Raw genomic sequence first — 56,618 nt, 5'->3', positions numbered from 1 at the left:
GAAAAACCGGTCAAGTTCACCATCCAGACGACCAAGGGCTTCAAGCCCAAGGATTATGAGATGATCCAGGCGATCGTCGGCATGTGGCGTAAGGTCGGCATCGAGGCGACGATCGAGGTCTACGAGATCGCCAAGCACTATGAACTGCGCGCCGCCGACAAGCTGGCGCCGGCCGCCTTCTACAATTGGGGCAACGCCATCGGCGACCCGACGACGTCGACGGGTTTTGCCATGTATGGGCCGAGCCCGCACTCGGTGTGGGACAGCCAGGATCTGATCGACATGATCAATCCGCTCTGGGGCGAGAAGGACGAGGCCAAGCGCATCGCCGGCTGGAAGGCTGTCGACAAGTATATCGCCGAGCAGGCCTATGTGCTGCCGCTGATTCAGTATGCGCAACCTATCGTGCATGCCAAGGGCGTCAACGTGGTGCAGCATGTGTCCGGCGCGCTGCTGCCGGCGCTGATGACCCCGGCCTGATATCGGCTTGTGGGCGCCACCCTTCGCTGAGCGGCCCCCTCATCCGGCCCTTCGGGCCACCTTCTCCCCGCTGGGGAGAAGAGACCAGCTCAGCCGTCCGTGACCTCTTCTCCCCTCGGGGAGAAGGTGGCCGCGAAGCGGACGAATGAGGGGGCTCTTCGTTAGAAACGCACTGGGCCAACACCAGAATGCTCCTGCAACGATTCCTGATCCGTCTGCTGACGATGCTGATCACGCTGTTCGGCGTGGCTGTCGTCGTCTTCGTCGTGATCCGCGTCGCGCCTGGTGACCCGATCGCCATGATGCTGCCCCCCGGTGCGACAGATGCCGACATCGACCGGCTGCGTGCACTCTACGGGCTCGACAAGACCATCGTGCAGCAATTCTTCATCTGGCTGTCCGGCGTCGTCAGGGGCGATTTCGGCACCTCGATTTCGCTCAGGCAAGATGTGCTCAGCCTCGTCTTCAACCGCTTGCCGGCAACGCTGGAACTCGCCATCGTCGCGCTGATCATGGCGGTTGGGCTCGGCGGCACGACGGCGATCCTCGGCGCCCGCGAACGTGGCACGGCGGTCGAAGCCGGCATCGATATCGCCAGCGGTGCCGCCCTTTCCATTCCCGATTTCCTGTGGGGCCTCGTGCTGATCCTTTTGTTTGGCGTGCTGGTGCCGATCTTCGACATTTCCGGCCGCGTGTCGCCGCAGCTCGACCTGCCCTTCGTCACCCAGTTCTATTTCTTCGAGAGCTTGCTTCGGCTGCGCCTCGACCTGACCTGGGATCTCCTGAAGCACATGCTGATGCCGGCTGTGGCGCTGGCGCTGCCGCTGGCCGCAATCATCGCGCAGTTGCTGAAACAGTCGCTGAAGGAAGTGCTGGACCTCGACTATGTCGTGCTGGCGCGGGTGAAGGGGTTTTCGGAAACGCAGGTTATCTTACGCGAGGCGCTGAAGAACGCTGCCTTGCCGACACTGACTCTCGTCGGCGTCCAGTTCACCTTCCTCATCGGCGGCACGGTCATCGTCGAGCGGCTGTTTTCCTACGAAGGGCTCGGTAACATGGCGATCGATGCCGTCATCAACCGCGACCTGCCGCTGATCCAAGGCATCGTGCTGGTGTTCGCGCTGCTGTTCGTGCTGATCAATCTTGGCGTCGACATGATGTACGCGCTGCTCAATCCGAGGCTGCGCCATGGATGAGGCACGCATCGCCCGGCGCGGACTGGGCCCGAGGCTGTGGCTGGCCGGCGGCTGGCTGCTGCTGGCGCTGCTGGCCGCGATCTTCGCGCCGCTGGTCGCACCGCAGGACCCGCTGGCGCAAGACCTGATGCTGGAACGGCTGCCGCCATTCTGGATGAGTGGTGCGGAATCCGGCTATTGGCTGGGCACCGACAGCCTCGGCCGCGATCTCCTCTCCCGGCTGATCTTCGGCGGCCGTATCGCCTTCATCGTCGCTTTCGCGGCGGCGATCGCCGCCTGCCTTGTCGGCTCGACGCTCGGACTGGTCGCCGGCTATTTCGGCGGCTGGGCCGACCGCATCATTTCACGCATCGTCGACGTCTGGATGGCATTCCCGCCGGTGCTGTTCGCCATCCTGCTGGTCGCGGTGCTCGGCACCGGCCTCAGTTCCGTCATCCTCGCCATCGTCATAATCGACTGGACGCGCTTTTGCCGGGTGATCCGCGCCGAAGCGATGGGCCAGTCGCGCATGGACTATGTCGAGAACGCCCGCATCGCCGGCTATGGCCGCATCGGCATCATGCTGCGCGAGGTGCTGCCCAATGTGGTGCCGTCGATCGTGGCACTGCTGTCGCTGGAGATGGGCATCGCCGTCATCGTCGAGGCCATCCTGTCCTTCGTCAATCTGTCGATCTCGACCGACGATCCGACCTGGGGCGGCATCATCGCCGAGGGCCGGCTGTCGATCCATCAGGCCTGGTGGGTGCTGGTGTTTCCGCTTGTCACGCTGATCCTCACCGTGCTGTCGTTCAGCCAGTTCGGTGAGGCGCTGAAGACACGCTTCGATCCGGTGCTGCGATGAGCGCTTGCCTGGATATTGCCAATCTGAGCGCCGTGCTGCCGAACGGCCAGCGCGTGCTGCGGTCGGTGTCGCTCTCCGTGCAGCCGGGTGAGGTGCGTGCTCTTGTTGGCGAGAGCGGCGCCGGCAAGACGATGATCGGCAAGGCGGTTCTCGGTGTGCTGCCGTCAAGCGTGCGCATCGTCGAAGGCGCCATGCAGCTCGAAGGCGAAGACCTCGGCAGGCTGCAGCCCAAGGCAAGGCGCACGCTGATCGGCGCTCGCACGGCGCTGATCCCGCAAGATCCGTTGACTGCGCTCAACCCGTCGCGCCGCATCGGTCCGCAGATGACTGACCGGCTGGTGCGCATTCTCGGCTGGAACGGTGACAAGGCGGACAAGCGTATCCGGCAATTGTTGGATGAGGTGCAGATCCGCGATCCCGACCGGGTGCTGAAATGCTATCCGCACGAGCTGTCCGGCGGCATGCGCCAGCGTGTGCTGATCGCCGCCGCCTTCGCCGCCGAGCCACGGCTGATCGTTGCCGACGAGCCAACAACCGCGCTCGACGTGACCGTGCAAAAGCAGATCCTGCGCCTGATCGCCGAGTTGCAACGCGAGCATGGCACCGCGATCCTGTTCGTCACCCACGATCTCGGCGTCGTTGCAAAGATCAGCCAGCAAGTGTCTGTGCTCTACGCCGGCAAGGTGGTGGAAGAGGCTGATACAGCCGCTCTCTTCGCCGCGCCTGAGCATCCCTATACGCGGGCATTGATAGCCGCCACGCCACGCTACACCCATCCCTTGGCCTCGCTGAAGCCGGTGGACGAGACCGTGCTGGCCGGGCTTGCCGCCGAGATCGGCGCGGCAGACCAGGCGTGGAGGCGGCCGCATGGTTGAGCCGCTGTTTTCCGTGCGCGGGCTGAAGGTGGCGCTGCCCGACATGACCCGCAAGCCGCTGATCGGCCGCGCGCCGCTGGCCGAGATTTTGAAAGGCCTAGACTTCGATCTGCCGAGAGGTTCGGTGACCGGCATCGTCGGTGAATCCGGGTCCGGAAAATCGACGCTCGGCCGCACGCTTGTCAGACTTCTGGAGCCGAGCGTCGGCAGCATCCATTTCGAGGGCCGCGATATCGCCCATCTGCCGGATGCGGAGCTGCGACCTCTGCGCCGCGACCTGCAGATGATCTTCCAGGACCCGATGTCGTCGCTCAACCCGCGTCGCACCATCGCCGGCATCATTGCCGCGCCGCTCAAGCAGAATGGGCTTGGCGACAGGCTTAGGGAACGCGTCGCCGAGGCATTGCATCGCGTCGGCCTGCCGCAAAGCTTCGCTAGTCGCTATCGTCATGAACTGTCGGGCGGGCAGCGCCAGCGCGTCGGAATTGCGCGCGCGTTGGCGCTTTCGCCGAAATTCGTGCTGGCCGACGAGATCGTCTCCGGCCTCGACGTATCGACGCAGGCGCAGATCCTCACCCTTTTGGAGAGACTGGCCGCGGAGATGGGGCTGACGGTCGCCTTCATCAGCCACGACCTGTCGGTCATCCGGCGGCTCTGCCAACAGGTGATCGTAATGCGCGAGGGCAGGATCGTCGAGGCGAGCGCCACCGATGCGCTGTTCGACAATCCCAGGGAGACCTACACGCGCGACCTGCTTGCCGCCATCCCACTGCCTGAGATCGACGCGGACTGGTTGCGGCCAGCAACGAAAGCGCCGGCATAGGACTGTTCACCCACCACGCCGAACAGCGGGCTTCGGACGTGCATGAGGGCAAAATCAGCCCGCGAACGGAGGGTAATATGAATTACGCAGCCCGCGGCACGATGCTTGCCGCGATCCTGTTCTGCTCGATGGGAACGGCTTCGGCCGATGCGATCCCCGGCATGCGCGGCCACGACCACACCGGCATCACGGTGCCCGACATGAAGCAGGCAGTCGACTTCTTCACCGAAGTCGTCGGCTGCAAGAAGGCGATGTCGTTCGGTCCGTTCGCCGATGACAAGGGCACCTTCATGCAGGATCTTCTGGGCGTCGATCCGAAGGCTGTCATCGAGCAGGTCACCATGGTGCGTTGCGGTCATGGATCGAACATCGAGTTGTTCAAATACACCGCGCCTGACCAGAAGGATTTGACTCCGAAGAACAGCGATATCGGCGGCTTCCACATTGCCATGTATGTCGATGATGTCGCCGCGGCGAAAGCCTATCTCGACGGCAAGGGGGTGAAGACGCGGATGGGTCCGCTGCCGGTCAAGGAAGGTCCGGCGGCCGGCCAGACCATCCTCTATTTCCAGGCGCCATGGGGATTGCAACTGGAGGCGATCAGCTATCCCGATGGGATGGCCTATGAGAAGGGTGCCGAGACTGTGCTGTGGAGCCCGAAGAACCCGGACAAGTGATTTCCAGAGCGCGCTTGCGGGGCCAGCCCGCAGGCGCGCCACCCGTGTCCAGCAATCGTTCCAACATGAAACTTTAAGCTTGAAATATTTTATCTCCGGCGCAATACTTGATATGCAGCAAGCGAAGAGGAGATCGCACGGATGAAGGTTGCGGTTCTCGGTGGCGGACCAGCCGGCCTCTACTTTGCCATTTCAATGAAGCTGCGGGACGCCGCCCACGAGATCACGGTGTTCGAGCGCAATCGCGCCGACGATACGTTCGGCTGGGGCGTCGTGCTGTCGGCCGAAACACTCGACAACCTTGCCAAAAACGACCCGGTCAGCGCTGTCTGGATCAAGAAGCATTTCGCCTATTGGGACGACATCGCCGTCATCCATGACGGCGTGCGCACGGTCTCGTCGGGCCACGGTTTCTGTGGCATCGGCCGCAAGCGGCTTCTGGTCCTGCTGCAGCGACGCGCGCGCGAACTTGGCGTGAGGCTGATGTTCGAGAGCGATATCGCCGACCCTCAGCCCTATATGGCGACGCATGATCTGGTCGTCGCCGCCGACGGGCTGAACTCAAGGGCGCGCAACACCTTCGTCGAAGTCTTCAAGCCCGACATCGACACCCGCAAATGCAAATTCGTCTGGCTCGGCACCAACCAGAAATTCGACGACGCCTTCACCTTCATCTTCGAGAAGACCGAACATGGCTGGGTGTGGGCGCACGCCTATCAGTTCGACAGCGAGACAGCGACTTTCATCGTCGAATGCAGCGAACAGACCTGGGCTGCCTTCGGCTTCGGCGCGATGTCGCAGCAGGAATCGATCGCCGTCTGCGAGCGCATCTTTGAGAAGCATCTCGGCGGCCACGCGCTGATGTCCAATGCCAATCACATCAGAGGTTCGGCCTGGATCAATTTCCCGCGCGTGCTGTGCGAACGCTGGTCGTACAAGAACCTGGCGCTGATGGGCGATGCCGCGGCCTCGGCGCATTTCTCGATCGGCTCGGGCACCAAACTCGCATTGGAAAGTGCGGTCGCGCTGGCCGAGTATGTCAAAACCGAACCGGACCTCGTCGCCGCCTTCCGCAAGTATGAGGATGCGCGCCGCACCGAGGTGCTGAAGCTGCAGTCGGCGGCGCGCAATTCGCTGGAGTGGTTCGAGGAGGTCGAGCGCTATCTCGGCCTCGATCCGGTGCAGTTCAACTATTCGCTGCTGACCCGCTCGCAGCGCATCAGCCACGAGAATTTGCGGCTGCGGGATGCCAAATGGCTTGAAAGCGCCGAGGAATGGTTCCAGCGCCAGGCGGGGGCAGGCGGCAACAGGCAGCGCCGGGCGCCGATGTTCGCGCCGTTCAGGCTGCGCGACATGCAGCTCAACAACCGCATCGTCGTTTCGCCGATGGCGCAGTACAAGGCTGTGGATGGCTGCCCGACCGACTGGCATTTCGCCCACTATGCCGAGCGGGCCAAGGGCGGCGCCGGGCTTGTCTATATCGAGATGACCTGTGTCAGCCCGGAAGGACGCATCACGCCCGGCTGTCCCGGCTTCTATGCGCCCGAACATGAGGTTGCGTGGAAGCGGCTCGTCGATTTTGTCCACACCGAGACCGAGGCGAAAATCTGCGCCCAAGTCGGGCATTCCGGGGCCAAGGGCTCGACCCGTATCGGTTGGGAAGGCACCGACGTGCCGCTCGCCTCGGGCAATTGGCCGGTCATGGCGGCCTCGGCGATTGCATGGTCACCTGAGAATCAGGTGCCGAAAGCCATGGACCGTGCTGACATGGACAAGGTGCGCGACGAGTTCGTGACCGCCACCCAGATGGCCGATCGCTGCGGCTTCGACATGCTGGAGATCCATGCCGCGCACGGCTATCTGCTGTCGTCCTTCATCACGCCGGTCACCAACCGGCGCACGGATGAGTATGGCGGTTCGCTGGAAAATCGCATGCGCTATCCCCTGGAAATCTTCCATGCGGTGCGTGCCGCCTGGCCGGCGCGAAAGCCGATCTCGGTGCGCATTTCGGCCAATGACTGGGTCGGCATCGAGGGTGTGACGCCGGCCGATGCGGTGGAGATCGCGCGGATGCTGCATTTGGAAGGCGTCGACATATGCGACGTCTCGGCGGGCCAAACCTCGATTGCCGCCAAGCCTGTCTATGGCCGCATGTTCCAGACGCCGTTCTCGGACCGCATCCGCAACGAGGTCGGCATGGCGACCATGGCGGTTGGCAACATCTACGAGCCTGACCATGTCAATTCGATCCTGATGGCTGGCCGCGCCGACCTGGTGGCACTGGCACGGCCGCATCTCGCCGATCCCTACTGGACGCTGCATGCGGCAGTGACGCTCGGCGACCGTGGCGTCAAATGGCCGGATCCCTATCTGCCCGGACGCGACCAGATCTACCGGCTGGCCGAGCGCGATGCGGCGGCGGGGCTGAAAGTATGACGACGGTCTCGGCGATTTCAGGCAAACATGCGCTGGTCACCGGCGGCGGTTCCGGCGTCGGTCGGGCCATCGCACTCGCGCTGGCCGAGGCCGGCATCGAGGTGACCATATGCGGACGGCGCGACGCCGAGCTTGCCAAGGTGGCAGGCGAGAACGGCCGCGTTCACGCCATGCCGGCCGATGTTACCAACGAGGCGGCGATGACATCGCTCTACGCGCAGGCGGAAGCCTTGCGCGGCCCGTTCGACATCGTCGTCGCCAATGCCGGCATGGCCGGCAGCACGCCGGCGCACAGGACCTCGCTTGCCGACTGGCAGCGGACGCTCGACGTCAATCTGACCGGCGCCTTCCTGACGGTGAAGCCGGCGCTGGCCGGCATGGCCGCGCGCAAGGCGGGCCGGATCGTCTTCGTCGCCTCGACCGCAGGGCTGAAAGGCTACGCCTATGTCGCGCCCTACGTGGCGGCCAAGCATGGGGTGGTCGGGCTGATGCGGGCACTGGCGGCCGAGACGGCGAAATCCGGCGTGACCGTCAACGCCGTTTGCCCGGGCTTCGTAGAGACCGGCATGCTGGAGGAGTCCATTCAGCGCGTCGTCGAAAAGACCGGCCGCTCAGTCGAGCAGGCGCGGGCGAGCCTTGCCTCGACCAACCCGCAAGGCCGTTTCATCCAGCCGCAGGAAGTTGCCTCAGCGGTGCTCTGGCTGTGCGGCGATGCGGCTGCGTCGATTACCGGACAAGCAATTTCGATCTCAGGAGGCGAAACATGGTAGCCGGCCCATTGCCCGCGCCGTCGGGACCCGGCAAGGACCGGCTGCGTCTCTGGATCAGGCTGCTGCGCGCCTCGCGCACGATCGAAGCGGAGCTGCGCGAGCGCCTGAAGAAGGAATTCGATACGACGCTGCCGCGTTTCGACGTCATGGCCGCCCTCTACCGCGCGCCGGAAGGCATGCTGATGAGCGATCTGTCGCGCTTCCTGCTGGTATCCAACGGCAATGTCACCGGCATCGTCGACCGGCTTGTTTCGGAAGGGGTGGTCGCGCGCGCGCGCCGCAATGGCGATCGCCGCACATCCATGGTGCGACTGACCGACGAGGGTTCCAAATCTTTTGCCGCAATGGCCGCGGCGCATGAGGGTTGGATCGGAGAATTGCTGGCCAAGGTCAGCGAGGAGGATGCGCGCCGGCTGACCGGCATGCTGACCTCGTTCCGCAGCAACTGGGAGGGACGCGAATGAGTTCGATGGCCGGCCTCAAGCCGAAGCACTTCCTTTGGGAAGTCGAAGGCAGGATCGCCAAGGTGCGGCTCGACCGGCCGGAGCGCAAGAATCCGCTGACCTTCGACAGCTATGCGGAACTGCGCGACACGTTCCGCGATCTCGTCTATGCCGACGACGTCGACGCCGTGGTGTTCCTGCCCAATGGCGGCAATTTCTGCTCGGGCGGCGATGTCCACGACATTATCGGCCCATTGGTCAAGATGGACATGAAGGAATTGCTCGCCTTCACCCGCATGACCGGCGATTTCGTCAAGGCGATGCTCAACTGCGGCAAGCCGATCATCGCGGCGGTCGACGGTGTCGCGGTCGGCGCCGGCGCCATCATCGCCATGAGCGCCGACATCCGCATCGCCACGCCGGAGGCCAAGACCGCTTTCCTGTTCACCCGCGTCGGCCTTGCCGGCTGCGACATGGGCGCCTGCGCGATCCTGCCGCGCATCATCGGCCAGGGCCGTGCCGCCGAATTGCTCTACACCGGCCGCACGATGACGGCAGCGGAAGGCGAGCGCTGGGGCTTCTACAACAGGCTGGTCGATGCCGCAGTGCTCGAGGCCGACGCGCTCGAGATGGCGGCGCGCATCGTCTCGGGTCCGACCTTCGCGCACGGCATCACCAAGACGCAGCTCAACCAGGAATGGTCGATGGGCCTCGACCAGGCGATCGAAGCGGAAGCGCAGGCGCAGGCGATCTGCATGCAGACGCGTGACTTCGAGCGCGCCTACAAGGCCTTCCTCGCCAAGGAGAAACCGGTGTTCGAGGGCAATTGATGGCTGACAAGAGTTTCCTCAACTGGCCGTTTTTCGAAGACCGGCATCGCGAACTCGCCGAACGCCTTGATGCCTGGTGCGCCAGGAACCTGCCCGTCGATCACCACGACGTCGATGCCGCCTGCCGCGAGCTGGTGGCGAAACTTGGCCGCGACGGCTGGCTGAAGCCGACGGCGCTCGATACCGACAATCCGGGACCGCTCGATGTCCGCACCTTGTGCATCACGCGCGAGACGCTGGCGCGCCATGACGGGTTGGCCGACTTCGCCTTCGCCATGCAGGGGCTCGGCACCGGCGCGCTCAGCCTGTTCGGCACACCCGACCAGCAGCAATGGCTGGCAAAGACCAGGGCCGGCAAGACGATTTCCGCCTTCGCGCTTTCGGAGCCACGCTCCGGGTCGGATGTCGCCAACACCGAAATGACGGCGAGCCGCGATGGCGACTTCTATATCCTCAGCGGCGAGAAGACCTGGATTTCCAATGGCGGCATTGCCGATCTCTACGTCGTCTTTGCCCGCACCGCCGAGGCACCGGGTGCCAAGGGACTTTCCGCCTTTCTCGTACCCGCTGATACCAAGGGGCTTGGCATTGCCGAGCGCCTTGAAGTGATCGCGCCGCATCCGCTGGCGCGGCTTTCCTTCGATCAGGTCCGGGTGCCGGCTTCGGCGCTGATCGGCAAACCGGGAGACGGCTTCCGCATCGCCATGTCGGTGCTTGACGTGTTCCGCTCCACGGTCGGCGCGGCGGCACTCGGCTTTGCCCGCCGGGCGCTGGACGAAAGCATCAGCAGGGTGGCCGAGCGCAAACTTTTCGGCGCTCCGATGGCAGAGCTGCAGATGGTGCAAGGCCATATCGCCGACATGGCGCTGGACATCGATGCCGCAGCGCTGCTGGTCTACCGCGCTGCCTGGACCAAGGACATGGGCGCGGCTCGTGTCACCCGCGAGGCGGCGATGGCCAAGCTGTTCGCCACCGACAAGGCGCAAGAGGTGATCGACAAGGCTGTGCAGCTGCATGGGGGGGACGGCGTCCGCAAGGGCCATATCGTCGAGAGCCTCTATCGCGAGATCCGCGCGCTACGCATCTACGAGGGCGCATCCGATGTGCAGAAGGTGGTGATCGCACGGCAGGTGATGGGCGCGGCCTGACAGCGACGTATTGGATTTTGAGATTTGGTTTTAAGAATACCGGGGAGGCTTGAAAATGCACGAGATCCTGCAGCCGGAGGGCTGGGCGAAACCGGTCGGCTACGCCAACGGCATTGCCGCGCGCGGCAGGCTCGTCTTCGTCGGCGGACAGGTCGGCTGGAACGGGCAGTGCCAGTTCGAGACCGACGATTTCGCCGGCCAGGTGCGGCAGACGCTGCAAAACATCGTCGCCGTGCTGGCGGAAGCCGGCGCGGAGCCACGGCACATCACCGCGATGACCTGGTATTTCACCGACAAGGCCGAATATCTCGGCAATCTCAAGGGTATAGGCGAGGCCTATCGCGAGGTGATCGGCCGGCATTTCCCAGCGATGGCCGCCATGCAGGTGGTGGCGCTGGTGGAAGATCGCGCCAAGATCGAAATTCAGGCAACCGCCGTCATTCCGGATTAACGAATTCGTTATTCCCGGATTGATCAGCAGCGCAGCCCCGCCCGCTTCAGCAGCGGAAATACGTGGTCGCAGAAATAGGGCAGTTCCTGGGTGTAGTTGACGAACGACAGCGCGATGCCCTGGTAGCCATGCCCGGCTATTGCCGCCATCTCGGCGGCAATCGTCTCCGGCGTTCCAACCAGCGGGTAGGTGCCGGCGCCGCCGGCGAAACGCTGCCGGTAGCGGTCATAGGCATGCGGGTCATGCGACTGCGAGAACTCCTTCTTGCCTGCCATATGAGCATCGACCGCATCGTGGTCGACCAGATCGACGGCATAGCGCGTGTAGTAGGCCTGCGCCTCTTCCATGGTTGGACGGCAGACGACATGCGCCACCGTGTAGACGCCGACGTTGCGGCCAACCTTGTCGGCCCGCTCGCTGATGTCGGCGACATGCTTGCCGGCATCGCTCATTTCCGAAAAGGTCGTGAACAGATAATCGCATCGGGCGGCGGCGAAATCCCGGCCCGGGCCACCGAAAGCAGCGTTCATGGTCACCGGGCGTGGAACCTGCAGGCTCGCCGGCCGGCTCACCGCCTCCTTGAGGCGATAGTAGGTGCCTTCATAGTCCAGAGGCTGGTCCGAGGCGTAGAGCTTTTCCAGGATTTCGATCCATTCGGCGGCCTGGTCGTAGCCCTTCTCGACCAAAGGCGTGCCGAACATGCCGAATTCCTTCGGGTTCCAGCCGCAGACGATGTTCAGGCCGGCGCGGCCCTGGCTGATATGGTCGACAGTTGCCAGCGCCTTGGCGGCATAGAGCGGATGCACCAGCGGCACATGCACGGTCATGAACAGGCCGATCTGCTCGGTGGCCACCGCCAGGGCTGCTGCCCAGGTGAAGGTCTCGAACGACCATTCGCGCACCTTGTTGCGGCCGCCAAAGCCACGCCAGCGCGCGATCGGCAGCATAAATTCCAGCCCGGCGCGGTCGGCGATCTGCGCCGCCGTCAGATTGTCCTGCCAGCTTGCCGTCCAGCGTTCCGGCACATCGGTGATGGCCAGACCGCCATCGGCATTGGTCGAAAAGACGCCGAGCTTCAGTTTGTTCGAGCCGTGCAGGGGATGCGTTTTGATCATCATGGGAACTCGTGGCGGGAGACCGACACGCTAGGCCCGCGCAAAAATATTTCAAGCCTGAAATAGCTTCGCCTCGCCGCCGATTGCGGATATGAATTCGGAGGGGAAAAGGGGATGGATATGAGCGCGTTCCGTCAGAAGTGCATCGGCAAGACCAATCTCGTCGGCTCCTTCGCCGCTATTCCCCATCCCGTCGCCGTCGAAGTGATGGCGCTCACCGGCCTCGACTTCGTCTGCATCGACTGGGAACATGCCCAGATCGCGCGCGACACGATCGAAACCATGGTGCGCGCGGCCGACGTGCATCGCGTGCCGGCCATGGTGCGTGTTCCCGGTCATGCGCCGGAAGCTATCCAGGCGGCGCTCGACAGCGGCGCACAAGGCGTGCTCGTGCCGCGCGTCTCGACCGCTGCTCAGGCCGAGGCGGCGGTGAAAGCCTCGCGCTATCCGCCGCTGGGCGAGCGCGGCGTCGGGCCTGGCCGCGCGGCCGGCTATGGCTATCGCATTCCCGAATATCTGGCCGCGGCCAATGATAGGGTGGTCGTCGCGGTCCAGGTCGAGACATCGGAGGGGCTGGCCAACATCGAGGCGATCGCGGCCATAGACGGCATCGATGTGGTCTTCGTCGGCCCCGGCGATCTCTCCGTGTCGATCGATGCGATCGGGCCGAAAGGCGTGGACAAGCTCAATGAGGCGATCACAAGGATCATCCGCGCGACCGTCGCGCATGGCAGGACATCGGGTATATTTTGCGCCAGCCCACAGACGATCAGCCAGTGGGCCGCTATCGGCGCGAGCTTCTTCGTGCTGGCCAGCGATACGATGTTTCTTGGCGCCGGCGCTGCGGCCAACTGCACCGCTGCGCGCGCCGAGCTGCGGTAGACGGGCGGGATCGGGCAAAAACTTTTTAAGCTTAAAACTTTTTCCTTGAAAAGCGCAGCACATTGGATAGCATCCAAACTCGATGGCGACTGTCGTGCCGGTGGGGCTTGCCGGGCAGTCCGTCGCGGTGCTCCGGGTGGGAGGGGTTTCAGTCCTTGTCGTTCATACTGCCCCAGTCATCGTCCAGCGCGCGTTATGCTTTCGACGGCGTACGTGCCCAGATCCGTGACCTGCACACCGAAAACATTGCCAACCTTGCCGTGCGCGCCCGAGAACTGGGCGACGTGATCGCGCTCTGGTACGGCGAAGGCGACATGGTGACGCCCGCTTTCATCCGCGACGCGGCGAAGGCCGCCTTCGATGAAGGCCAGACGTTCTACGTCCCTAACATGCGTGGGCACCCCCTACTGAACGAGGCGCTGTCGGAATACCAAACGCGCATTCACGGCCGGACGATCCCGATTGCGCGCACCACGGTCACGCCCGGCGGCATGCAGGCGCTGTACCTGGCGCTGGAACTGCTGGTCGATACCGGCAGCAACGTCGTCTATGTCGCGCCGCAATGGCCCAACATCCACAACGCCATCCATCTGATCGGCGGCGAGCCAAGGCCGTTTTCGCTCGACTTCAAGGGCGACTGGCATCTCGATCTCGACCGGCTGTTCGCCACTTGCGATGCGCGCACACGCGCGATCTTCCTGTCGACGCCGTCCAACCCGACCGGCTGGACCGCGTCGCGCGAGGAGATGCAGGCGCTGCTCGACTTCAGCCGGCGCACCGGCATCTGGATCATCTCCGACGAGGTCTATGGCCGGCTCTATTTCGACGGCAATGTTGCTCCTTCCATCCTGCAGATCGCCGAGGATGGCGACCGGGTGCTGTCGGTCAACAGTTTTTCGAAGGCGTGGGCGATGACCGGCTGGCGCATCGGCTGGCTGACGCATCCGTCGGGGGTGGCCGACCAGCTTGGCGCCATGACGCAGTACATCAACAGCGGCACCGCCGCGCCTATCCAGGCAGGCGCTGTCGCCGCCATCCGCCAAGGCGAGCCGCTGGTCGAGGAGATCAGGCAGCGGATCAAAACCGGCCTCGACCTTGCCTATGACAGGCTGGCCCAGATTCCCGGCATCATCCTGCCGACGAAACCGCGCGGAGGCATGTATGCCTTCTTTGCCATGGACGGCGAAAGCGACGCCCGGCAGGCCTGCGCCAGGATACTGGAGACGGCGCGCGTCGGGCTGGCTCCCGGCCACCTCTTTGGAAATTCGGCAGCGGCCTTCCTGCGGATGTGCGTGTGCCGTGAACGCGACCAGATAGCGACCGCGCTCGAGCGCATGGTCGCCGCCATAAATTGACGCCCCGCTGGGAGGTGGGACGGCAACAAACCGTGCGGGAGCAGACCCGCCCGATCACAACCAGAGGGAACACAAAATGAGCTTCACTCGTCGCAACCTGCTTCTTCTCGCCGCCACGATCGGCATCGCTGCCGGCCCGGCCACCGCCTTTGCCGCCGATGTGCTCAATGTCGGCGCCTACCCGACCAATCCGCCCTTCGAATACAAGAACGAGAGCGGCACGTTCGAGGGCTTTGAAGTCGACATCGTCAACGAAGCGGCCAAGCGTGCCGGCATGACCACCGACATTGCCGACCTCGGCTTCCAGGCGCTGTTCGCGGCTGTCAGTTCCAACCGCATCGATGTCGCGATCTCCTCCATCACCATCACGCCGGAGCGACTGAAAACGCTGTCCTTCACCCAGCCCTATTATGACTCCGACATGGGCATTGCGACGAAGACCGATAGCGCTGTTAACACCGAGGCCGACCTCAAGGGCAAGATCGTCGGCGTGCTTTCAGGCTCGACCGGCGAGACCTGGGTCAAGGCGCATCAGGAGGCTGACGGCTACAGCGACGTGAAGGGCTATGACACGCAGCAGAATCTTCTGCTCGACCTCAGCGCGGGCCGCGTGGACGCCGCCGTCAGCGATATTCCGGGCATGGAATACTCCTTCACCAAGATGAAGGACCTGAAGGTCAAGCAGCGCATCAAGACCGGCGAACAGTACGGCCTGATGATGAGCAAGGACCATCCGCTGCTCGGCAAGCTGAACGACGCGCTGACCGCGATGAAGAAGGACGGAACGCTGGCCGCGATCCACAAGAAGTGGTTCGGCAGCGACGCGCCAGCCGATTCCTCGACGGTCAAGGAAATGCCGCTGCCCAAGGCCTGACCGGCAATGCACTTAAATCGTGCCGGCTCCCAGGCCGGCACGATTCATTTCACGCTCCGGCGCCTGCTGCCACACGGATAGCCTCATCGGAGGCAAGGTCGATTGGTTTTAACTTGAGCATCCTTTGCTCTGGGGTTCGGGAACGCTCCCATGTCGCTGATCGACACCTTCTTCAATCCTGACGTGATAATGTCCAGCCTGCCGGCGCTGTTGCGTGGCTTCCTGAACACGCTGCTGCTCGGCATTTTGAGTATCGGCATCGGCATTCCCATCGGCCTGGGGATCAGCCTGTTGCGGCTCTATGCGCCGAAGCCGCTGCGCTGGCTGGCGGTCGGCTACACCGACATCTTCCGCGCCCTGCCGGTGCTGGTGGTGCTGATCCTGATCTATTATGCGCTGCCCTTCCTCGGCATCCGTCTGTCGTCCTGGGCCTCCGCCGTGACGGCGTTCGCCATCATCATGTCGGCCTATTCAGCAGAAGTGTTCCGCTCCGGCATTGAGAGCATTCCGAAAGGCCAATTCGAGGCAGCACAGGCGCTCGGCCTGCCTTTCCTTTTGACCTTGCGCAAGGTGGTGCTGCCGCAGGCGATCCGCGTCGTCATCCCGCCGATGACCAGCAATTGCGTCTCGATGTTCAAGGACACGTCGCTCGCTTCCACCGTTGCGCTGCCTGAACTGTTGAAGGAAGCGACCAACGCGCAGTCGCTCTATGCCAATCCCTCGCCGCTGATCGGCGCCGCTTTGGTCTATCTCATCTTCCTCTGGCCGATGGTCCGCCTCGTCAGCCTGCTCGAAGACCGCTTCAAGACCGAGAAGACGCGCTGACCTCATCAACCGTCCCGCTTCCCAAGCCATTCGCAGGAGATACAGTTGAGCAATTCCCAAGCCGCCGGCGGCTTTCCGGTCGACACCATCCGCGCCATGTTTCCGGCCTTGCAGCGCGCCGGTGATTTCATCTTCATGGACAACGCCGCCGGCGCGCAGATCCCGCAGAGCGTGCTCGACGCGGTGACCAATCACCTGGTCTCGCACAATGTGCAGCGTGGTGGTCGCTATGGGCGCTCGGTCACGGTCGACCAATCGGTTGCGGATGCTCGGACGAGCGTGGCCTTGCTGATCAACGCCTACAGTCCGTCGGAAATCTGCTTCGGCATGAACGCCACCTCGTTCATTCGCCTGGTCAGCCTCGGCATCGGCCAGATGCTGGCCAAGGACACAGAGCGCGACGAGATCGTCATCACCGATATGGACCACGACGCCAACATCGCCACGTGGCTGGCGCTGGAGCCCGCCGGAGCCAAGTTCAAATGGTGGCGCATGCGCGAGGACGGCAACCTGCATGTCGACGACCTCAAGCCGCTGGTTTCCGATCGCACCCGTCTCGTCGCCTGCACGGTGACCGCGCATTCGATCGGCTCGATCGTCGACGTCGCTTCGGTGGCCGCGATCGCGCATGCGGCCGGCGCCGAAGTGTTCCTTGACTGCGTGCATTACGGACCGCACGGGCTGATCGACGTGCAGGCCTGGGACTGTGATTATCTCGTCTGCTCCGGCTACAAGAATTTCTCGCCGCATATGGGCTTTCTGTGGGGCCGCTTCGAAACGCTGAAGCGGCTGCCGACCTTCCGCGAGGATTTCATCCCCGACGAGCCGCCTTACAAGGTCGAGGCAGGCACCTTCATCTACGAGAACGTCTCGGGCATGGATGCCGCAGTGCAGTACCTGGAACTGATCGGCCGCAATCTGGCGCCCTCCAACAACCGCTCGCGGCGCGACAACATCGTTGCCGGCATGGGCGCCATCCGCGATTACGAAGTGCTCCTGGCGCGTGAGATGCTCGCCGTGCTCAAGGGATGCAATGCCACGATCTACGGCGTCGCCGAGGAAGCCCGCATCAACGAACGCGTGCCGACATTCTGCTTCAACATCGGCAAGCTGTCGCCGCAGCGGATCGTCGAGGAAATGGCTGACATGCAGATCGGCATCCGCGACGGCCATATGTATGCGCCCCGGCTGATGAAGCGTCTCAACCTGTCGATGGACAGCGGCGCCATCCGCGCCTCGCTGGTCCATTACAACACGGTCGACGAGGTCAGGCGTTTCGGCGAGGCACTGCGCGCCGTCATCGCAAGGCTGTCGTAGCTGGTCCTTAAACCTCTCCGGCGCGGAACATCGGCCCGCCCTTGTGGGCCGGGAAGCCATAGCCGTTGATCATCACCAGATCGATGTCGGAGGCACGCGCCGCGATGCCTTCGGCGAGTAATGCCTTGCCCTCGTCGGCCATTGCCGCCAGCAAGCGCGTGACGATCTCATCGGGCGAAAAGCGGCGCGGCACGATGTCCTTGGCCGCCCGAACGGCCTCGATCAGCGCGGCCACTTGCGGGTCGCTCCTGCGCTCGCCGTCGGAATAATCGTACCAGCCGCGCCCGGTCTTGCGGCCGAAGCGGCCGGCCTCGCACAGCCGGTCGGCGATCTCGACATAACGTGCTTGCGGATCGCGCATCGCCGCCTGTCGCTTGCGCCGCGCCCAGGCTATCTCCAGCCCAGCCATGTCGTTGACCGCGAAGATCCCCATCGGGAAGCCCCAGGCCTCCAGCGCGGCATCCACCTCTTCCGGTGCTGCGCCATCCTCCACCATGAACTCCGCCTCGCGGCGGTAGGCCGAATAGAGGCGGTTGCCGATGAAACCCTCGGTAACGCCGCACACGACAGGCAGCTTGCCGAGCTTCCTGACGAACGCGATAGCCGAGGCGAGCACATCGGGCGCCGTCGCCGCGCAATCCACCACTTCGGTGAGCCGCATGACGTTGGCCGGGGAGAAAAAATGCAGGCCGGCGATCCGTTCGGGCCGGGCGGTTGCCGAGGCGATCTCGTCGGGGTTGAGGTAGCTGGTGTTGGTCGCCAGTATGGCGTCGGGGCGGACGATACGATCAAGCTTCCGGAAGAGTTCGGTTTTTACCGCGAGATCGTCGAACACTGCCTCGATGACCAGATCGGCCTGCACCAGCCTGCCGGCGTCACTGGCCGCTTCAAACCGGCTCAGCGCCTCCCTGCGGGCATGATCGGTGAGTCGGCCGGATTGGACCGACTTGTCGAGAAGGCCGGCGATCCGCTCGTATCCTTTTGCCGCGGCGTCGTCGTTCTGCTCGATGCCGATTACGCGATAGCCGGCATTCAAGGCCGAGACCGCGATGCCTGCACCCATCAGGCCGGTTCCGACGATACCGACGGTCTCGACCTTGCGAGGCGTGATACCCTCCAGCCTGTCGACTTTGCTGGCTTGCCTCTCGGCAAAGAAGACGTGGCGCAACGCTGCCGCCTCGCGAGAATCCCGGAGGCGCAGGAAGGTCGCGCGTTCGTGCACAAGACCGTCCTCAAGTCTGGCCGTGGACGCGGCCCGGACCAGTCTCACGGCCTCTGCAGGCGCGATCTGTCCACGGCTGCGGGAAAGCACCTTTCTTGCGGCTGCCGCGTCGGCCTCAGGTTGCGAGCGCGGGACGGAAAGCGCACCCGTGCGCCGCAGCGGTTGGCCAACGAGACGGCGGGCGACATCGAGCGCGCCTTCGGGAAGATCGTCCGCAATGGTATCGATCAGACCGAGAGCGAGAGCTTCGTCGGCATTTGCGGGCCGACCCGTGCCGATCAGGTCAATTGCGGCGACCGTGCCGATGAGGCGGGGCAGGCGTTGGGTTCCGCCGGCCCCGGGCACTAACCCGAGCTTGACCTCGGGCAGGCCGAAGCTGGCCGCCTTGCTGGCCACCCGGTAGTGGCAGGCCAGCGCAATCTCGCAGCCGCCGCCGAGCGCCGCGCCGCCTACTGCCGCGACGATCGGTTTGGCGAAGCTCTCCATCGCTTCGATCACGTCAGTCAGTGTGGGCCCGATAGCGGGCTTGCCGAATTCCTTGATATCGGCGCCACCGATGAAGGTGCGCCCAATGGCGGTCAGCACCACGGCAGACACTTCATCCGACGCCGCACGCCCAAGCGCAGCCATCAGTCCGGCCCTGACATGGAGGGACAGCGCGTTGACCGGCGGATTTTCGATCGTGACGATGAGAACGCCATCGACGATCTTGCCTGTGACACTCTCGGAAAATCGTGCTGTGTTCATGGAGTTTTATTCCGGAACAACGGCAAATCTTCCTCCTCCTTCTGCTCTCCGCCAAATGCCGGTGTCCCGGCTCGGACGGATGAAGCGCCATGGATCTTCAAAATAATTTCAAGCTTAAAATAATTAGAATTCGAAAAACTTCAAGCCTACCGGAGTCGACTGCAAAAGGCGTCGCTACCACGACGGTGATCGGTCAGACTTGACGGTTGCACTGCGGTGCCGGGTCAAGGCGAGTTTGTGGAAACCTTCGGCAGCAGGGCTTTGAAATAGTCGATCGTCTGTTGCAGCCCGGCTTCTAAAGTCACCGTCGGCTCCCAGCCGACAAGCCTTTTGGCAAGGGTGATATCGGGCTGGCGGTGCCGCGGATCGTCTTGCGGAAGATCGCGGTAAATTATATCCGAACCTGATCCGGTCATCTGCGTCGTCAGTTCGGCCAAGCGCCTGATCGTTACTTCCCTTGGATTGCCGATGTTTACTGGACCGGTCACCTCCGGCCCCGTATCCATGAGGCGCAGCATGCCGCTCACCAGGTCGTCGACGTAGCAAAACGACCTTGTCTGTGAGCCGTCGCCGAAAATGGTTATCGGTTCACCACGAAGCGCCTGCACGATGAAATTTGAGACAACCCTGCCGTCTGCCGGGTGCATGCGCGGCCCGAACGTATTGAAAATCCGCGCGACCTTGACCCACAAGCCATGTTGTCGGTGATAGTCGAAGAACAGCGTTTCGGCGCAGCGTTTGCCTTCATCGTAGCATGAGCGCGGCCCGATCGGGTTTACATTGCCCCAGTAACTCTCGGGCTGCGGATGCACAGACGCGTCACCATAGACCTCACTGGTGGAGGCCTGAAAGACTTTGCATTTCAGCCGCTTTGCCAATCCAAGAACATTGATGGCGCCGTGCACGGCGGTCTTGATCGTCTGAACCGGGTCGTACTGGTAGTGAACAGGCGAGGCCGGACACGCCAGGTTGTAAATCTCATCGACTTCGACGTAGAGCGGAAAGGTCACGTCATGGCGCATGAATTCGAAGCGGGGATGCTTGGCCAAATGGTCGATATTGCGCTTTGATCCGGTGAAAAGGTTGTCGACACACAAGATTTCGTCGCCTCGTTCCAACAGGCGGTCAATAAGATGCGAGCCGATAAACCCTGCGCCCCCGGTAACGAGAATGCGTCTGCGGCTGTCATAGAGTCTGGCCAATTTCTGCTCCCAGGCAAATGCTGATCGACCAGATATCGGTCGCCACACGCAGGATACGACGTGTCCGCAGCCAATGCACAAGGACCAAACTGAAATTTCGCAGATCCGCTCGGTGCCGATGCGAATTCCGATCCCGGCATTTGGTTTGATCAGAAGGCACGATTGAGGCCGATAGTGGCCTATGGATTGGCAGCAGAGAATATCAGCCCTATCGTCAGGGCCGCCGCTGCGTAGATGGCCGGCAGAACCTGACGGTTCACCCCAATCCGCAGCAGAGAGTGGCTCGAAACCCGGTCCTGCTGGATTTTATCCACAACATCGATGGCATCGGCGGATGGCAACATGAAAATGGCAACGACCATTTTTCGTGAGACATTCCTCTTCGCGATAGAGCATCGTTGAATTGGCCAACAGCCTGCCATACAAGCACGTCGGCTCAACAGGTGGCTCGAGGAACCCCACGGATGTCCGAACGCATTGCAGTTATCGGCCTGGGTTATGTCGGCCTGCCGGTAGCCATTGCCTTTGGGAAGGTTTTCCCCGGCACCATAGCTTTTGACATCAGCGAGCGTCGGATCGGGGAATTGCGTGGCGGCGTCGATCGTACGGGGGAAGTTGACGCAACGGCGCTCAAGGAGACCTCGATAGGGCTGACCACCGACCGGGAGATGTTGAAAGGCGCTACTTTCTTCATCGTCGCCGTGCCAACCCCTATCGACGCAAATCGCGCTCCCGATCTAGCTTCTTTGAAACTGGCGTCCGAACTCGTCGGCGAGGCGGTGAGCAAAGGCGCCGTCGTCGTTTTTGAGTCGACAGTCTATCCAGGTGTGACCGAAGATTTCTGTGGGCCGATCATCGAGCAGGTTTCCGGCCTGCGACATCCCCGCGACTTTGCCCTCGGCTATTCGCCCGAACGCGCCAACCCCGGCGATCGGGAACACTCGCTGCAAAAGATCGTCAAAGTCGTCTCCGGCGAGAATAACGAGACGCTGGAGCGCGTCGCGAACGTTTATGGCCGTATCATCGATGCCGGCGTCTACCGCGCCCCGTCGATCAAGGTGGCCGAGGCAGCGAAGGTTATCGAGAACACCCAGCGCGATCTGAACATCGCGCTGATGAACGAACTGGCAATGATCTTCGAGCGGCTCGATATCCGGACGCAGGATGTTCTTGATGCTGCGTCGACGAAATGGAACTTCCTTCCCTTCAAACCGGGGTTCGTCGGCGGCCACTGCATCAGCGTCGATCCATATTATTTGACCGCCAAGGCCGAGGCCGAAGGTTACCATCCGCAGATCATCCTCGCCGGACGTCGCATCAATGACGGCATGGGGGCCTTCGTCGCCCAGCAGGTTGTCAAACGGCTGATTGGTTCTGACACGCCCGTCAAAGGGGCTTCTGTCGGCATTCTCGGGCTGACATTCAAGGAGGACGTGCCGGATTTGCGCAACAGCCGCGTTTTCGACATGGTCAAGGAACTAAGGCAGTTCGGAATTGTCCCCAAAGTCCATGATCCCCTTGCCGATGTCGAAACCGCTCGGCGTGATCACGGCGAAACAATCCTGCCGCTCGATGAGATAAACGATTTGCAGGCGCTTGTTCTGGCGGTGCCTCACAGGCAATATCTCACCAACGAAAGAGCGCGTCTTTTTCAAATGATCAGGCCGGGGGGGACACTGTTCGATGTCAAGTCGGCCATCAAGCCCAATGAAGTTCCCGACAACATAAAATACTGGAGCTTGTAAAGCTCGCCTGAAATTAACGCTAGGATATGCAGTGACATCAAGCAGGCCGATACTGATCACCGGCGCAGCCGGGTTCATAGGGTTTCATCTTTGCCTGAGGCTGCTTGCCGAAGGAGGCCAGGTTATCGGCCTCGACTCCATGAACGAGTATTATGACGTCAGCCTGAAGCAGGCTCGTCTCGAGCGGCTGAAAGCGTTTTCGAATTTTTGTTTCGAGCATGCCGATCTCACGGAGCGGGACCGTATTTCGGAGCTCTTCCTTTCGGCCGCGCCGGAGGTTGTCGTCAATCTCGCGGCGCAAGCCGGCGTACGCTATTCGATCAGCAATCCGCACGCCTATGTGGAAAGCAACCTCAGCGGCTTTGTCAACATCCTGGAAGGATGCCGGCAGGCGTCCGTCGGCCATCTGGTCTATGCATCGTCGAGTTCGATTTATGGCGGCAGCACCCGCATGCCGTTTTCCGTGCACGATCCGGCGGACCATCCGCTCAGCCTTTACGCCGCAAGCAAGAAGGCGAACGAGCTGATGGCGCACACATACAGCCATCTGTTTGGACTGCCGACCACCGGGCTGCGTTTTTTCACCGTCTATGGTCCGTGGGGGCGGCCGGACATGGCGCTGTTCATCTTCGCCAAGGCTATCCTCGCCGGCGAGCCGATCGAGGTCTTCAACTATGGCAACATGCAGCGGGATTTCACCTATATCGACGACATTGTCGAAGGTATTATCCGCGTCATGCAGCAACCCGCGACACCCAATCCTGAGTGGAAAAGTGTCGCGCCAGACCCAGCGACCAGCAACGCCCCGTTCAGGATTCACAACATCGGCGGCAATTCGCCCGTTCAACTGAACCGATTGATCGAGGTGCTCGAAGACGCGCTGGGACGCAAGGCAAACCGCAACCTCAGGCCACTTCAGCCAGGCGACGTTCCGGCAACTTTCGCCAATGTCAGCTCGCTCGAGGAGGCGACCGGCTTCAAGCCCAAAATCCCGATCGAAATAGGGGTTCCGCGCTTTGTCGAATGGTACCGGGAGTTCTACCGAGCATGATCGGACGCTTCGCCACCTGGAGGCGGCTGGCTCCTGACCAGCCATGGCTGGCGCATGCCGCTCGGAAAACTCAATAAGCCGCAGCCGAACTGGGTGTTGCCTGAAGGCGGTCAATATCTTTCCGGGGCGGCGCACCGAACAGGCGACGATATTCTCGGCTGAACTGCGAAGGGCTGTCATAGCCCACCGCGAACCCGGCCGTGCCTGCGTTTGCGCCGCCGGCAAGCATAATCCTTCGCGCCTCCTGCAGGCGCAGCTGCTTCTGGTATTCGAGCGGGGTCATGCGCGTAATCGCCTTGAAATGGGCATGAAGGGACGACGCGCTCATGCCTGATGCCGCCGCAATCTCTTCGATGCGCAGTTGTGCCTGGAAATGATTGCGGATCGTGGCGATGGCGCGGCTGACCTGGTTCAGGTGGCTGTCCACCGACGCCATCTGGCGAAGCGTGTCACCGTGCGGTCCGGTGAGGAGCCGGTAAAGGATTTCGCGTTCGATCAGCGGCGCCAGCACGGTGACGCTCTCGGGGCGATCGAGCAGCCTGACAAGCCGACAGGCGGCATCAATCAGGTCGGGGTCACTTGGATAGGCAGCTAACACCGGCAGATCCCTGCTGGGGGATGCACGTCCTTCTTTCACAAGCAGTTCGGCCAGCGCGGTGGAATCAAAATCTATCTTGCAACAGAGGTAGGGCGCCGCCGGGCTCGCCTCCAACACATGCCCGACCAGCGGCAGGTCGACCGAGACGAGCAGGTAGCTCGATGCGTCATAGACCACGCTCTGGTCGGCCAGCGAGACGCGCTTCGATCCTTGGGCGATTATGCAAAGCGACGCCTCGTAGACCGCAGGCACGGGTGCACTGGGCTGGTTGGCGCGAATGAGCGACAGCCGCGGCACCGCAGTGCCGGCCATGCCAGATTTCGGCGCAAAGCGGGTGATCAGCTCGGCGAGTTCATTGATTTTCTCCATGCCGCATAAATCTTCATGGCGCGAAATGTTGCAAGGCATTTCGAGTTCATTTGGAGGATCGTGCAAACTCTTTGGACGATCACGCTACCGGCCTTTGCCGGTTCGCGCCATCTATCTCCCCGTCACCGCAGCGAAAAAGGAACGATCATGACGGGACTTAAAGACAAGGTTGTACTCATCACCGGCGCCTCCAGCGGCATCGGCGAAGCGACGGTTCGGGAACTTGCCGGTGCCGGCGCCAGACTGTTCATCGGGGCCCGCCGCACCGAGCGGCTCAAGGCGCTGGCCGCAGAAATAGGCAAAGGCGTCGCGTGGCGCGAACTCGACGTGACTGACGCGGCGAATTTCGACGCCTTTGCCGATGCCGCTCATGCCGAATTCGGGCAGATCGATGTGCTGGTCAACAATGCCGGCGTCATGCCGCTGTCGCCGCTTGCCGCGCTGAAGCGCGATGAGTGGTCTCGCATGATCAATGTCAACATCGGCGGCGTGCTGAACGGGATCGCCGCGGTGCTGCCGCGCTTCGTCGCCCAGAAGAATGGGCATATCGTCAATGTCGCCTCGGTCGGCGCGCATATCGTGCTGCCCACCGCGGCGGTCTATTGCGGCACGAAATATGCCGTCTGGGCAATCACGGAGGGGCTGCGGCAGGAGCATGACGACATCCGCGCCACGATCATCTCCCCCGGAGTGACCGCAACCGAACTGGGCGACGATATCAGCGATCCTCAGGTCGCCACGGCTCTGAAAGAATGGCGGCAGAAGTCGCTCACACCGGACGCCATTGCACGGGCGATCCGTTTTGCGCTTGATCAACCCGATGGCGTCGACGTCAACGAAGTGATCGTGCGGCCAACCGCTGCCAATATGTAGAACTTGCTGCCGGATGCCGGCTTTCGGCGAGCTACGGCGCTCTCCAAGATCCGGCAAACGGCCCACCCCTTAATGCACCACCGCCCTCAGCCTCTGGCGCAACTCCCGCGGGCCACATCGTACCGGCTCTCGAACGCGCGCGAAAAATGCGCACTCGAATTGAACCCGCAGGCAAAGGCGATTTCCGAGATCGTGGGCGACGCGCGGGCGGGCGACAACAATTCTTCCTTGCTGCGCTCCAGCCGCCTGTCCCAGACGAAGCGTTCCGGTCTCGCGGCAAGGCCGGTGCGCCGCTGGGAACTTAACCCGCTAATCATCTCCCCTGCGACGGTAGAGATGTCAGGCTTCGCCGGCCAGGCGCGCTGAAATCAGCCGCGCCGCCTGGATCACCGCTTCGCCCTGGCTGGCTGCCATGCTGTCATCGGCGCGTGACACAGGCGAGGCCACCGCGAGCGCACCGAGAGGACGCCCATCGGAGCCGAGGATTGCCGCGGCTATGCTGTGCACGCCTTCTTCATAGCCTTGGGAGCTCGAGGAATAGCCGCGCTTGGCGGCAAGCCGGATCGCCTTCATCAGCCTTTCGGGCTGCGTCACCGTGTGTGGCGTGAAGGTCGGCAACGGCTTGTCGACATAGGCCTCGGCCGCTTCCCGAGGCGAAGCGGCGAGAAAGGCGATGCCGGAGGCGGTGCCGTGCAAGGGCAGCACCTGGCCGACATCGACATTGACCCGGTTGGCCTTTGCCGAGAGCTCGACATGGACCGTCAGCAGTGCGCCGGCGCTGAATTCCGACAGATGCACCGTCTCGCCGGTTTCCAGCGCCAGCTCGCGAACCACAGGTGCTGCCACGCGCACGAAGGGAAAATGCGCGTCGCGAAAGCGGGCCAGCCGCGACAGGCCGGCGCCGAGCCGGTAGCGGCGGCTTGCCGGCTCTTGTTCGATCAGGCGGTGGTCGGCCAGCGCCATCAGCAGGCGCCGCGCCGTTGCCTTGTCGAGGCCGGTTTTGCGGGCGAGCTCGGACAGGCCGATCTCCGGTTCGCCGAGCGTGAACTGCTCCAACAGCGATATCGCTTTGCCGACTGTGCTCATCGTGCATCCTCAAGATACTTCGCATGGGACGGAAGCCAATCCACCTTGCAGTCCGCTCATAGCACGTAAATTGGTGGTTCAAATAACGAACCGTTTGGAAGCGACAAAAAACACCAGCAAGTTTCGCGGCGACATCAATCTCGATGCGCCGCGCCGTGCGGGGTGATGCTGCGCGGCAACACCTATCAACAGGTGGATCAACTCGGCGGCGCCGTGCCTGGCCGGCGTGTCGGCCCAAACGCCTGATCCTGGCCGGCGCGGAAGCTTCAACTCTGCCCCAGCTGCGCGCGGCGCCAGGCGGCGGGCGCCTGGCCAACCCGCTCCCGGAAGAAGCGTGAGAAATAGGCCGGATCTTCGAAGCCGATTTCGTAGGCGATGTCCTCGACGGTGCGCACGGTGAACAGCAGCAACCGCTTGGCCTCCAGCAACCGTCGCTCGCCCATGAGCCGCTTGACGCCGCTGCCAAGCACCGTATGGGCGGCCTTGTCGAGAAGATGCGGTGTCGTGGCCAGCGCCCCGACGTAGCGGTCGACGGGCCAGTTGTCGCGGAAATGCGCATCGACCAGACGGCGCAAGCCGCGCGCCAATGCAGCATCGGAAGAACCGGTGGCATCCATTACCTCGGGACCAAGGCGCGCGATGTGCGAGAGCGCGACGGCGATCAGCGCCGGCAGGGTCTTGTCACTGCCGGCCTGCGCCTCGGCATATTCGGCGGCGATCATCTCCAGCACCGCCGCCAGCCTTTTCCACGCGACGTGCTGAGGAAGGCTATCGGCAAAGACCGGCCGGTCCAATGGCAGCAGGCTGTGAGCGGCTATTGCCGCAAGCGCATCATCGGCGACCGAAACGACGATGGCGTCGGTGCCGGGCCCGATCGAGAAGCCATGCACGATGGTGCTCGGCACGAAGCTGACGGCCGGTGCCGAAAAGTCCCAGGATTGGTCTTCGATGCGGTAGGTGCCGGAGCCGCTGGTCCAGTAGGTGATCTGGCCCATTTGCGGATGCTTGTGCGCGGCAACCTGGCCGAGATGAATGTTGCTGCGCGCAAGCACCGTCTCGACATGCAGGAAGCCGACATCAAGCGGCCGCACCGGCTCGCCATAGACAAAGAAATCAGGAATGGAATTGAGGCTCATGGCGCCGGAAAAAGTCCAATCGGTTTTGCCGTTACGTCCTAACCGATCCTTGCCAGGAGCGCTAGAGTTGATGCCATAAGTGGAGGAACATCATGCGATCGGAAGACTTTCGTGCCGACAATGGGCGCCCGTTCACCGGGGCCGAGTATCTGGAGAGCTTGCGCGACGGCCGCGAGGTCTACATCAACGGCGAGCGCATCGCCGATGTCACCACCCATCCGGCGATGCGCAATTCGGCGCGGTCGCTGGCGCGCCTCTATGATGCGCTGCACGATCCCAAGCGGCAGGGCACGCTGACCTCGCCTACCGATACCGGTTCGGGCGGCTACACCCACAAATATTTCCGCGTCGCCAAATCCTCCGGCGAACTCGCGGCCCAGCAGACCGCGATCGCCGAGTGGTCACGCATGTCCTATGGCTGGATGGGCCGCACGCCCGATTACAAGGCGGCACTGATGAACACGCTCGGCGCCAATGCTGACTGGTACGGCCCGTTCAAGGACAATGCGCTCGCCTGGCACAAGCGTGCGCAGGAAGCCGTGCTGTTCATGAACCACGCCATCGTCAACCCGCCGATCGACCGCCACAAGCCGGCCGAACAGGTGAAGGATGTCTTCGTCCACATCACCAAGGAGACCGACGCCGGCATCTATGTCTCCGGCGCCAAGGTGGTGGCGACGTCCTCGGCGCTGACCCACTACAATTTCCTGGCGCAGAGTTCGGCGACGGTCACCGAAGATCCGTCGCTGTCGGTCATGTTCATCGTGCCGATGAATGCGCCGGGGGTAAAGATGTTCTGCCGCGTCTCCTATGAGCAGACGGCCAACACGGCGGCGGCTCCGTTCGACTATCCGTTGTCGTCGCGCTTCGACGAGAACGATGCCATCCTGGTGCTCGACAATGTCTTCATCCCCTGGGAGGACGTGCTGGTGCTGCGCGAGGCGCAGAAAATCCTGTCCTTCCATCCGGCTTCGGGCTTCATGCATGGCTATTGCTTCCAGGGCTGCACACGCTTTGCCGTCAAGCTCGACTTCCTCGCCGGCCTGCTGGCAAAGGCGCTGCGCGCCACCGGCGGCGATGCCTTCCGCGGCAACCAGGCGGCGCTGGGCGAGGTCATCGCGCTCAGGCACATGTTCTGGAGCTTTTCCAACGCCATGGCCTACAATCCGATCCCCTGGGCGAATGGCGCTGTCCTGCCCAACCTGGAAGCAGCCCTTGCCTACCGGACTTTCATGTCGGAAGCCTATCCGCGCGTCATCGACACGGTGCGCCGGGTGATCGCCTCCGGCTTGATCTACCTGCCGTCATCGGTGCGCGACTTCAACAATCCCGAGATCGACAAATACCTCGCGCAGTATGTGCGCGGTTCCAACGACATGGGCCATGTCGAGCGCATCAAGATCATGAAACTGTTGTGGGACGCGACCGGCACCGAGTTCGGCGGCCGCCACGCGCTCTACGAACTCAACTATGCCGGTGCGCCGGAAGAGGTGCGGCTGCAGGTGCTGAAGGGCGCCGAACGCGGCGGCCGGCTGAAGGCCATGGAAGAACTGGTCGATACCTGCATGGCCGACTATGACGAGAATGGCTGGACGGGAGATACCTGGCTCAATCCGCTCGCTTCATCGGCGGGGTGATGTCAGATGGCCACGCAGATTTCGAAGGCCGATTTCCGCGACGCCATGGCAAGGGTCTGCGCGCCGGTCAACATCGTCACGACAGATGGCCCGGCCGGGCGCGGCGGCTTCACCGCCACCGCCATGTGCAGTGTGTCGGACGAACCTCCGACACTGCTGGTGTGCATGAACGGCCGCTCGACGCAGGCGGCCATGTTTCTCGCCAACCGGCGCTTCTGCGTCAACGTGCTGACGCATGACCATATGCACCTGGCCGGCAAGTTCGCCGGCGCGACCAGGGACATGGAGGCACGCTATTCGGCGGCGCGCTGGCAAACGCTGACCTCGGGGACGCCAGCGCTGTCCGATGCGATCGTCAATTTCGATTGCGAGATCGAGGATGTGCACATCGTCGGCACGCATAATGTCATGATCGGCCGCGTTATCGACGTCAGGCACGGCAGCGGCGGCTCGGCCTTGCTCTATGTCGACCGCAATTACACGCAGCCGACGCGGCTTGGCAGCTTTGGCGGCTGAGCCGCAGCAATCAGCTCTCGCCGGCGATCAGGCTCTCCAGCAGATCGAGCAATTGCTCGAGCCTCTCATGTCCGAAGCGCTGTTCGATGTCGCGGTAGATGACGAGGCGTTCCGGCGACAAGGCATCGATCAGGGCGGAACCCGCCGGGGCGATCGTCAGCACGACACGGCGGCCATCGCCTTCCGCCTTGTTGCGGGTGATGAATTTTCGGCCCTCGAGCGTCTTGATGATGCGTGTCAGGCTGGGCGGCAGCACCGAAGCGCGATCGGCAAGTTCCGTCGCCTCGACAGGGCCGGCCTCGCTCAGAACGCGCAGCACGCGCCATTGCTGTTCGGTCACATCATGCGCCGCCAGCATTGGACGAAACCGCGCCATCACCACTTCGCGGGCATGGAGCAGCGCCATCGGCAGAGAACGACGGGTGTTTTCAGGCAGCAAGAAGCAGCGTCCCCAATGATGCGGGCGGTCGGCGGGACCGCACGCCAAAACCTGACCTTTCCATCCCGTATCGTCGCCTCAACTTGGATGCAAGGCTTGACTTCAGTGATGCTGCATGTAATTAACGCGTTAACTACAGCAGTGGAACGATACGGGGAGCGAGACGCGGTGCCTCACTTTTCCATCGAGTATTCGGCCAACCTCGATGCCAAGGTCGACATGAGCGAATTGTGCGCGCTGGTGTTGCGCACCGTGCTCGGCACCGGGCTGTTTGAAACCGGCGCGGTGCGGGTGCGGGCCTTCCGCGCGGAGGCCTATGCGATCGCCGACAGCTTACCGGAAAACGCCTTTCTCGACATGTCGTTTCGCATTGGAACCGGCCGCAGTGCCGAGGACAAGAGACGAACCGGGGAGGCGGTCTTCTCCGCCGTGAGCGAATACCTCGCCCCCCTGTTCGAGACCCCGCATTTCGCTCTTTCCCTGGAGATCAGGGAAATCGATCCGGTCCTGAGCTGGAAGAAAAATGCAATCCACCCGCGACTGCGCGGCAAGTGACGGAAGCTGATATGTCCGACCTCGAAGGCAATCTGAAAAAGGCCGAGGCCTATCTGGCCCGTTTCAAGCGCGACGGCGTGCTGAACCAGATCGGCGGCGAAGCGGTGCCGGCGGTGGATGGCTCGACCTTCGAGGCCATGTCGCCGGTCGATCTCAAGCCGCTGGCCAAGGTCGCGCGTGGCAGCGCCGCCGATATCGACCGCGCCGCCAAGGCGGCAAAGGCGGCGTTCCCGGCCTGGGCCGCCATGCCGGGCGACGGGCGCAAGAAGCTGCTGCACAAGATAGCCGATGCGATCGAAGCGCGCGCCGAGGAGATCGCCTTCGTCGAGTGCATGGACACCGGCCAGGCGCTGAAATTCATGGCCAAGGCCGCGCTGCGCGGCGCCGAGAATTTCCGCTTCTTCGCCGACCGCGCGCCGGAAGCGCGCGACGGCGAGACGCTGCGCACGACAGGCCAGGTCAACATCACCACGCGCGTGCCGATCGGCCCGGTCGGCATCATCACGCCGTGGAACACGCCGTTCATGCTGTCGACATGGAAGATCGCGCCGGCGCTGGCGGCAGGCTGCACCGTCGTCCACAAGCCGGCCGAATTTTCGCCGCTGACCGCTCGCCTGCTGGTCGAGATCGCGGAGGAGGCCGGCCTGCCGAAAGGCGTGTGGAACCTGGTCAACGGCCTCGGCGAGCACGCCGGCAAGGCGCTGACCGAGCACCCTGACATCAAGGCGATCGGTTTTGTCGGTGAGAGCCGCACCGGCTCGATGATCATGAAACAAGGCGCCGATACGCTGAAGCGCGTGCATTTCGAACTGGGCGGGAAGAACCCGGTGATCGTCTTCGCCGACGCCGATCTCGAACGTGCGGCGGATGCGGCCGTGTTCATGATCTACTCGCTCAACGGCGAACGCTGCACCTCATCGTCGCGGCTTCTGGTCGAAGCCTCGGTCTACGACACATTCACGGATCTGGTTGCGGAGAAGGCAAAGCGCATCAAGGTTGGCCATCCGCTCGATCCCAAAACGGTGGTTGGTCCGCTGATCCATCCGGTGCACGAGGAAAAGGTGCTTTCCTATATCGAGATCGGCAAATCGGAAGGCGCGGTGGTAGCCGCCGGCGGCGGCAAGTTCGCCGGTCCGGGAGGTGGCTGCTATGTCAGCCCGACGCTGTTTACCGGCGCCACCAACAGGATGCGCATTGCCCAGGAAGAGATTTTCGGGCCGGTGCTGACCGCCATTTCCTTCAAGGACGAGGCCGAAGCGCTGGCGCTGGCCAACGACACCCAATACGGCCTGACCGGCTATCTCTGGACGTCGGATGTTACCCGCGCCTTCCGCTTCACCGATGCGCTGGACGCCGGCATGATCTGGGTCAATTCGGAGAATGTGCGGCATTTGCCGACGCCGTTCGGCGGCGTCAAGAATTCCGGCATCGGCCGCGACGGCGGCGACCATTCCTTCGATTTCTACATGGAGACGAAGAACATCGCCTTCGCCACTTCAGCGCACACGATCCAGAAACTCGGCGGCTGACCGGAGGACATCGCATGCCACTGCCCAAACCAAACCTCTATCCCGCCTTCAACATCGTGCGCCTCAGCCATGTCGAACTGGCGGCCACCGACCTTGCGAAATCCCGCGCCTTCTATGTCGACACGCTCGGCCTGCAGGTTACCGACGAGACATCGGACGCCATCTATCTAAGGGCCCTGGAAGAGCGCGGACACCACTGCATCGTGCTGAAGAGGGCCGGCAGCGCCGAAGCACGCGATCTCGGCTTCAAGGTTTTCTCGGATGAGGATCTCGACAAGGCCGAGCATTTCTTCAAGGCAAAAGGCCTGCCGGTCGAGTGGGTCGAGCGACCGTACCAGTCGCGCACCTTCCGCACCCGCGACCCGCACGGCATTCCGCTCGAGTTCTTTGCCCAAATGGAAAGGCTGCCGCCGATTCATCAGAAATATGCGCTCTACAAGGGCGTGAAGCCGCTGCGCATCGACCACTTCAACTGCTTCTCGCCCAATGTCGACGAGTCCGTCGCCTTCTACAACGAGCTTGGCTTCCGCGTCACCGAATACACCGAGGATGCCAGTAGCGGAAAGCTGTGGGCGGCCTGGACGCACCGCAAGGGCGGTGTCCACGACATCGCCTTCACCAACGGTGTGGGTCCGCGCCTGCATCACGTCGCCTTCTGGGTGCCGACACCGCTCAACATCATCGACCTGCTCGATCTGATGGCGACGACCGGTTACCTCGCAAACATCGAGCGCGGCCCAGGCCGGCATGGCATTTCCAACGCCTTCTTCCTTTATGTCCGCGACCCGGACAATCACCGCATCGAGATCTATTGCTCGGACTACCAGACGGTCGATCCGGATCTGGAGCCGATCAAATGGGACCTCAAGGACCCGCAGCGCCAGACGCTATGGGGCGCGCCGGCGCCGAAAAGCTGGTTCGAGGAGGGCAGCACCTTTGCCGGCGCGGCCGCACGCCAACCGGATTTGGCGGCGTCGCCGATCATCGCACCGTGACCACAGACGCGAACCTGACGGAGACCGGGATGACTGCACATGGGCGGCTCGCCACCTTCACCGTCGGCGGCAAGACGCGCTATGGCGTGGTCACAGATAAGGGCGTCGTCGACCTGTCGGCGCGGCACAGCCAGTGGCCGACGCTGCGCGAAGTGATCGAGGCCGGCGTGCTACGGCGGCTGGCGGAAGAGGCCGAAGCCCACGCCGTCGATTTTCCAGTCGGCGCCATCGCTTATGAAATCCCTGTGCCGTCGCCGGAAAAGATCATCTGCGTCGGCGTCAACTACCCGGACCGCAACGAAGAGTACAAGGACGGCCAGGCCGCGCCTTCGAACCCGTCGCTGTTCATCCGCTTCCCCCGCTCCTTCGTCGGCCACAACGCGCCGCTGGTGCGGCCGCCGGAATCGCCGCAGCTGGACTATGAGGGCGAGATCGTCATCGTCATCGGCAAGGGTGGACGACGCATCGCCGAGAGGGATGCGCTTGACCATATCGCGGCACTATCCCTGTGCAACGAAGGCACCATTCGCGATTGGGTACGGCACGCCAAGTTCAACGTCACGCAGGGCAAGAATTTCGACCGCACCGGCTCGCTCGGTCCGTGGCTGGTGCCGTTCACCGACGAGGCGCAGATTGCCGACATCGCGCTGACCACCCGCGTCAATGGCGAATTGCGCCAGCAGGACCGCACCAGCCGGATGATCTTCTCGTTCCGCAAGATCATCGCCTATGTCTCCACCTTCACCACGCTGGTGCCAGGCGATATCATCGTCACCGGTACGCCGACCGGCGCCGGCGCCCGCTTCGACCCGCCGATCTGGCTGAAGCCGGGCGACGTGATCGAAGTCGAAGCCGACGGCATCGGCGTGCTCCGCAACGGCGTCGTCGACGAGGCAGCATCGTGACCCCCGAGCAAGTTGAAGATGCCGCGGCAAGGCTGTTCGAAGCCGAGCGTTCGCGCCGCCAGATCCGTCTGCTCAGCCTCGACTTTCCCGAGGCAACGATGGAGGACGCCTATCGCGTCCAGGCAGCGCTGGTGAAACGCAAGACCGATGCCGGGCTGACCCCGAAGGGCTGGAAGATCGGCCTGACATCGAAGGCGATGCAATATGCGCTCGCAATCGACACGCCGGATTCGGGCGTGCTGTTCGACGACATGTTCTTCAACGACGGCGCGACGATACCCGTCGGCCGCTTCATCCAGCCGCGCGTCGAGGCCGAGATAGCCTTCGTCATGAAGGCCCCGCTGAGGGGCCCAGGCGTGACCATCTTCGACGTGCTCAACGCCACCGATTATATCACGCCGGCGCTCGAAATCCTCGACACGCGCATCGAACGCGTCAATGCCGAGACAAAGAAGGCGCGCACTTTCTTCGATACGATTTCCGACAACGCCGCCAATGCCGGCATTGTCATCGGCGGCCGGCCGCAACGACCCGATGAAGCCGATATGCGCTGGATCGGCGCCATCGTCTCGCGCAATGCGGAGGTCGAGGAGACCGGGCTTGGCGCCGGCGTGCTCAACCATCCCGCGATGGGCATTGCCTGGCTGGCGGACAGGCTCGCCAACTACGGCATGTCCATCGCGGCCGGCGAGGTGGTGCTGTCCGGATCGTTCGTGCGCCCGGTCGAGGCGCGGCCCGGCGATACGATCGTCGCCGACTTCGGCAGCTCGGGAACGGTCAGCATCCATTTCGTCAAGAGCTGATGGCTCTCATCGGCTCGTCAGTTGGGCTGTTCGCCGCGCAAGTAGTCAATCACCACATCGGCCGCGATGGTCGACATGCGCAAGCCGACATCCCTGGTGATGTCGCCTTCGACGCGGCTTTGCACCCAGCCAAGAAACGCGAAGGCACGCAAGGCGGCGAATAGAGGCAATGCGGCGATGTCCTGCGGGGTCAGCGCACGCTCTTGCTGGTAGCCGTCAAGCAAAGCGGTCTCGATCAGCGGGTAGATCGCCTCCTCGCGGTTCTGGTAGAGGGCGACGGCAAGGTCGTACATGTGCCAGCCATGGCCGCAATCGTCGAAATCGATGATGCGCACCGCGCTGTCATGGATGAGCACGTTTTCGCGCACCAGATCGGCGTGGATGATGCCGAAATTGCGCGCGCTGCGCTCATGTTGCGACAGCGCCTTCACTGCCTTGTCGCGCGCCTGCAAGACCAGCGCGCGGCGAGGACCATCGAGAAAGGGCGAGGTCTCGAACCGGCCCCAGACCGGGTTCGCACCGAAGAAGCCGTCGAAGTTCCAGGCATGGCGGGCGAACCCCGCGGGCGGCGTCCACGAGGCAGTGACATTGTGCATATGGGCGATGGTCCGCCCGATCGCCGTGAAGATCTGGATCGACTGGTCGGCCGTGTAGACCAGTGGCACGCCGCGTGCGCCCACGGCGCGGCCCTCCAGCCAGCTCAGGCAATCGGCCTGCCGGGGCTGCGCCGAGGTGGCCGTGCTGACAAGCACGAACGGATCGCCGGCCTGTGTTGCGACGCAAGACGGCGTGGCGACGCCGGCGGATTGCAGGAAGCCCATCCATTGCAGTTCCGAACGCAGCGCGGCGTCCGTGTGGTAGCCGAGCCGGTGGATGCGCATGGCTGCCGGCTGGCCATCCGGCAGCCGCACGCGGAAGACGGCGTTCTCGCGGTGCTTCAGAAGTTCCGGCTCAGAGTTGCGGACGCCCCAATGTTCGAGCGCACGCCTGGCAAGCTCCGTGACATCGGCTGCCGTTTCGGGCTCGCATTGGGTGGAAACAGAATTCACGCCGGCACTCCGCCGACTTCGCCCAGCACCTCGTCCAGCAGGCCGATCAGGAAGTCGGCATTGTCGCGCGAGAACGGCATGGGCGGGCGGATCTTGAGCACATTGCCGTGGATGCCGGTCTTGCCCATCAGCACGCCGCGATGGCGCATGCGGTTGGCGACCTGCTCGGCAATGTCGGGCGCCGGTTCGCGCGTGTCGCGGTCGTGGACCAGCTCGGCGCCGAAGAACAGTCCGGCCCCCCTGACCTCGCCGATGCACTCATGCCGATCGGCCAGCGGGCGCAGCAGGCCAAGCGCATAGGCGCCGACGTCTTGCGCGTTGGCGACAAGGTTTTCCTGTTCGATGACGTCGAGGACGGCATTGGCGACCGCGCAGGAGACCGGGTTGCCGCCAAAGGTGTTGAAGTAGCGGAACGCGTCGCGGAAGGCCGCAAGTAACTCCTTGGTGGTGACCACGGCCGCGATCGGATGGCCATTGCCCATCGGCTTGCCCATGGTGACGATGTCGGGGACGAAGCCGGCGCGCTGATGGCCCCAGAAATGGCTGCCGGTGCGGCCGAAGCCGGGCTGCACTTCGTCGGCGATGACCAGACCACCGGCTTCGCGCACGGCCCCCAAGGCGTCGTCGAAAAATCCGGTGGGCAGAGCCGAGAAACCTTCATTGGCGAGCAGCGGACACAAGATGATGCCAGACAGGCCAATGCCGTCCTGTGCCAGCGAAACGATCGCTTGACGCACGGCGTCGCCAAAGGCCTTGCCATTGGCCATCGCATCGGGATGGCGATAGCTGTCGGGGGCCGGCACCAGCCTGACATGGGGGGCGCGGCCGCGGATCGGAGGCATGCGCGTGCTGAGCTGCGAAACCGCCGCCGTGTTGCCATGATAGGTGGCGTCGGTGGCGATGATGCCCATATTGCCGGAGGCGGCCTGCGCCATGCGCAGCGCTATGTCGTTGGCCTCGCTGCCGGTACAGGTCAGGATTGCGGTGGCGAGGCTTGCATCGAAGGTCGCCGTCAGCCGCTCGACATAGTCGAGAATTGCGGTGTGCAGATAGCGTGTGTGGGTATTGAGCAGGCTTGCCTGACGGCACAAGGCCTCGACCACATGCGGGTGGCAATGGCCGACATGGGCGACGTTGTTGTAGGCATCGAGATACTTGCGGCCGTCGGCATCGTAGAGCCAGACGCCTTCGCCGCGCACCAGGTGCACGGGCTCGTCGTAGAACAATTGCGATTTCGCGCCGAGCAGGCGGGCACGCCGCTTGACGAGCGCTTCCTCGCTCGGGTTCTTCTCAGATTGGGTCATTGCGTACCAAACTCCATTGCGTCAGCGGGTCTATCAGGCCCTCGACAGACCTGCATCGATGGCCTCGCCGATCTTTGCCACGTCGGCGGCGCCGATGATCAGCGGCGGCGACAGGATGATGTTGTTGCCGGACACGCGCAGCATGACGCCGGCGTCATAAGTGGCTTCCGAAACCACTGCCATGGTCTTCTTGTCCACCGGCTTTTTCGTCGTGCGATCGGAGACCAGCTCTAGCGCAGCCATCAGGCCCTTGTACCTGATGTCGCCGACGATCGCGTGCTTGGCTTTTAGCCCCTCCAGCGTCGCCGCGAGCTCGATGCCGCGCGCGGCTGCGTTCTCGTCCAGGCGAAGCCGCTTGGTCTCGGCAAGTGCAGCCAGCCCTGCCGCGCAGCCGACAGGATGGCCGGAATAGGTATAGCCATGACCGATCGCCCCGAAGCTGGTCTTGTCGGCCTCGAAGACGTCGGCGACCTTGGCGCCGATCAAGGTGGCGCCGAGCGGGAAATAGCCCGAGGTGATCGCCTTGGCGATGGTCATGAAATCCGGCTTCACGCCGGATAGCCGCGAACCCGACCAGGCGCCGGTGCGACCGAAGCCCGTGACCACCTCGTCGGCGATCAGCAGGATTTCGTGGCGGTCGCATATCTCGCGGACCAGCGGCATGAAGCTGTCATGCGGAACGATGACGCCGCCGGCGCCGAGAACCGGCTCCATGATGAAGGCGGCAATGGTGTCGCCGCCCTGGAAGGCGATCTCGTCCTCCAGCGCTTTGGCGCACAGTTTGGCTAGCCGCGCCGGATCGGTCTCATCGAACGGATTGCGGAAGGTCCAGGGTGCGGGAATGTGGAAGACGCCGGGCATAAGCGGCTCATAGTTGCGGCGGAAATTGGCGTTGCCGTTGACTGACGCGCCACCGAAATGGGTGCCGTGATAGCCCTTCTTCAGCGCGAGGAATTTTGTCCGGTCGCCCTGGCCGCGGATCTTCCAGTATTGGCGGGCGAGCCGCAGTGCGGTTTCGACCGAATCCGAGCCGCCCGAGGTGAAGAAGGTCCGCACCATGCCTTCCGGTTCGAACCATTCGCTGAGTTCGTAAGCGAGCTCGATCGACGGGCCGGTCGACGTGCCGCGAAACCCGGAATAGTAGGGCAGGGCGCTGAGCTGGTCGGCGATGGCCTTCTTGATCGGGTCGCAGGAGTAGCCGAGATTGACGTTCCACAGGCCGCCAACCGCATCGAGCACGGTGTTGCCGTCGATGTCGGTGACCATCACGCCTTCGCCTTTCATGATCACCTTTGGCGGGTTGGCCCGCATCTCGGCCGGGTGTGCCATCGGATGCCAGATCGGCTTGGCGTTTTTCTCGGTGAGGAAATTGATGTCGCGCATCGCAAGGCTCCGCAAATGTCTCAGGAGATGAGGTCGAAATGGCCGAGGGCCTCGGCATAGGAAAGTGCCGGTCGCGCGACGTCGAAATGAACCGTGCGCATGCCGGCGGCACGGCCGCCATCGACATTGCGCTGCTGGTCGTCAACGAACACACAGGCGCCGGCAGGCAGGCCAAGCGCCTCGGTCACCAAGGCATAGGCGCGCGGATCGGGCTTGAGGATGCGGGTATAGGTGGCGTCGACGATGGTGTCGAACAGCTCGAGCAGCGGCAGCCGCTGACGGAAGCCGGCGCCATAGAACAGATCTAGCTCGTTGGACAGGATCGCCAGGCGAAATCCCGCCGCATGCACGGTCCGGATTGCGCGGACGGCTTCGGGCCGCACGATCTTTTCCGGCTCGGCTCCGCGTGCGCGCTGGACGAATGTCTCCATCGCCTGCCAGTCCTCGCCGACGAGCCGGCCGACTTCGCTGGTGCGGGTGCGCCAATAATCGCGCTCGCTGATCTCGTCGGCCTGCATTGAGCGCCACAGCGGATCTGAATCCGGGTCGAACGGCCCGTACCATTGCAGCGTTCCCGGCGCGAGGCCGAGCGCCTGTTCGGTCAAGGCATGGGTCTCGAAAAGGGTCCGGGTGACGACGCCGCCGAAATCGAGGACGAGCGCCTGGGCAGGAACAGCGCTCACGCAGCCACTCCCTTGGCCGGCATGCCGCGCGGGATGATGCCTTCCTCGACCCAGCGGTCGAAGATTTCGAGCGCCTTGCCGACGAACTCGTCGCTGTTGATGTGGGCGTCGATCTCGTGGAACTCGACGCCGGCGGGAATGGCCTTGCGCATCTCATCGGTGAACGCCGCGAGGGCTTCGGGTTCGTACAGCGGCTCGCCCTGCGCATCCCATTCCTGGATGCCGCCGGAGGGCAGGATGAAAGCGGAGCGCCCCTTCGACGCACCGAGCTTGGCGGCGATGGTCCTGGCGACTTCACGGCGGTCGGCGGCATCGACGGTGATCGAGCCGATCAACCTGTTATGAGCATGGAATGGCCGTTGCGCGAACTTTGTCGGCAGCGCCTGCCAGGTCGGCAAATCGACCATGTCTACGGCGCCAGGGGCTGCGATCTGCGGAATGCCGCGGGCGCCGGCATTCTCGAGCCGGTCGGCGCCGGAGCTGACGACCGAGCCGGCAAGATGATTGGTGATCTCCTGCAGGCTGAAGTCGAACACCGCGCAGAAATGGTCCTGGCTGGCGATCGATTCGAAGGCCCGGCCGCCCATCCCGGTGGTGTGAAAGACCGCGACATCATAGCCGCGCTGCTCCAACGCCGGCTTCAGCGTCTTCATATAGCGCAGGCAACTGCTGCCCAGAGAAGTCATGCCGATGGTCGGCCCGACCGCCGTGGCGGAAGCACGGGATGCAAGCACGATCCTCGCCGCACCGACGACCGCGCCGCAGGCCTGGGAAAGGACCAGCTTGCAGATGGTGTTGAGGCCGTAGAGCCCGCCTGCCCACAGGATCATCATCAGGTCGGGCGCGACACGCTCGGGCGGAATGAGGTGCGAGTAGGCGATGGTCGAGACGACGAATTTCGGCACGCCGAGCGGCAGGCACAGCGCGACATCGAGCGCCAAATCGGTTCCCATCGAACCACCGATGGCGATGAAGGCGTCGATCTCGCCGCGCTGATGAAGCTGGCGCACCAGCTGAACGGCGCCGACTGCCATCAATGTCATGGCGGTGTTTTCATCGCCGCTCGAGACGATTTCGGCCATCGTCACGCCAGCGGCCCGCGCAACGGCATGCTTGTCGTGATCGGGACTATAGGCGGGGTCGCCCAGCACGCTGACATCCATCATCACGGCGCGGCCACCCGATGCCTCGATGCACGCTTTCATGAACAGCAGTTCGTCGGTCTTGGTGTCGCCCGTGCCGATGACCAGGATGCGGGGCGTTGCCATACTTACAGACATCAGGCCTGCCTCCTCAGGGTTTGCAGGTTTTCGCCATTGAGGCGCATCGAAATCTCCCGTGCTGCGGTCACAACCGCAAGCCCTCGTTCCACGATCGTAGCCGGTGTCGTCCTGGCCTTCGGGGCTGCCACCGCAATTGTCCCCAGCGCAAGACCATCGGCGGCGCGGATTGCAGCCGCGACGCCGATCACGCCGTCCTCATGGCCCTGGTCGCAGATTGAATAGCCGCGGTCGCGCGCCTCGCCGATCGACTTTGAAATGGCGGCCGGCTCGACGAGGGTATGATCGGTGAAGGCCTCAAGCGAACCTGTCAGGCATGCTTTCACGGTCGCGTTGTCGGCGAAGGCGAGATAGGCGATGCCGGAGGCGGTGGAATGCAGCGGCAGAAGCTGGCCGACATCGATGTTCACCCGGTTTGCCCAGCTTGAATGCTCGACATGGACGGTGATCAGCCTGTCGACGCCGAATTCCGACAGATGCACCGTCTCGGTTGTCGAACCCGCCAAATCCTGCGCCACGGGAATTGCCGTTTGCAGGAACGGGAAGCAGGCTTCGCGGATACGCGCCAGCCGCGACAGGCCGGCGCCGAGGCGATAGTGCCGCGTGCCGGCATCCTGCTCGATGAAGCCATGGCCGCCCAGCGCCATCAGCAGCCGCCGCGTCGTCGCCTTGTCCAAGGCGCACCGCCGCGCGAGATCGGAAAGTCCGAGCTCGGGCTCGTCCGCCGTGAACAGCTCCAGAAGTGAAATCGCCTTGCCGACCGTACCCATCCAGCCTCCCGCTCGGATAGAAACTTAATGTGTGAATTAACTTGACAGGCATCGGCATTCTTTGCAAGTCTATATTCAAAATAAGGGTTCAAATAATGAACCGATGGCGTTTAGGGAACAGGCCGAGCGGCCGCGAACCCAGGGGTTCGTAAAACTGGAGGGACAAATGTCAGCAGTTTCGGAACAGGCGCCCGCCAACAGGCTGCGCAAGAACAGTCTTGGCGTCGGCGCTATCACCTTCATGGTGATTTCGGCGGCGGCGCCGCTCACCGCGGTCGCCGGCGGCACGCCGCTCGGCATGCTTATGGGCAATGGGGCGGGCTTTGCCGGCACCTATCTTATCGTGACCGTGTTGCTGCTGCTGTTTGCGGTCGGCTACGTCGCCATGTCGCGCCATGTCGGCAATGCCGGCGCCTTCTATGCCTATGCCGCGCGCGGGCTCGGCGGTTTTGCCGGCGGCGCAACCGCAATCATCGCGATCCTGTCCTACAACGCCATGCAGATCGGGGTCATGGGCCTGCTGGGGGCCGCGACCGCCGGCCTGTTCGCCGGCTGGGGCATCGACCTGCCCTGGTGGGTATGGAGCTTCATCGCCGTCGCCATCGTCGCGGTGTTGGGCTACCGCCAGGTCGACCTCTCGGCCAAGATCCTGACGGTGCTGGTGCTGTGCGAATACATCGTGGTGCTGGTGCTAGACCTCGCCATCCTCAAGACCGGTGGCGACAGCGGCCTCTCGGCGGCGCCGTTCAGCTGGAGCCAGATCGTCAGCGGCTCGCCCGCCATCGCCATCCTGTTCTGTTTCGCCGCCTTCATCGGTTTCGAGGCGACGACGATCTACGCCGAGGAAGCCCGCGACCCCAAGGTGACCATTCCGCGCGCCACCTATTTCTCCGTGCTGCTGATCGGCGTCTTCTACATGGTCACGGCCTGGCTGATGGCGGTCGGCGCCGGCGTCGACAAATTGTTGCCCGCACTGCAGGCGCTTCAGGATCCGACGACTTTCCTGTTCGGCCTGTCCGACCGCTACGCCGGAACCATGCTGTCGCACGCCATGGGCATCCTGTTCGTGTCGAGCCTGTTTGCCGGCGTGCTGGCGTTCCACAACGCGGTTGCCCGCTACATCTACGTCTCGGGCCGCGAGAAGCTGTTGCCTGAAGCGATCGGCGTGACGCATTCAGTGCACCAGAGCCCGCATGTTGCTTCCGTCATCCAGAGCGCGTTGGCAGCGATCGTCATCGGACTGTTCGCGGTGCTCGGCCTCGATCCGGTTCTGGCGCTGTTTTCCTGGCTGACCAATGTCGCGACGCTGGGAGTCATCGTCATGATGGCGGTGGCCTCGCTCGCCGTGGTGATGTACTTCCGCGCCAACCCGTCGACGCAGGAGAATGCGCTGAAGACCACCATCCTGCCTGGGCTGGCCTTCATCGCTTTCGTCGTCATCATCTACCTGATCGTCATTAATTTCGGTGGCCTGTCGGGCGCCAGCGGCTCCCTCGGCGTGTTCCTGCCGGGGCTGGTGCTGATTGCCGCGGTGGTCGGTCTGCTGCTTGCCGGTGCGTTGAAGAGCAGGGATCCGGTTGCCTTCGAAAATCTCGGCGTGCCGCTGAAGGACTAGGACAAAGGACAAGGGGGTAGCGCGTTCGGCGCCGCCCCTTTCCATCGCAAAGGGAGTACCGGCGTTGAGCTTTGCCGAGAGCATCACCGTTGAGGCGCTGGAAGCCGATCCGTATCCGATCTATGCGGAACTGCGGCGCAGCGCGCCTGTCGCTTTCGTGCCGGCGGTCAATCTCTGGTTCGTCACCCGCTGGAAGGACGTCGAGACCGTCGCAAAGTCACCCGACATCTTCTCCGCCGTCGTCGGTACGTCTCCGGTCGAACGCTCGTTCGGCAAGCCGACCATCCTGACCACCGACGGCGAAACGCACAGACAGCTGCGCCAAGGCGTCGATCCGAAATACCGGCCGCGCACCGTCGCCGCCTATGCCGGCGACCTCGTGCGGTCGATTGCCGAACCTTTTCTCGACCGGATCGCCGAACAAGGCTCCGCCGAGCTGATGGCGGATTATTTCGAGCCGGTGTCGACGCTCAGCCTGGCGCGCTCGCTGGGCCTTGTCGACATCGACATGGCGACGCTGCGCCGCTGGTTCTATGGCCTCGCGCAGGGCGCCATCAATTTCGAGAACGACCCAAAACGGCAAGAGATCGCCGACGCGATCAGCGCCGAGGTCGGCGCTGCCATCCGGCCGACTCTGGATAGACTTGCGCGCGCCCCCGACGACTCGGCGCTGTCGCATATGCTGCATGACGGCATGCCGGAAGGCACGACGCGGCCGATCGAATTCTTGGTGCCAAGCATCAAGGTCATTCTGCTTGGCGGCATGCAGGAGCCCGGACATGGTGCCGGTTCGATCCTCGCCGGCCTGCTTGCGCATCCCGAACGATTGCGGCAGGTGCTCGCCGATCTCGAGACCTTTGTGCCCAGGGCTGTCGATGAAGGCTTGCGCTGGGTGGCGCCGATCGGAACCCAGACGCGGCAGACGACGCGGGCGGTCGAGCTTGGCGGCGTAACGATCCCTGCCGGCGCCGCGGTCGCTGCACTTGTCTCCTCGGCAAGCCGCGACGAGAGCCGCTTTGCCGATCCAGACCGCTTCGACATCAACCGCAGGGAAGGCAATCATGCCGCCTTCGGCTTTGGTCATCATTTTTGTTCGGGCCGGTTTTTCGCGCGCGAGCAGATGTGCCTTGCGTTAAGGCTGCTGCTCCTGCGCTTCCCCGATCTCAGCCTGGTGCCAGGCAAGGTGCCGGTGTTTCGCGGCTGGGAATTCCGCGCGCCAACCACGTTGTATGTTTCCTTGGGAGTCCGCCATCAATGATCAGCCAGAATGCCATCGACGCGCTGCGCAAGACGGAGATCGGCGAGCGGGGCTTGTTTATCGATGGCGTACAGGCCGCAGCGACGAGCGGCGCGACGCTGGCGGTGATTTCGCCGATCGACGGCCGCCCTTTTGCCAGCATCGCCGACGGCAATGCCGCCGACATCGATCGCGCGGTCCGATCGGCGCGAAAAGCATTCGAGAAGGGTTCATGGTCGCGCGCCGCCCCCGCCTTTCGCAAGAAGGTGCTGACGAAATTTGCCGAGCTGATCGAAAAACATGTCGATGAGCTGGTCGTGCTTGGCGTGCGCGACAACGGCACGGAGATCGGCATGGCCTACAAGGCCGAGCCGCTGTCGGCGGCCGGCACCATCCGCTACTACGCCGAGGCGATCGACAAGGTCTATGGCGAGATCGCGCCGACGGCCGACAATGTGCTCGGGCTGATCCACAGGGAGTCACTCGGTGTCGTCGGCGTCATCGTGCCGTGGAACTTCCCGCTGATGATCGGTGCCTGGAAGATTGCGCCCGCACTGGCCACCGGCAACAGCGTCGTCGTCAAGCCGCCGGAGATCGCCTCGCTGACCTTGCTGCGGCTGGCCGAACTCGCAAGCGAGGCTGGACTTCCCGAAGGCGTGTTCAACGTCGTTACCGGTCATGGTGCTGTCGCCGGCGAAGCGCTTGGCCTCCATATGGATGTCGACGCCATCGCCTTTACCGGATCGGGGCCGGTCGGCCGGCGGCTGCTCGAATACTCCGCCCGTTCCAATTTGAAGCGGGTCTTCCTCGAGCTTGGCGGCAAGTCGCCCAACATCGTCTTTGCCGACGCTCCGGACCTGAAGCAGGCGGCGGTCGTCTCGGCCAACGGCATCTTTCGCAATTCAGGCCAGGTCTGCGTGGCGGGCTCGCGTCTGCTCGTCCAGTCGTCGGTCTATGATCTTTTCATGGACGAACTTGTCTCGGCAACCACGCGGCTCAAGGTCGGCGACCCGCTCGATCTCGCCAGCGATATCGGTGCGGTATCGAGCGCCGAACAGCTGGACAAGAATCTCGGCTTCGTCGCCATGGCGCAAGCCGAAGGCGCCCGTCTCGTCGCCGGTGGCGAACGGATACTGACCGAGACCGGCGGCAGCTACATGGCGCCGACGATCTTCGAGAACGTGACGCAAGAGATGCAGTTGGCGCGCGAGGAGGTGTTCGGACCGGTGCTCGGCGTGATGCGCTTCGGGACCGAGGAGGAGGCGGTGCATCTGGCCAACTCCACTGTCTACGGACTTGCCTCGGCGGTGTGGACCGCCAATCTTTCCACGGCCCATCGCATGGTGCGCGCCATCAACGCCGGTGTCGTCCACGTCAACACCTATGGCGGAGCCGATATCACCGTGCCGCTTGGCGGCGTCAAACAGTCCGGTTTCGGCCGTGACAAGTCGCTGCATGCGCTGGAGAAATTTGTCGACCTCAAGACCGCCTGGATTGCGCTCTGAGCCTCGCGGAAAGGCCAGCATATCTGCTCTTTTCGTCAAGCTTGGCCTCAGAACGCCACGCTGGTGCTGGTTGGCGGCGACCGCGTCGTCGCTATCGGCAGCTCGACTAGCGTGGTGTCGCGGGTCCAGGCTTTGCGCGGAAAGCCGTGTTGCGACCGGCGGGTATCACAGCGTCCTACTCCGTTGTGCCGGCTTTTTTTCTGCGCCGATTGGTGTGCGACTGGGCGACGGCCATTCGTAATTCAGGTGTGACCTCCAAAGGCGCATTCTCTGTCCCATGCGGGTCTTGCAGCCCCTGGACGTGGACGGTCGGGAATGGGAGTTCGATGCCCTGCTCCTTGAAGGCCTGGCGGAGGCGCAAAAAGAACCTGCCTTTCATGCTGAAGGCGCCTCCAGGTCTGGTCGTGACCTTGACCCTCAAGACGATGCCGTACTCGCCGAACTCCTGCACCCCCTGCATCTTGATCGGTTCGATCACCCAGTGTTTGAACTCCGGATCATCCGCCAGTTCCAGGCCAATTCGCTTGATCAGTTTGCGGGCGAAGTCGATATCGGTGTCATAGCCAACGGTGATGTTGAATTTGTCGGTGACCCAGTCACGGCTCTGGTTCTGCACGGCGCCGAGTTCACCGAAAGGTATCGTGAACAGCGGACCACGATGGTGGCGCAGCTTCACCGAGCGCAGCGAAAAGCTCTCCACCGTACCCCTGTAGCTGCCCGATGAAATGTATTCGCCGACGCGGAAAGCATCGTCGAGCAGATAAAACACGCCAGAGATCACGTCCTTGACGATGGTTTGCGCGCCAAAACCCACGGCGACGCCGACGACGCCGGCGCCGGCGATCAGCGGGCCGATCTGGATTCCGATCGAAGCGAGCATCATCAGCACCGCCATCACGATGATCACCGCGAGCAGAATGTTCTGAATGATCGGCAACAGCGTGTGCAGCCGCGCCTGATGCGGATCGAGGGTGAGGATGTCCTCCTCGCCCATCACGGCTTGCGGTATCGCGACGCCCAGCTTTCGTTCGATCAAGGCTTTGATGATCGACCAGCCGAAATCGGCAGCAAGGGCAATGACCACGACGTTGATCAAGCCGCGCAATATGAGCATGGTGGTCGTATCGCTGCCGCGCATGGATTGCATGTCCAGGCCCAGTACGCGTGCGAGAAGGTAAGCCGCCGCGAGGATGAAAATCATCCGGATACCGCGATCGATGACAGCGATCGTCACCGCCGGGATCGTCGGCCGGCCCGCATCTTCCGAACCGGGCCGCAGGACGAAATTAACCCCGCGCTCTGTCAGCACAATTGCCAAAGGCAGGAAGAATGCGGTGAAGGTAAACCAGAAGAATGTGTAGAGGCCGGCAATGCGTTCGAGGAACAGAACGACGAAATAAGCCGTCAACAACCATGTCACTGCCGTGTGACCGCTGTGGCGCGCGCCGTCTCGCTGCGTTCTTGGCCGACGCCAAATGGCCAGCAGGAAGAGCAACAGCAGGATGAAATCGGCGCCGACGGACAGGACCATCATTCCGTCCTGGTCTATGCCGAGACCCGGCAAGAGGACAAACGCGGCGGCGAAGAAGGCGAAAACGCCGACGATCCGGGGCAGCCAATAAGCCCAATGGTCAGCAGCTCCGTTGGTGATCGGCAGGGCACGAACCTCGATGGCGTGCTCGACCTCCATGAAAGAAGGGACGAGCGTGGCCATCACGTATAGGCGCACAGCCCACGTAAAGACCGCAGCCATCAGAAATGTCAGCACAATCTCGCGGATGAGCGCTGGCCAGTCGAACAGCATGAACGCACCGGCGCTGCCCAGCGCGAACGAGCCGATCATCATGCTGGAATAAAGCGTGCGGCCGCCGATCTTCTTGGCCCGCCCGATGGGCGTATCTCTGGGTTGCGCGATGATCCAAAGACGAAATGGACGGGTGAGCTTGTATATTGCCCAGGTGAGCGCCAGGCCGGCAGCGATAAAGATCGCAATCAGCACCAATATGCTGACGGGGCCCTTGCTGGACATATCGTCCATGGTATTGGCCCGGACGCGCGCGAACTGGTCCGGCAGCGAAGGCAAGGTTCGCACGATCTTTTCGATGTGATGCTTGATCCGATCGAGCGTCGAGGATGCCATAGTATTCATCTGGCCCGGTGCGGCCACGGCGTCGGCCGGCGGAGCGCTAGTCTCGGCAGGCGCTTCCGTCGATCCTGCGCCCTGATTTCGTTGCTCGGCCACCCAGGCCTTCACCGACGGATCGTCGAGAAGCTCGAACAGCTGTTTGACCTTGTCGGGCGTGACGGCGGCCGGTGCCTGGGCCTGTGCCGGACCAGCCAACAGGAGGGCGATGCCAAGGACGAGTGGCCCGGCTATCAGGACGAACATCGCCGTCAGGTTCCCGGGACGCCGTGCTGGGCGCGCCGGCTCCCTGGCCCCCAATCGTCGTTTCATGAGCAGCATCGTGCGGTAACCTTCCGGTCAGATCGGCGAGCAAGGACAGCTATGTCCGTCGTTGCCCCCACCTTTAACAAGCCGATGTTGCGGTGCAAGTCTCATCGCACCTAGACCGTTGGGTAGGGCACCAGGCGACCGGCAAGGCTGTCGTCACCAGTGCCAGCGTTGCGCTGCATTCCTTGTCCCGACCACCTAGACCGGGTCGTTGTCGGTCGTCGGTTGCTCCGCGGCGGGAGCCTGTGACCATGCCGCATTGCACAATTTTGCGACCTTGCCCACAATGCACGCATGGTCCGCAGCTCACTCGCCGTCCTGGTCATCGACGAAAACCGTATCCGCGCCGCGATCATCGAGGCAGGTTTGCGCGAGGCCGGCCATGAGCGGGTCACCGTCATCCACGACGTGACCGGCATTGCGCGGCGCATCGCCGAGATCGAGCCGGACGTCATCGTCATCGATCTGGAAAACCCGAACCGCGACATGCTGGAAAACATGTTCCAGCTGTCGCGTGCGGTGAAGCGGCCGATCGCCATGTTCGTCGACCGATCGGACCAGGCATCGATCGAAGCGGCGGTCGATGCCGGCGTTTCGGCCTATGTGGTCGACGGCCTCAGGCAAGAGCGCGTCAAGCCGATCCTGGACATGGCGGTCAGCCGCTTCAACGCTTTCTCGCGCATGGCGCGCGAGCTGGAAGAGGTTCGAGGGGAGCTTGAGAGCCGCAAGGTGATCGACCGTGCCAAGGGCATCCTGATGAAGTCGCGCGGCCTGACCGAAGAGGCCGCCTACACGCTGCTGCGCAAGACGGCGATGAACCAGAACCGCAAGATCGGCGACATTGCCCAGAGCCTGGTGACTGCCGCCGGGCTGCTCGGGCCGTCGGAGGACGAATGAGCATGAGCGCCGAGCACCAGATCACCGCCGGCTTCATGCCGCTCTTCGACAGTGCCGTGCTGGTTGCGGCGGGTGAGCTTGGATTTGCCGCACGCGAGGGCATCGATCTCACACTGCACCGCGAGACCTCCTGGGCCAACATCCGCGACCGCATCGCCATCGGCCATTTCCACCTGGCGCACATGCTGGGGCCGATGCCGCTCGCCTGCAATCTCGGGCTGACGCCGCTTGCTTCCGAGACCATCGTGCCGTTTTCGCTCGGGCTTGGCGGCAATTGCATCACCATCTCCAACGCCGTCTGGGAAGGCATGGCGGCACACGGCGCCATACCCGATCTCGAGCCCGCGCGCGCGGGCGCAGCCCTCGGTGCCTTCATTCGCGACCGCGCCGGGGCTGGCGGCGATCCGCTGCGCTTTGCCGTGGTGCACCCGCATTCGGGGCATAATTACGAACTGCGCTACTGGCTTGCCGGGTGCGGCATCGATCCGGAGCGCGAGATCGAGATCGTCATCGTGCCACCGCCCTTCATGGCCGATGCGCTGGTCGCCGGGCGGATCGACGGCTACTGCGTGGGCGAGCCCTGGAACAGCGCCTCGGTCGCCGCCGGCACCGGCCATATCGTCACCGTCAAGGCGCTGCTGTGGCGCAACAGTCCGGAGAAGGTGATCGGCGTGCGCAAGGCCTGGTCGCAGGAGAACCCGGTCGCGCTGGCAGCATTGCTGCGCGCGCTGCATCATTCGGCGCGCTGGTGCCAGGATCCGGGCAACCACGCCGAACTGGCTGGTGTGATGGCTCAAGCTGGCTTCCTGGGCCTGCCACCAGCTGTCCAGATGCCGATCCTGACCGGCCATCTTGAACTGGGCGGCGGCGCCGAACTGGATGTCGACGACTTCTTCCTGCCCTTCGACAAGGCGGCGAACTTTCCGTGGAAGAGCCATGCGCTGTGGTTCTATACGCAGATGGTGCGCTGGGGGCATGTCGAGCACACGCCGGAAAACCTTGCTATCGCCCGTGACTGCTACCGTCCGGACCTCTACCGCTCGGCGCTAAAGCCGCTTGGCGTTGCACTTCCCGGCGCCAATGCGAAGGTCGAGGGCGCGCTTAAGGTCGCCACGGCTGTCGGTGCGACTGGGGCAGGCTTGGTGCTTGGGCCGGACGGCTTCTTCGACGGTCAGACCTTCGACCCCGACGAGATCGACGGCTATATAGCGCGCCAGAAAGTCGCTCGCGCGGAAGCCTGATCATTCTCGCGCCATTCTTGTGCATTGCACAAAAAATGTGCGTGCGATTGCTGTAATGAACAATCTTTGACCTGCTTGCGATGTCGCCTCACGTGCCGGCGTCTGGCGCGTAATGTTGATTTCATTTAGGTTTTTCGTTTCACTCAGAACTGGCACGGTTCCTGCTTTGAATTAGCCAGACCCTTCGCGGGTCACGGAACAGGCGTCCAATGGCGGGCGCCACAGGCAAAGCTGCCGCTCAGGTCAACGACGCGATCCCGGATGTACGGACGCGCGAGGCCTGGACGGCGGCTTTTTTGTTTTGGGCCACTCGACGAAGCGTTCAACCGGAGATCACGATGAAAGAAAAAATAGGAAAATGGATCGGGACGGGAACATCGCTCAAGGATGTGACGCGCCGCGATTTTCTTGTCAGCAGCGCCATGACGGCCGGCCTGTTCGTGGCGGCCCGCAAGCTCTTCCCCTCGGGCGCCTATGCCGCCACGACCGCTCCGGAGGTCACCGGCGCCAAGCTCGGCTTCATCGCGCTGACCGACGCGGCGCCGCTGATGATCGCCAAGGAGAAGGGGCTGTTCGCCAAGTTCGGCATGCCCGACGTCGAGGTGATCAAGCAGGCCTCCTGGGGCGCGACGCGCGACAATCTGATGCTCGGCGGCGAAGCCAACGGCATCGACGGCGCTCACATCCTGACGCCGCTGCCCTATCTCATGCACACCGGCAAGGTGACGCAGAACAACCAGCCGATGCCGATGGCTATCGTGGCGCGGCTCAACTACGACTGCCAGGGCATTTCGGTTGCGCAGGAATACGCCGGCACCGGTGTCGGGCTCGACGCCTCCAAGCTGAAGGACGCCTTCGCCGCCAAGAAGGCGGCCGGCAAGGAAATCAAGGCCGCCATGACGTTCCCGGGCGGGACCCATGATTTGTGGCTCCGTTACTGGCTTGCCGCCGGCGGCATCGATCCCGACAAGGACGTCTCGACCATTGTCGTGCCGCCGCCGCAGATGGTCGCCAACATGAAAGTCGGCAACATGGACGTGTTCTGCGTTGGCGAACCGTGGAACGAACAGCTCGTCCACCAGGGCGTTGGTTTCACCGCCGCCACCACCGGCGAACTGTGGAAGGGTCATCCCGAAAAGGCGCTCGGCCTCCGCGCCGAATTCATCGACAAATACCCGAACGCCACCAAGGCGATCGTGATGGCCGTCATGGAGGCCCAGCAATGGTGTGAGGCCACGGAGAACAAGGACGAGATGGCCGCCATCATCGGCAAGCGGCAATGGATGAACGTGCCTGTCGCCGACATTATCGGCCGCCTCAAGGGCGACATCAACTACGGCAATGGCCGCGTGGCCACCGGCACTGACCTCTACATGAAATTCTGGAAGGGTGGCGTCTCCTATCCCTACAAGAGCCACGACAGCTGGTTCCTCGCCGAAAACATCCGTTGGGGAAAATTCGCGCCGACCACCGACATCAAGACGCTGGTCGATCAGGTCAATCGCGAGGATATCTGGCGCGAGGCGGCGAAGGATCTCGGCGTTGCCGCAGCCGATATTCCGGCCTCGTCGTCGCGTGGCGTCGAGACATTCTTCGACGGCAAGATTTTCGACCCGGCCAACCCGTCGGCCTATCTCGACAGCCTGAAGATCAAGGCATCGGCTTGACCGGCGCAAACGGCGCGTTGCGCCGTTTGTCGCCCCCAGCGCAACGGCGCTTCGCCGCTTGTCGCCCGCATCGACCCCGGAGTTATACTCAGACATGTCCATCCAAGCCATTGAGGAAACCACGGTGAAGGCGTTCCCCGCGAAGCCTGCCGCGGTCATCGCTTTCACCGCCAAAGCGCGGCGCCGCTTCGACCCGATCGCGATCGCCGGCAGGCTGGCCACCGCCCTGGTGCCGCCGGTCATCGTTATCGCCTTCATGCTGGTCGTGTGGCAGATCGCCTGCTCGTCGCCGACCGCCAGCCTGCCGCCGCCCAGCCAGGTGTGGAACGAGGCCTATGACCTGATCGCGCATCCGTTCTTCAACAACGGCCCGCAGGATATCGGCCTTGCGTGGCGGGTGCTGATCTCTCTGCAGCGCGTCGCCATCGGCTTCGGCCTGGCGGCGATCGTCGGCGTCGCGCTCGGCGCCCTGGTCGGCCAGTCGATCTGGGCCATGCGTGGCCTCGATCCGGTGTTCCAGATACTGCGCACCGTGCCGCCGCTGGCCTGGTTGCCGCTGTCGCTGGCTGCTTTCCGCGATTCCAGCCCGTCGGCGCTGTTCGTTATCTTCATCACCTCGATCTGGCCGATCATCATCAACACCGCCGTCGGCGTGCGAAACATTCCGGAAGACTACCGCAACGTCTCACGCATCTTGCGGCTCAACCAGTTCGAATTCTTCGTCAAGATCATGGTTCCGGCCGCCGCACCCTACATCTTCACCGGCCTCAGAATCGGCATCGGCCTGTCCTGGCTCGCCATCGTCGCCGCCGAAATGCTGACCGGCGGCGTCGGCATCGGCTTCTTCATCTGGGACGCCTGGAACTCGTCGCGGCTGCCCGACATCATCGTCGCGCTCGCCTATATCGGCGTCACCGGTTTCTGCCTCGACCGCCTGGTCGCTGCGGTCGGCGCTTTCGTCACCCGCGGCACAACGGCAAAGTGAGGAGAGGGCGATGACGGCCTATCTGAAGCTCGACCATATCGACAAATCCTTTGCCCGCGGCGGTCAGGTCAGCGAGGTGCTCAAGGACATCAGGCTGACCATCGACAAGGGCGAATTCGTCTCCATCATCGGCCATTCCGGCTGTGGCAAGTCGACCTTGCTCAATCTGATCGCCGGGCTGACCAAGGTTTCCGCCGGCGCCGTGCTGCTTGAAAACAAGGAGGTCGACAGCCCCGGACCCGAGCGCGCCGTGGTGTTCCAGAACCACAGCCTGCTGCCATGGCTCACCGTCTACGAAAACATCAGCCTGGCGGTGTCGAAAGTCTTTGGTCGTTCCAAGAGCAGGACCGAACGGCATGACTGGATCATGCGCAATCTTGATCTCGTGCAGATGGCCCATGCCAAGGACAAGCGGCCGGCCGAAATATCGGGCGGCATGAAGCAGCGCGTCGGCATTGCCCGGGCGCTTGCCATGGAGCCGAAGATCCTGTTGCTCGACGAGCCGTTCGGTGCACTCGACGCGCTGACGCGCGCCCATCTTCAGGACGCGGTCATGGACATCCATTCCAGGCTCGGCTCGACGACGATCATGATCACCCACGATGTCGACGAGGCGGTATTGTTGTCCGATCGCATCGTCATGATGACCAACGGTCCGGCGGCGACCATCGGCGAGGTGCTTGCGGTGCCGCTGGCACGGCCGCGTCGCCGCGTCGAACTCTCTTCCGACCGCACCTTTTTGCGCTGCCGCGAAGCGGTGCTGAAGTTCCTCTATGAACGTCATCGCTTCGTCGAAGCCGCGGAGTAACGCCATGACCGAAAAGCTCGTCATCATCGGCAACGGCATGGCCCCTGGGCGCATGCTGGAGCATCTGCTCGAACAGGCGCCGGGCCGCTACACCGTGACCATCTTCAACGCCGAGCCGCGGGTGAACTACGACCGCATCATGCTGTCGCCGGTTCTCTCCGGCGAAAAGGCCTATGAGGAAATCATCATCCACGGCGACGGCTGGTACATCGCCAACAACATCACCCTCTACAAGGGTCACAAGATCGTCGCCATCGACCGGGCGGCCAAGACCGTCACCTCCGACCACGGCGTCACCGAGCCTTACGACAAGCTCGTCATCGCCACCGGATCAGTGCCTTTCATCATTCCGGTGCCCGGTCACGATCTGCCGGGCGTGCTGACCTATCGCGACCTCGACGATGTTCAGGCCATGATGCTTGCCGCCCAGTCGCGCGCCAAGGCCGTGGTCATCGGCGGCGGCCTGCTCGGGCTGGAGGCGGCAGCAGGTTTGAACGCCCAAGGCATGGACGTCACCGTGCTGCATGTCATGCCGACATTGATGGAGCGTCAGCTCGATCCAGCCGCCGGCTATCTCCTGCAGCGCGCGGTGGAACAGCGCGGCATCAAGGTCATCACCAAGGCCAACACCCAGGCGATCACCGGCAACGGCAAGGTCGGGCAGGTGGAGCTTGCCGACGGCACCATCATCCCGGCAACGCTGGTGGTGATGGCGGTCGGCATCCGGCCGAATGCGGCGCTGGCCAAGGAGGCCGGCATAGCCGTCAATCGTGGTATTGTCGTCGATGCCGGCATGCGCAGCAACGACCCCGACGTCTACGCGCTCGGCGAATGCGCCGAGGTCAACGGCCAGGTCTACGGGCTGGTCGCGCCGCTCTACGAGATGGCGCGCGTTGCCGCGAACCAGTTGGCCGGCAACGAGGCAGCGGCCTTCGTCCACATGGACACGCCGACCAAGCTCAAGGTCACCGGCATCGACCTGTTCTCGCTTGGCGACTTCGCCGAAGGCGAGGACCGCCAGGAGATCGTGCTGCGCGATGCCGCCGCCGGCGTCTACAAGCGCCTTGTGCTCAAGGACGACCGCATCATCGGCACCGTGCTTTATGGCGAGACGGCGGATGGGGCCTGGTTCAACGATCTCAAGAAGAAGCAGACCGACATATCGGAGATGCGCGACACGCTCATCTTCGGCCAGTCCTACCAGGGGGGTGCCCCGCTGGACCCTATGGCGGCCGTTGCAGCCTTGCCGGATGATGCGGAAATCTGCGGCTGCAACGGCGTTTGCAAGGGAAAGATCACCGGCGCGATCACGGCCAAGGGCCTGGCTTCGCTCGACGACGTGCGCGCCCACACCAAGGCATCGGCTTCCTGCGGTTCGTGCACCGGGCTGGTCGAGAAGCTGATGGTGCTGACCATCGGCGACAAATACAACCCGGCCGCCGTGCAACCGATGTGCGGCTGCACCACGCTCGGCCATGACGAGGTGCGCCGGCTGATCATCGCCAAGAGCCTGAAGACCATTCCCGCCGTCATGCAGGAGCTGGAATGGACGACCTCCTGCGGCTGCGCAAAATGTCGGCCGGCGCTCAACTACTACCTCGTCTGCGACTGGCCGAACGATTACGCCGACGACTATCAGTCGCGCTTCATCAACGAACGCGTCCACGCCAACATCCAGAAGGACGGCACCTATTCGGTGGTGCCGCGCATGTGGGGCGGCGTCACCAACGCCGCCGAACTGCGCGCCATCGCCGACGTCGTCGACAAGTTCGAGATACCGATGGTCAAGGTCACCGGCGGCCAGCGCATCGACATGCTGGGCATCCGCAAGGAGGATCTGCCGGCGGTGTGGGCCGATCTCGGCCAGGCCGGCTTCGTCTCAGGCCATGCTTACGCCAAGGGCCTGCGCACGGTGAAGACCTGTGTCGGCTCCGACTGGTGCCGCTTCGGCACGCAGGATTCGACCGGCCTCGGCATTCGCATCGAGAAATTCATGTGGGGCTCGTGGACCCCGGCCAAGGTCAAAATGGCGGTGTCGGGCTGTCCGCGCAACTGCGCCGAGGCGACCTGCAAGGATGTCGGCGTGATCTGTGTCGACAGTGGCTACGAGATCCATTTCGCCGGCGCCGCCGGCCTCGACATCAAGGGCACCGAAGTGCTTGGCCTGGTCAAGACCGAGGACGAGGCGCTGGAGCATATCGTGGCGCTGACGCAGATGTATCGCGAGCAGGGCCGCTATCTCGAGCGCATCTACAAATGGGCCAAGCGCATCGGCATCCCCGAGATCAAGCGCCAGATCATGGACGACGGTGCAAAGCGCAAGGCCTATTACGAGCGCTTCGTCTTCAGCCAGAAATTCGCCCAGGTCGACCCGTGGTCGGAACGCGTCTCCGGCAAGGACAAGCACGAGTTCCGGCCAATGGCTTCTGTCGGGTTTGCGCAGGCGGCGGAGTGATCAAAATGGACTGGATATCGATCGGCTCACTCTCCGACATCCCGCGGCGTGGCGCGCGCTGCGTCGACACACCCGAGGGCAAGATCGCCGTCTTCCGCACGCAGGACGATCAGGTCTATGCCATCGACGATCATTGCCCGCACAGAGGTGGGCCGCTGAGCCAAGGCATCGTCCACGGCACCGCCGTCACCTGTCCCTTGCACAATTGGGTCATCTCGCTGGAGACGGGCAAGGCGCTCGGCGCCGACGAGGGCGCCGTGCGCACCATTCCTGTGCGGATCGAGGGCGAGCTCCTGTTCATTGCGCTGAAAGCGCTGGCCAGCCGCGCGGCCTGAAGCATGGAACTGGGCGAAGCGCGCGAGGTGAGGACCACCTGCCCCTATTGCGGGGTGGGTTGCGGCGTGCTGGCGAAAGTCGCCGCGGACGGTGAAGTGAGCGGGCCCGGGGGCCCCGCCCCGCCCGCGGCAATAGGGCGGGGCGGGGGCCAGGGCGCGGGCCAGGGCGGAACCCACGGACAAGCCGGCCGGGGGGGGTAACCCCC

54 protein-coding genes and 1 pseudogene (1 of these 55 running past the window's edge) are annotated in these 56,618 nt (G+C 63.3%); 39 read left to right on the top strand and 16 right to left on the bottom strand.

The genetic code is table 11. From position 1 onward, the window contains the following. The 13 genes and pseudogenes from NKJ18_RS17560 to NKJ18_RS17505 all read left to right on the top strand — a co-directional run. Positions 1-480: the final stretch of an ABC transporter substrate-binding protein gene (locus NKJ18_RS17560; protein WP_023686913.1), read on the top strand. The gene continues 1,050 nt to the left of window position 1, outside the view; the window shows 480 of its 1,530 coding nt (coding positions 1,051-1,530); its start codon lies off the left edge, out of view; its stop codon occupies positions 478-480. A 33-nt stretch (positions 481-513) separates the two neighbouring features. Beyond that, positions 514-626 (top strand): annotated as a pseudogene (locus NKJ18_RS33020) (endonuclease domain-containing protein); the annotation flags it as partial. Positions 627-668: 42 nt separating this feature from the next. After that, complete coding sequence (locus NKJ18_RS17555; RefSeq protein ID WP_023699867.1) at positions 669-1,676, top strand: ABC transporter permease; 1,008 nt, start codon at positions 669-671, stop codon at positions 1,674-1,676. Next, a complete protein-coding gene (locus tag NKJ18_RS17550; RefSeq protein WP_023714925.1) occupies positions 1,669-2,517 on the top strand; it encodes an ABC transporter permease in 849 nt (282 codons plus the stop codon). Before NKJ18_RS17555 ends, NKJ18_RS17550 begins: the two co-directional genes overlap by 8 nt. Next, positions 2,514-3,392 (top strand): ABC transporter ATP-binding protein, encoded by an 879-nt coding sequence (locus tag NKJ18_RS17545; protein WP_023695186.1) that lies wholly within the window; start codon positions 2,514-2,516, stop codon positions 3,390-3,392. Before NKJ18_RS17550 ends, NKJ18_RS17545 begins: the two co-directional genes overlap by 4 nt. Then, positions 3,385-4,215, top strand: a complete 831-nt coding sequence (locus NKJ18_RS17540) for an ATP-binding cassette domain-containing protein (protein WP_023699865.1) — start codon at positions 3,385-3,387, stop codon at positions 4,213-4,215. The genes NKJ18_RS17545 and NKJ18_RS17540 overlap by 8 nt, the downstream gene beginning before the upstream one ends. Positions 4,216-4,292: 77 nt before the next feature. Next, the gene (locus NKJ18_RS17535) at positions 4,293-4,892 is read left to right on the top strand and encodes a VOC family protein (RefSeq protein WP_352759001.1); all 600 of its coding nucleotides are present in this window, start codon (positions 4,293-4,295) and stop codon (positions 4,890-4,892) included. Positions 4,893-5,033: 141 nt separating this feature from the next. Further along, complete coding sequence (locus NKJ18_RS17530; RefSeq protein ID WP_352758998.1) at positions 5,034-7,328, top strand: bifunctional salicylyl-CoA 5-hydroxylase/oxidoreductase; 2,295 nt, start codon at positions 5,034-5,036, stop codon at positions 7,326-7,328. Further along, the gene (locus NKJ18_RS17525) at positions 7,325-8,098 is read left to right on the top strand and encodes an SDR family NAD(P)-dependent oxidoreductase (RefSeq protein WP_352758996.1); all 774 of its coding nucleotides are present in this window, start codon (positions 7,325-7,327) and stop codon (positions 8,096-8,098) included. The genes NKJ18_RS17530 and NKJ18_RS17525 overlap by 4 nt, the downstream gene beginning before the upstream one ends. Then, complete coding sequence (locus NKJ18_RS17520; protein ID WP_023667803.1) at positions 8,092-8,562, top strand: MarR family winged helix-turn-helix transcriptional regulator; 471 nt, start codon at positions 8,092-8,094, stop codon at positions 8,560-8,562. Before NKJ18_RS17525 ends, NKJ18_RS17520 begins: the two co-directional genes overlap by 7 nt. Further along, positions 8,559-9,371, top strand: coding sequence for an enoyl-CoA hydratase family protein (locus tag NKJ18_RS17515; protein WP_023667804.1), 813 nt, complete (start codon positions 8,559-8,561; stop codon positions 9,369-9,371). The genes NKJ18_RS17520 and NKJ18_RS17515 overlap by 4 nt, the downstream gene beginning before the upstream one ends. Next, positions 9,371-10,519, top strand: coding sequence for an acyl-CoA dehydrogenase family protein (locus tag NKJ18_RS17510; RefSeq protein ID WP_023667805.1), 1,149 nt, complete (start codon positions 9,371-9,373; stop codon positions 10,517-10,519). Before NKJ18_RS17515 ends, NKJ18_RS17510 begins: the two co-directional genes overlap by 1 nt. Before the next feature lie 55 nt (positions 10,520-10,574). Beyond that, the gene (locus NKJ18_RS17505; protein WP_023667806.1) at positions 10,575-10,970 is read left to right on the top strand and encodes a RidA family protein; all 396 of its coding nucleotides are present in this window, start codon (positions 10,575-10,577) and stop codon (positions 10,968-10,970) included. A 23-nt stretch (positions 10,971-10,993) separates the two neighbouring features. Here NKJ18_RS17505 and NKJ18_RS17500 read toward each other — a convergent pair whose 3' ends face one another. After that, entirely contained in the window at positions 10,994-12,085 is a 1,092-nt protein-coding gene (locus tag NKJ18_RS17500) for an LLM class flavin-dependent oxidoreductase (RefSeq protein ID WP_286460991.1), read from the bottom strand. A 120-nt stretch (positions 12,086-12,205) separates the two neighbouring features. On the opposite strand from NKJ18_RS17500, the gene NKJ18_RS17495 reads away from it, so the two are divergent. From NKJ18_RS17495 to NKJ18_RS17475, 5 genes are all read left to right on the top strand, one after another. Further along, positions 12,206-12,967: an HpcH/HpaI aldolase family protein gene (locus NKJ18_RS17495; RefSeq protein ID WP_023686922.1), complete on the top strand. Its 762-nt coding sequence runs from the start codon at positions 12,206-12,208 to the stop codon at positions 12,965-12,967. A gap of 155 nt (positions 12,968-13,122) precedes the next feature. Further along, positions 13,123-14,322: a pyridoxal phosphate-dependent aminotransferase gene (locus tag NKJ18_RS17490; RefSeq protein WP_023745664.1), complete on the top strand. Its 1,200-nt coding sequence runs from the start codon at positions 13,123-13,125 to the stop codon at positions 14,320-14,322. A 76-nt stretch (positions 14,323-14,398) separates the two neighbouring features. Continuing rightward, positions 14,399-15,196, top strand: coding sequence for an ABC transporter substrate-binding protein (locus NKJ18_RS17485; protein WP_023682726.1), 798 nt, complete (start codon positions 14,399-14,401; stop codon positions 15,194-15,196). Positions 15,197-15,346: 150 nt separating this feature from the next. Beyond that, on the top strand, positions 15,347-16,021 hold the full coding sequence (locus NKJ18_RS17480; protein WP_023667812.1) for an amino acid ABC transporter permease: 675 nt from the start codon (positions 15,347-15,349) through the stop codon (positions 16,019-16,021). A 45-nt stretch (positions 16,022-16,066) separates the two neighbouring features. Beyond that, positions 16,067-17,338: a cysteine desulfurase-like protein gene (locus NKJ18_RS17475; RefSeq protein ID WP_023682725.1), complete on the top strand. Its 1,272-nt coding sequence runs from the start codon at positions 16,067-16,069 to the stop codon at positions 17,336-17,338. Positions 17,339-17,345: 7 nt separating this feature from the next. Here the strand turns inward: NKJ18_RS17475 and NKJ18_RS17470 are convergent, their stop codons facing one another. The 3 genes from NKJ18_RS17470 to NKJ18_RS17460 all read right to left on the bottom strand — a co-directional run bounded on the left by NKJ18_RS17470 (position 17,346) and on the right by NKJ18_RS17460 (position 20,871). Beyond that, entirely contained in the window at positions 17,346-19,307 is a 1,962-nt protein-coding gene (locus NKJ18_RS17470; RefSeq protein ID WP_352758992.1) for a 3-hydroxyacyl-CoA dehydrogenase NAD-binding domain-containing protein, read from the bottom strand. Positions 19,308-19,531: 224 nt separating this feature from the next. After that, complete coding sequence (locus NKJ18_RS17465; protein ID WP_023667815.1) at positions 19,532-20,509, bottom strand: UDP-glucuronic acid decarboxylase family protein; 978 nt, start codon at positions 20,507-20,509, stop codon at positions 19,532-19,534. Positions 20,510-20,688: 179 nt separating this feature from the next. Continuing rightward, positions 20,689-20,871, bottom strand: a complete 183-nt coding sequence (locus NKJ18_RS17460; RefSeq protein ID WP_352667767.1) for a hypothetical protein — start codon at positions 20,869-20,871, stop codon at positions 20,689-20,691. Positions 20,872-20,973: 102 nt separating this feature from the next. Here NKJ18_RS17460 and NKJ18_RS17455 point away from each other — a divergent pair, with 102 nt between their 5' ends. Next, positions 20,974-22,254 carry a nucleotide sugar dehydrogenase gene (locus NKJ18_RS17455; protein ID WP_023686926.1) on the top strand — a complete coding sequence of 427 codons (1,281 nt, stop codon included), beginning with the start codon at positions 20,974-20,976 and terminating at the stop codon, positions 22,252-22,254. Between the two features lie 31 nt (positions 22,255-22,285). Further along, on the top strand, positions 22,286-23,305 hold the full coding sequence (locus tag NKJ18_RS17450) for an NAD-dependent epimerase (RefSeq protein WP_023667818.1): 1,020 nt from the start codon (positions 22,286-22,288) through the stop codon (positions 23,303-23,305). A gap of 70 nt (positions 23,306-23,375) precedes the next feature. Here the strand turns inward: NKJ18_RS17450 and NKJ18_RS17445 are convergent, their stop codons facing one another. Continuing rightward, the gene (locus NKJ18_RS17445) at positions 23,376-24,272 is read right to left on the bottom strand and encodes an AraC family transcriptional regulator (protein WP_023667819.1); all 897 of its coding nucleotides are present in this window, start codon (positions 24,270-24,272) and stop codon (positions 23,376-23,378) included. Between the two features lie 147 nt (positions 24,273-24,419). On the opposite strand from NKJ18_RS17445, the gene NKJ18_RS17440 reads away from it, so the two are divergent. After that, a complete protein-coding gene (locus tag NKJ18_RS17440; protein WP_023682721.1) occupies positions 24,420-25,145 on the top strand; it encodes an SDR family oxidoreductase in 726 nt (241 codons plus the stop codon). An 86-nt stretch (positions 25,146-25,231) separates the two neighbouring features. On the opposite strand, the gene NKJ18_RS17435 is transcribed toward NKJ18_RS17440, so the two are convergent. The 3 genes from NKJ18_RS17435 to NKJ18_RS17425 all read right to left on the bottom strand — a co-directional run bounded on the left by NKJ18_RS17435 (position 25,232) and on the right by NKJ18_RS17425 (position 27,367). Then, entirely contained in the window at positions 25,232-25,462 is a 231-nt protein-coding gene (locus NKJ18_RS17435) for a helix-turn-helix domain-containing protein (RefSeq protein ID WP_023708113.1), read from the bottom strand. Positions 25,463-25,484: 22 nt separating this feature from the next. Continuing rightward, complete coding sequence (locus NKJ18_RS17430) at positions 25,485-26,231, bottom strand: IclR family transcriptional regulator (protein ID WP_023667822.1); 747 nt, start codon at positions 26,229-26,231, stop codon at positions 25,485-25,487. Positions 26,232-26,497: 266 nt separating this feature from the next. Beyond that, on the bottom strand, positions 26,498-27,367 hold the full coding sequence (locus NKJ18_RS17425; protein ID WP_023667823.1) for a helix-turn-helix domain-containing protein: 870 nt from the start codon (positions 27,365-27,367) through the stop codon (positions 26,498-26,500). 92 nt (positions 27,368-27,459) lie between these two features. Here NKJ18_RS17425 and NKJ18_RS17420 point away from each other — a divergent pair, with 92 nt between their 5' ends. Together NKJ18_RS17420 and NKJ18_RS17415 are read left to right on the top strand one after the other, a co-directional pair. Further along, positions 27,460-29,004, top strand: coding sequence for a 4-hydroxyphenylacetate 3-hydroxylase N-terminal domain-containing protein (locus NKJ18_RS17420; RefSeq protein WP_023704721.1), 1,545 nt, complete (start codon positions 27,460-27,462; stop codon positions 29,002-29,004). 6 nt (positions 29,005-29,010) lie between these two features. Beyond that, positions 29,011-29,520: a flavin reductase gene (locus tag NKJ18_RS17415; RefSeq protein WP_023667825.1), complete on the top strand. Its 510-nt coding sequence runs from the start codon at positions 29,011-29,013 to the stop codon at positions 29,518-29,520. A 10-nt stretch (positions 29,521-29,530) separates the two neighbouring features. On the opposite strand, the gene hpaR is transcribed toward NKJ18_RS17415, so the two are convergent. Further along, positions 29,531-29,926, bottom strand: a complete 396-nt coding sequence (gene hpaR / locus NKJ18_RS17410) for a homoprotocatechuate degradation operon regulator HpaR (protein ID WP_023704722.1) — start codon at positions 29,924-29,926, stop codon at positions 29,531-29,533. Positions 29,927-30,127: 201 nt separating this feature from the next. On the opposite strand from hpaR, the gene NKJ18_RS17405 reads away from it, so the two are divergent. The 5 genes from NKJ18_RS17405 to hpaH are packed head-to-tail and all read left to right on the top strand — an operon-like array spanning position 30,128 to position 34,746. Further along, complete coding sequence (locus tag NKJ18_RS17405; protein WP_023695203.1) at positions 30,128-30,514, top strand: 5-carboxymethyl-2-hydroxymuconate Delta-isomerase; 387 nt, start codon at positions 30,128-30,130, stop codon at positions 30,512-30,514. Between the two features lie 11 nt (positions 30,515-30,525). Then, positions 30,526-32,043 carry a 5-carboxymethyl-2-hydroxymuconate semialdehyde dehydrogenase gene (hpaE, locus tag NKJ18_RS17400; RefSeq protein ID WP_023695204.1) on the top strand — a complete coding sequence of 506 codons (1,518 nt, stop codon included), beginning with the start codon at positions 30,526-30,528 and terminating at the stop codon, positions 32,041-32,043. Positions 32,044-32,057: 14 nt separating this feature from the next. Further along, positions 32,058-33,038, top strand: a complete 981-nt coding sequence (hpaD, locus tag NKJ18_RS17395; protein ID WP_023692268.1) for a 3,4-dihydroxyphenylacetate 2,3-dioxygenase — start codon at positions 32,058-32,060, stop codon at positions 33,036-33,038. A gap of 29 nt (positions 33,039-33,067) precedes the next feature. Continuing rightward, positions 33,068-33,943: a fumarylacetoacetate hydrolase family protein gene (locus NKJ18_RS17390; protein WP_352758989.1), complete on the top strand. Its 876-nt coding sequence runs from the start codon at positions 33,068-33,070 to the stop codon at positions 33,941-33,943. Further along, positions 33,937-34,746: a 2-oxo-hept-4-ene-1,7-dioate hydratase gene (gene hpaH / locus NKJ18_RS17385; RefSeq protein ID WP_352759095.1), complete on the top strand. Its 810-nt coding sequence runs from the start codon at positions 33,937-33,939 to the stop codon at positions 34,744-34,746. The genes NKJ18_RS17390 and hpaH overlap by 7 nt, the downstream gene beginning before the upstream one ends. A 17-nt stretch (positions 34,747-34,763) precedes the next feature. Here the strand turns inward: hpaH and NKJ18_RS17380 are convergent, their stop codons facing one another. Genes NKJ18_RS17380 through NKJ18_RS17355 form a run of 6 tightly spaced genes read right to left on the bottom strand, consistent with a single transcriptional unit; the run spans position 34,764 to position 41,215 of the window. Continuing rightward, positions 34,764-35,795: a phosphotransferase enzyme family protein gene (locus NKJ18_RS17380; RefSeq protein ID WP_023699844.1), complete on the bottom strand. Its 1,032-nt coding sequence runs from the start codon at positions 35,793-35,795 to the stop codon at positions 34,764-34,766. After that, positions 35,792-37,099 (bottom strand): aminotransferase class III-fold pyridoxal phosphate-dependent enzyme, encoded by a 1,308-nt coding sequence (locus NKJ18_RS17375; RefSeq protein ID WP_352758987.1) that lies wholly within the window; start codon positions 37,097-37,099, stop codon positions 35,792-35,794. Before NKJ18_RS17375 ends, NKJ18_RS17380 begins: the two co-directional genes overlap by 4 nt. A 33-nt stretch (positions 37,100-37,132) precedes the next feature. Beyond that, positions 37,133-38,482 carry an aminotransferase class III-fold pyridoxal phosphate-dependent enzyme gene (locus NKJ18_RS17370; RefSeq protein WP_023708115.1) on the bottom strand — a complete coding sequence of 450 codons (1,350 nt, stop codon included), beginning with the start codon at positions 38,480-38,482 and terminating at the stop codon, positions 37,133-37,135. 20 nt (positions 38,483-38,502) lie between these two features. Beyond that, positions 38,503-39,165, bottom strand: coding sequence for an HAD family hydrolase (locus NKJ18_RS17365; protein WP_027050169.1), 663 nt, complete (start codon positions 39,163-39,165; stop codon positions 38,503-38,505). Continuing rightward, on the bottom strand, positions 39,162-40,445 hold the full coding sequence (locus tag NKJ18_RS17360) for a Tm-1-like ATP-binding domain-containing protein (protein WP_023729179.1): 1,284 nt from the start codon (positions 40,443-40,445) through the stop codon (positions 39,162-39,164). Before NKJ18_RS17360 ends, NKJ18_RS17365 begins: the two co-directional genes overlap by 4 nt. Then, complete coding sequence (locus NKJ18_RS17355; RefSeq protein ID WP_352758984.1) at positions 40,445-41,215, bottom strand: IclR family transcriptional regulator; 771 nt, start codon at positions 41,213-41,215, stop codon at positions 40,445-40,447. The genes NKJ18_RS17360 and NKJ18_RS17355 overlap by 1 nt, the downstream gene beginning before the upstream one ends. Before the next feature lie 166 nt (positions 41,216-41,381). Between NKJ18_RS17355 and NKJ18_RS17350 the strand changes: the two genes are divergently transcribed. The 3 genes from NKJ18_RS17350 (at position 41,382) to NKJ18_RS17340 (ending at position 45,572) form a co-directional block, all read left to right on the top strand. Beyond that, positions 41,382-42,830, top strand: a complete 1,449-nt coding sequence (locus NKJ18_RS17350; protein WP_352758981.1) for an APC family permease — start codon at positions 41,382-41,384, stop codon at positions 42,828-42,830. Positions 42,831-42,894: 64 nt separating this feature from the next. Continuing rightward, positions 42,895-44,088, top strand: coding sequence for a cytochrome P450 (locus NKJ18_RS17345; RefSeq protein WP_352758978.1), 1,194 nt, complete (start codon positions 42,895-42,897; stop codon positions 44,086-44,088). Next, entirely contained in the window at positions 44,085-45,572 is a 1,488-nt protein-coding gene (locus tag NKJ18_RS17340; protein ID WP_352758976.1) for an aldehyde dehydrogenase, read from the top strand. Before NKJ18_RS17345 ends, NKJ18_RS17340 begins: the two co-directional genes overlap by 4 nt. Before the next feature lie 175 nt (positions 45,573-45,747). Here the strand turns inward: NKJ18_RS17340 and NKJ18_RS17335 are convergent, their stop codons facing one another. Then, positions 45,748-48,036, bottom strand: coding sequence for a mechanosensitive ion channel family protein (locus NKJ18_RS17335; RefSeq protein ID WP_352758974.1), 2,289 nt, complete (start codon positions 48,034-48,036; stop codon positions 45,748-45,750). Positions 48,037-48,318: 282 nt separating this feature from the next. On the opposite strand from NKJ18_RS17335, the gene NKJ18_RS17330 reads away from it, so the two are divergent. The 8 genes from NKJ18_RS17330 to NKJ18_RS33015 all read left to right on the top strand — a co-directional run bounded on the left by NKJ18_RS17330 (position 48,319) and on the right by NKJ18_RS33015 (position 56,613). Continuing rightward, on the top strand, positions 48,319-48,921 hold the full coding sequence (locus NKJ18_RS17330; protein ID WP_023667842.1) for an ANTAR domain-containing response regulator: 603 nt from the start codon (positions 48,319-48,321) through the stop codon (positions 48,919-48,921). Positions 48,922-48,923: 2 nt separating this feature from the next. After that, the gene (locus NKJ18_RS17325) at positions 48,924-50,162 is read left to right on the top strand and encodes a CmpA/NrtA family ABC transporter substrate-binding protein (RefSeq protein WP_031199262.1); all 1,239 of its coding nucleotides are present in this window, start codon (positions 48,924-48,926) and stop codon (positions 50,160-50,162) included. Between the two features lie 338 nt (positions 50,163-50,500). Continuing rightward, entirely contained in the window at positions 50,501-51,829 is a 1,329-nt protein-coding gene (locus tag NKJ18_RS17320; protein WP_023667844.1) for a CmpA/NrtA family ABC transporter substrate-binding protein, read from the top strand. Positions 51,830-51,923: 94 nt separating this feature from the next. After that, positions 51,924-52,814 (top strand): nitrate ABC transporter permease, encoded by an 891-nt coding sequence (ntrB, locus tag NKJ18_RS17315; RefSeq protein WP_023682697.1) that lies wholly within the window; start codon positions 51,924-51,926, stop codon positions 52,812-52,814. A gap of 10 nt (positions 52,815-52,824) precedes the next feature. Next, complete coding sequence (locus NKJ18_RS17310; RefSeq protein ID WP_023682696.1) at positions 52,825-53,622, top strand: ABC transporter ATP-binding protein; 798 nt, start codon at positions 52,825-52,827, stop codon at positions 53,620-53,622. Positions 53,623-53,626: 4 nt separating this feature from the next. Further along, complete coding sequence (gene nirB / locus NKJ18_RS17305) at positions 53,627-56,077, top strand: nitrite reductase large subunit NirB (RefSeq protein WP_023708118.1); 2,451 nt, start codon at positions 53,627-53,629, stop codon at positions 56,075-56,077. A 5-nt stretch (positions 56,078-56,082) separates the two neighbouring features. Continuing rightward, a complete protein-coding gene (gene nirD / locus NKJ18_RS17300; protein ID WP_023686954.1) occupies positions 56,083-56,412 on the top strand; it encodes a nitrite reductase small subunit NirD in 330 nt (109 codons plus the stop codon). 3 nt (positions 56,413-56,415) lie between these two features. After that, complete coding sequence (locus NKJ18_RS33015) at positions 56,416-56,613, top strand: hypothetical protein (protein WP_502906166.1); 198 nt, start codon at positions 56,416-56,418, stop codon at positions 56,611-56,613. Positions 56,614-56,618 lie beyond the last annotated feature (5 nt).

Origin of the sequence: Mesorhizobium sp. M0217 (assembly GCF_040321955.1) — a bacterium.
GTDB lineage: Bacteria > Pseudomonadota > Alphaproteobacteria > Rhizobiales > Rhizobiaceae > Mesorhizobium.
This window is presented reverse-complemented; position numbering and strand designations above follow the sequence as displayed.

Coding starts and splice junctions, on each gene's coding strand:
- NKJ18_RS17555 (WP_023699867.1), top strand. CDS start 669: ATGCTCCTGCAACGATTCCTGATCCGTCTGCTGACGATGCTGATCACG.
- NKJ18_RS17550 (WP_023714925.1), top strand. CDS start 1,669: ATGGATGAGGCACGCATCGCCCGGCGCGGACTGGGCCCGAGGCTGTGG.
- NKJ18_RS17545 (WP_023695186.1), top strand. CDS start 2,514: ATGAGCGCTTGCCTGGATATTGCCAATCTGAGCGCCGTGCTGCCGAAC.
- NKJ18_RS17540 (WP_023699865.1), top strand. CDS start 3,385: ATGGTTGAGCCGCTGTTTTCCGTGCGCGGGCTGAAGGTGGCGCTGCCC.
- NKJ18_RS17535 (WP_352759001.1), top strand. CDS start 4,293: ATGAATTACGCAGCCCGCGGCACGATGCTTGCCGCGATCCTGTTCTGC.
- NKJ18_RS17530 (WP_352758998.1), top strand. CDS start 5,034: ATGAAGGTTGCGGTTCTCGGTGGCGGACCAGCCGGCCTCTACTTTGCC.
- NKJ18_RS17525 (WP_352758996.1), top strand. CDS start 7,325: ATGACGACGGTCTCGGCGATTTCAGGCAAACATGCGCTGGTCACCGGC.
- NKJ18_RS17520 (WP_023667803.1), top strand. CDS start 8,092: ATGGTAGCCGGCCCATTGCCCGCGCCGTCGGGACCCGGCAAGGACCGG.
- NKJ18_RS17515 (WP_023667804.1), top strand. CDS start 8,559: ATGAGTTCGATGGCCGGCCTCAAGCCGAAGCACTTCCTTTGGGAAGTC.
- NKJ18_RS17510 (WP_023667805.1), top strand. CDS start 9,371: ATGGCTGACAAGAGTTTCCTCAACTGGCCGTTTTTCGAAGACCGGCAT.
- NKJ18_RS17505 (WP_023667806.1), top strand. CDS start 10,575: ATGCACGAGATCCTGCAGCCGGAGGGCTGGGCGAAACCGGTCGGCTAC.
- NKJ18_RS17500 (WP_286460991.1), bottom strand. CDS start 12,085: ATGATCAAAACGCATCCCCTGCACGGCTCGAACAAACTGAAGCTCGGC.
- NKJ18_RS17495 (WP_023686922.1), top strand. CDS start 12,206: ATGAGCGCGTTCCGTCAGAAGTGCATCGGCAAGACCAATCTCGTCGGC.
- NKJ18_RS17485 (WP_023682726.1), top strand. CDS start 14,399: ATGAGCTTCACTCGTCGCAACCTGCTTCTTCTCGCCGCCACGATCGGC.
- NKJ18_RS17480 (WP_023667812.1), top strand. CDS start 15,347: ATGTCGCTGATCGACACCTTCTTCAATCCTGACGTGATAATGTCCAGC.
- NKJ18_RS17470 (WP_352758992.1), bottom strand. CDS start 19,307: ATGAACACAGCACGATTTTCCGAGAGTGTCACAGGCAAGATCGTCGAT.
- NKJ18_RS17460 (WP_352667767.1), bottom strand. CDS start 20,871: ATGGTCGTTGCCATTTTCATGTTGCCATCCGCCGATGCCATCGATGTT.
- NKJ18_RS17455 (WP_023686926.1), top strand. CDS start 20,974: ATGTCCGAACGCATTGCAGTTATCGGCCTGGGTTATGTCGGCCTGCCG.
- NKJ18_RS17445 (WP_023667819.1), bottom strand. CDS start 24,272: ATGGAGAAAATCAATGAACTCGCCGAGCTGATCACCCGCTTTGCGCCG.
- NKJ18_RS17440 (WP_023682721.1), top strand. CDS start 24,420: ATGACGGGACTTAAAGACAAGGTTGTACTCATCACCGGCGCCTCCAGC.
- NKJ18_RS17435 (WP_023708113.1), bottom strand. CDS start 25,462: ATGATTAGCGGGTTAAGTTCCCAGCGGCGCACCGGCCTTGCCGCGAGA.
- NKJ18_RS17430 (WP_023667822.1), bottom strand. CDS start 26,231: ATGAGCACAGTCGGCAAAGCGATATCGCTGTTGGAGCAGTTCACGCTC.
- NKJ18_RS17425 (WP_023667823.1), bottom strand. CDS start 27,367: ATGAGCCTCAATTCCATTCCTGATTTCTTTGTCTATGGCGAGCCGGTG.
- NKJ18_RS17420 (WP_023704721.1), top strand. CDS start 27,460: ATGCGATCGGAAGACTTTCGTGCCGACAATGGGCGCCCGTTCACCGGG.
- NKJ18_RS17415 (WP_023667825.1), top strand. CDS start 29,011: ATGGCCACGCAGATTTCGAAGGCCGATTTCCGCGACGCCATGGCAAGG.
- hpaR (WP_023704722.1), bottom strand. CDS start 29,926: ATGGCGCTGCTCCATGCCCGCGAAGTGGTGATGGCGCGGTTTCGTCCA.
- hpaE (WP_023695204.1), top strand. CDS start 30,526: ATGTCCGACCTCGAAGGCAATCTGAAAAAGGCCGAGGCCTATCTGGCC.
- hpaD (WP_023692268.1), top strand. CDS start 32,058: ATGCCACTGCCCAAACCAAACCTCTATCCCGCCTTCAACATCGTGCGC.
- NKJ18_RS17390 (WP_352758989.1), top strand. CDS start 33,068: ATGACTGCACATGGGCGGCTCGCCACCTTCACCGTCGGCGGCAAGACG.
- NKJ18_RS17375 (WP_352758987.1), bottom strand. CDS start 37,099: ATGACCCAATCTGAGAAGAACCCGAGCGAGGAAGCGCTCGTCAAGCGG.
- NKJ18_RS17370 (WP_023708115.1), bottom strand. CDS start 38,482: ATGCGCGACATCAATTTCCTCACCGAGAAAAACGCCAAGCCGATCTGG.
- NKJ18_RS17360 (WP_023729179.1), bottom strand. CDS start 40,445: ATGTCTGTAAGTATGGCAACGCCCCGCATCCTGGTCATCGGCACGGGC.
- NKJ18_RS17355 (WP_352758984.1), bottom strand. CDS start 41,215: ATGGGTACGGTCGGCAAGGCGATTTCACTTCTGGAGCTGTTCACGGCG.
- NKJ18_RS17350 (WP_352758981.1), top strand. CDS start 41,382: ATGTCAGCAGTTTCGGAACAGGCGCCCGCCAACAGGCTGCGCAAGAAC.
- NKJ18_RS17340 (WP_352758976.1), top strand. CDS start 44,085: ATGATCAGCCAGAATGCCATCGACGCGCTGCGCAAGACGGAGATCGGC.
- NKJ18_RS17335 (WP_352758974.1), bottom strand. CDS start 48,036: ATGCTGCTCATGAAACGACGATTGGGGGCCAGGGAGCCGGCGCGCCCA.
- NKJ18_RS17330 (WP_023667842.1), top strand. CDS start 48,319: ATGGTCCGCAGCTCACTCGCCGTCCTGGTCATCGACGAAAACCGTATC.
- NKJ18_RS17325 (WP_031199262.1), top strand. CDS start 48,924: ATGAGCGCCGAGCACCAGATCACCGCCGGCTTCATGCCGCTCTTCGAC.
- NKJ18_RS17320 (WP_023667844.1), top strand. CDS start 50,501: ATGAAAGAAAAAATAGGAAAATGGATCGGGACGGGAACATCGCTCAAG.
- ntrB (WP_023682697.1), top strand. CDS start 51,924: ATGTCCATCCAAGCCATTGAGGAAACCACGGTGAAGGCGTTCCCCGCG.
- NKJ18_RS17310 (WP_023682696.1), top strand. CDS start 52,825: ATGACGGCCTATCTGAAGCTCGACCATATCGACAAATCCTTTGCCCGC.
- nirB (WP_023708118.1), top strand. CDS start 53,627: ATGACCGAAAAGCTCGTCATCATCGGCAACGGCATGGCCCCTGGGCGC.
- nirD (WP_023686954.1), top strand. CDS start 56,083: ATGGACTGGATATCGATCGGCTCACTCTCCGACATCCCGCGGCGTGGC.
- NKJ18_RS33015 (WP_502906166.1), top strand. CDS start 56,416: ATGGAACTGGGCGAAGCGCGCGAGGTGAGGACCACCTGCCCCTATTGC.